This is a genomic window from Bacillus sp. AFS053548, assembly GCF_002575105.1.
Taxonomy (GTDB): Bacteria; Bacillota; Bacilli; order Bacillales; family Bacillaceae_G; genus Gottfriedia.
This window is the reverse complement of record NZ_NUHI01000084.1, coordinates 1-57671: the sequence shown is the minus strand read 5'-3', so window position 1 is coordinate 57671 and position 57671 is coordinate 1. Positions and strand designations below refer to the sequence as shown.

Annotated in this window: 54 protein-coding genes, 10 tRNA genes and 1 riboswitch (1 of these 65 running past the window's edge); of the genes, 54 read left to right on the top strand and 10 right to left on the bottom strand. The window is 33.5% G+C overall.

Translation table 11 applies throughout. The features are described 5' to 3' along the window. From rocF to CN946_RS23625, 14 genes are all read left to right on the top strand, one after another. Positions 1-542: the 3' portion of an arginase gene (rocF, locus tag CN946_RS21700; protein ID WP_088014518.1), read on the top strand. It extends 358 nt beyond the left edge of the window; 542 of the gene's 900 nt are visible here — the last part of the coding sequence; its start codon lies off the left edge, out of view; the stop codon is at positions 540-542. A 272-nt stretch (positions 543-814) separates the two neighbouring features. Then, positions 815-1633 (top strand): diadenylate cyclase CdaA, encoded by an 819-nt coding sequence (gene cdaA / locus CN946_RS21695; protein ID WP_025671686.1) that lies wholly within the window; start codon positions 815-817, stop codon positions 1631-1633. Then, on the top strand, positions 1626-2921 hold the full coding sequence (locus tag CN946_RS21690) for a CdaR family protein (protein ID WP_098862951.1): 1296 nt from the start codon (positions 1626-1628) through the stop codon (positions 2919-2921). The genes cdaA and CN946_RS21690 overlap by 8 nt, the downstream gene beginning before the upstream one ends. Positions 2922-2934: 13 nt before the next feature. Then, a complete protein-coding gene (gene glmM, locus CN946_RS21685) occupies positions 2935-4278 on the top strand; it encodes a phosphoglucosamine mutase (protein ID WP_098862950.1) in 1344 nt (447 codons plus the stop codon). A 534-nt stretch (positions 4279-4812) separates the two neighbouring features. After that, positions 4813-6615 (top strand): glutamine--fructose-6-phosphate transaminase (isomerizing), encoded by a 1803-nt coding sequence (gene glmS / locus CN946_RS21680; protein WP_098862949.1) that lies wholly within the window; start codon positions 4813-4815, stop codon positions 6613-6615. Between the two features lie 706 nt (positions 6616-7321). Beyond that, entirely contained in the window at positions 7322-8611 is a 1290-nt protein-coding gene (locus CN946_RS21675) for a spore germination protein (protein ID WP_176547410.1), read from the top strand. Positions 8612-8628: 17 nt separating this feature from the next. Next, positions 8629-9714: a GerAB/ArcD/ProY family transporter gene (locus tag CN946_RS21670; protein WP_176547409.1), complete on the top strand. Its 1086-nt coding sequence runs from the start codon at positions 8629-8631 to the stop codon at positions 9712-9714. Positions 9715-9728: 14 nt separating this feature from the next. Further along, entirely contained in the window at positions 9729-10799 is a 1071-nt protein-coding gene (locus CN946_RS21665; RefSeq protein WP_176547408.1) for a Ger(x)C family spore germination protein, read from the top strand. A 170-nt stretch (positions 10800-10969) separates the two neighbouring features. Next, on the top strand, positions 10970-11380 hold the full coding sequence (locus tag CN946_RS21660) for a hypothetical protein (protein ID WP_098862945.1): 411 nt from the start codon (positions 10970-10972) through the stop codon (positions 11378-11380). A 1-nt stretch (position 11381) separates the two neighbouring features. Next, a complete protein-coding gene (locus tag CN946_RS21655) occupies positions 11382-12050 on the top strand; it encodes a PspA/IM30 family protein (protein ID WP_098862944.1) in 669 nt (222 codons plus the stop codon). Positions 12051-12199: 149 nt separating this feature from the next. After that, positions 12200-12874 carry a response regulator transcription factor gene (locus tag CN946_RS21650; protein ID WP_098862955.1) on the top strand — a complete coding sequence of 225 codons (675 nt, stop codon included), beginning with the start codon at positions 12200-12202 and terminating at the stop codon, positions 12872-12874. After that, positions 12864-14309 carry a sensor histidine kinase gene (locus CN946_RS21645; RefSeq protein ID WP_286134021.1) on the top strand — a complete coding sequence of 482 codons (1446 nt, stop codon included), beginning with the start codon at positions 12864-12866 and terminating at the stop codon, positions 14307-14309. The genes CN946_RS21650 and CN946_RS21645 overlap by 11 nt, the downstream gene beginning before the upstream one ends. Positions 14310-14429: 120 nt before the next feature. Next, the gene (gene mgsA, locus CN946_RS21640; protein ID WP_097978524.1) at positions 14430-14846 is read left to right on the top strand and encodes a methylglyoxal synthase; all 417 of its coding nucleotides are present in this window, start codon (positions 14430-14432) and stop codon (positions 14844-14846) included. A gap of 89 nt (positions 14847-14935) precedes the next feature. Continuing rightward, a complete protein-coding gene (locus CN946_RS23625) occupies positions 14936-15100 on the top strand; it encodes a hypothetical protein (RefSeq protein WP_176547407.1) in 165 nt (54 codons plus the stop codon). A 41-nt stretch (positions 15101-15141) separates the two neighbouring features. On the opposite strand, the gene CN946_RS21635 is transcribed toward CN946_RS23625, so the two are convergent. Then, a complete protein-coding gene (locus tag CN946_RS21635; protein ID WP_098862943.1) occupies positions 15142-16224 on the bottom strand; it encodes a copper resistance D family protein in 1083 nt (360 codons plus the stop codon). Next, positions 16221-16763, bottom strand: a complete 543-nt coding sequence (locus tag CN946_RS21630; protein ID WP_098862942.1) for a copper resistance CopC family protein — start codon at positions 16761-16763, stop codon at positions 16221-16223. Before CN946_RS21630 ends, CN946_RS21635 begins: the two co-directional genes overlap by 4 nt. 334 nt (positions 16764-17097) lie before the next feature. Between CN946_RS21630 and CN946_RS21625 the strand changes: the two genes are divergently transcribed. Both CN946_RS21625 and CN946_RS21620 read left to right on the top strand, forming a co-directional pair. Beyond that, entirely contained in the window at positions 17098-18462 is a 1365-nt protein-coding gene (locus CN946_RS21625) for an alkaline phosphatase (protein ID WP_098862941.1), read from the top strand. 63 nt (positions 18463-18525) lie between these two features. Further along, positions 18526-19197, top strand: coding sequence for a DUF4352 domain-containing protein (locus CN946_RS21620; RefSeq protein WP_098862940.1), 672 nt, complete (start codon positions 18526-18528; stop codon positions 19195-19197). 486 nt (positions 19198-19683) lie between these two features. Here CN946_RS21620 and CN946_RS21615 read toward each other — a convergent pair whose 3' ends face one another. Next, complete coding sequence (locus CN946_RS21615; protein WP_098862939.1) at positions 19684-20049, bottom strand: winged helix-turn-helix transcriptional regulator; 366 nt, start codon at positions 20047-20049, stop codon at positions 19684-19686. A gap of 400 nt (positions 20050-20449) precedes the next feature. Between CN946_RS21615 and CN946_RS21610 the strand changes: the two genes are divergently transcribed. The 3 genes from CN946_RS21610 to CN946_RS21600 all read left to right on the top strand — a co-directional run bounded on the left by CN946_RS21610 (position 20450) and on the right by CN946_RS21600 (position 23717). Further along, the gene (locus tag CN946_RS21610) at positions 20450-21652 is read left to right on the top strand and encodes an MFS transporter (protein WP_098862938.1); all 1203 of its coding nucleotides are present in this window, start codon (positions 20450-20452) and stop codon (positions 21650-21652) included. A 38-nt stretch (positions 21653-21690) separates the two neighbouring features. Continuing rightward, complete coding sequence (locus CN946_RS21605; RefSeq protein WP_098862937.1) at positions 21691-22521, top strand: aldo/keto reductase; 831 nt, start codon at positions 21691-21693, stop codon at positions 22519-22521. A gap of 311 nt (positions 22522-22832) precedes the next feature. After that, positions 22833-23717, top strand: a complete 885-nt coding sequence (locus tag CN946_RS21600; protein WP_286134020.1) for a TVP38/TMEM64 family protein — start codon at positions 22833-22835, stop codon at positions 23715-23717. A gap of 109 nt (positions 23718-23826) precedes the next feature. Here CN946_RS21600 and CN946_RS21595 read toward each other — a convergent pair whose 3' ends face one another. Both CN946_RS21595 and CN946_RS21590 read right to left on the bottom strand, forming a co-directional pair. Then, on the bottom strand, positions 23827-24135 hold the full coding sequence (locus CN946_RS21595) for a magnetosome magnetite crystal formation protein family (RefSeq protein ID WP_098862936.1): 309 nt from the start codon (positions 24133-24135) through the stop codon (positions 23827-23829). Positions 24136-24247: 112 nt separating this feature from the next. Beyond that, positions 24248-24892 (bottom strand): TVP38/TMEM64 family protein, encoded by a 645-nt coding sequence (locus tag CN946_RS21590; protein WP_098862935.1) that lies wholly within the window; start codon positions 24890-24892, stop codon positions 24248-24250. A gap of 174 nt (positions 24893-25066) precedes the next feature. On the opposite strand from CN946_RS21590, the gene CN946_RS21585 reads away from it, so the two are divergent. From CN946_RS21585 to CN946_RS21575, 3 genes are all read left to right on the top strand, one after another. Then, positions 25067-25453 (top strand): DoxX family protein, encoded by a 387-nt coding sequence (locus CN946_RS21585; protein WP_098429672.1) that lies wholly within the window; start codon positions 25067-25069, stop codon positions 25451-25453. A 173-nt stretch (positions 25454-25626) separates the two neighbouring features. Next, positions 25627-26094 (top strand): DinB family protein, encoded by a 468-nt coding sequence (locus tag CN946_RS21580; RefSeq protein ID WP_098862934.1) that lies wholly within the window; start codon positions 25627-25629, stop codon positions 26092-26094. A gap of 228 nt (positions 26095-26322) precedes the next feature. Beyond that, entirely contained in the window at positions 26323-26979 is a 657-nt protein-coding gene (locus CN946_RS21575; RefSeq protein WP_098429674.1) for a VC0807 family protein, read from the top strand. A 71-nt stretch (positions 26980-27050) separates the two neighbouring features. On the opposite strand, the gene CN946_RS21570 is transcribed toward CN946_RS21575, so the two are convergent. Next, positions 27051-27989, bottom strand: coding sequence for a cation diffusion facilitator family transporter (locus CN946_RS21570; RefSeq protein WP_098862933.1), 939 nt, complete (start codon positions 27987-27989; stop codon positions 27051-27053). A 306-nt stretch (positions 27990-28295) separates the two neighbouring features. Further along, positions 28296-28469, top strand: a riboswitch (Lysine riboswitch). Positions 28470-28603: 134 nt separating this feature from the next. Here CN946_RS21570 and lysA point away from each other — a divergent pair. Together lysA and CN946_RS21560 are read left to right on the top strand one after the other, a co-directional pair. Continuing rightward, positions 28604-29923: a diaminopimelate decarboxylase gene (lysA, locus tag CN946_RS21565; RefSeq protein WP_098862932.1), complete on the top strand. Its 1320-nt coding sequence runs from the start codon at positions 28604-28606 to the stop codon at positions 29921-29923. A gap of 209 nt (positions 29924-30132) precedes the next feature. Next, entirely contained in the window at positions 30133-31332 is a 1200-nt protein-coding gene (locus CN946_RS21560) for a C40 family peptidase (RefSeq protein ID WP_098862931.1), read from the top strand. 82 nt (positions 31333-31414) lie between these two features. Here the strand turns inward: CN946_RS21560 and mscL are convergent, their stop codons facing one another. Beyond that, positions 31415-31804, bottom strand: a complete 390-nt coding sequence (mscL, locus tag CN946_RS21555; protein WP_098862930.1) for a large-conductance mechanosensitive channel protein MscL — start codon at positions 31802-31804, stop codon at positions 31415-31417. A gap of 151 nt (positions 31805-31955) precedes the next feature. Between mscL and msrA the strand changes: the two genes are divergently transcribed. The 13 genes from msrA (at position 31956) to CN946_RS21490 (ending at position 46921) form a co-directional block, all read left to right on the top strand. Beyond that, positions 31956-32903 carry a peptide-methionine (S)-S-oxide reductase MsrA gene (gene msrA / locus CN946_RS21550; protein WP_286134019.1) on the top strand — a complete coding sequence of 316 codons (948 nt, stop codon included), beginning with the start codon at positions 31956-31958 and terminating at the stop codon, positions 32901-32903. A 279-nt stretch (positions 32904-33182) separates the two neighbouring features. After that, positions 33183-33410, top strand: coding sequence for a hypothetical protein (locus tag CN946_RS21545; RefSeq protein WP_098862928.1), 228 nt, complete (start codon positions 33183-33185; stop codon positions 33408-33410). Positions 33411-33578: 168 nt separating this feature from the next. Then, the gene (locus CN946_RS21540; protein ID WP_098862927.1) at positions 33579-34850 is read left to right on the top strand and encodes an MDR family MFS transporter; all 1272 of its coding nucleotides are present in this window, start codon (positions 33579-33581) and stop codon (positions 34848-34850) included. Positions 34851-35135: 285 nt separating this feature from the next. Next, the gene (locus CN946_RS21535) at positions 35136-36236 is read left to right on the top strand and encodes a D-alanine--D-alanine ligase (protein ID WP_141546962.1); all 1101 of its coding nucleotides are present in this window, start codon (positions 35136-35138) and stop codon (positions 36234-36236) included. An 80-nt stretch (positions 36237-36316) separates the two neighbouring features. Further along, positions 36317-37699 carry a UDP-N-acetylmuramoyl-tripeptide--D-alanyl-D-alanine ligase gene (locus CN946_RS21530; protein ID WP_098862925.1) on the top strand — a complete coding sequence of 461 codons (1383 nt, stop codon included), beginning with the start codon at positions 36317-36319 and terminating at the stop codon, positions 37697-37699. A gap of 406 nt (positions 37700-38105) precedes the next feature. Next, positions 38106-39653: a degradosome RNA helicase CshA gene (cshA, locus tag CN946_RS21525; RefSeq protein ID WP_098862924.1), complete on the top strand. Its 1548-nt coding sequence runs from the start codon at positions 38106-38108 to the stop codon at positions 39651-39653. 126 nt (positions 39654-39779) lie between these two features. Continuing rightward, on the top strand, positions 39780-40745 hold the full coding sequence (gene uvsE, locus CN946_RS21520; RefSeq protein ID WP_098862923.1) for a UV DNA damage repair endonuclease UvsE: 966 nt from the start codon (positions 39780-39782) through the stop codon (positions 40743-40745). A 25-nt stretch (positions 40746-40770) separates the two neighbouring features. Beyond that, positions 40771-41124 (top strand): holo-ACP synthase, encoded by a 354-nt coding sequence (gene acpS / locus CN946_RS21515; protein WP_098862922.1) that lies wholly within the window; start codon positions 40771-40773, stop codon positions 41122-41124. A 343-nt stretch (positions 41125-41467) separates the two neighbouring features. Beyond that, positions 41468-42487 carry a LolA family protein gene (locus tag CN946_RS21510; RefSeq protein WP_098862921.1) on the top strand — a complete coding sequence of 340 codons (1020 nt, stop codon included), beginning with the start codon at positions 41468-41470 and terminating at the stop codon, positions 42485-42487. 169 nt (positions 42488-42656) lie between these two features. Beyond that, on the top strand, positions 42657-43823 hold the full coding sequence (alr, locus tag CN946_RS21505) for an alanine racemase (protein ID WP_098862920.1): 1167 nt from the start codon (positions 42657-42659) through the stop codon (positions 43821-43823). 144 nt (positions 43824-43967) lie between these two features. Continuing rightward, a complete protein-coding gene (locus CN946_RS21500; RefSeq protein WP_069033898.1) occupies positions 43968-44249 on the top strand; it encodes a CopG family ribbon-helix-helix protein in 282 nt (93 codons plus the stop codon). Between the two features lie 4 nt (positions 44250-44253). After that, a complete protein-coding gene (gene ndoA / locus CN946_RS21495) occupies positions 44254-44604 on the top strand; it encodes a type II toxin-antitoxin system endoribonuclease NdoA (protein WP_056476047.1) in 351 nt (116 codons plus the stop codon). Between the two features lie 118 nt (positions 44605-44722). Then, positions 44723-46921 (top strand): Tex family protein, encoded by a 2199-nt coding sequence (locus CN946_RS21490; protein ID WP_483295414.1) that lies wholly within the window; start codon positions 44723-44725, stop codon positions 46919-46921. Here CN946_RS21490 and cmpA read toward each other — a convergent pair. Beyond that, positions 46911-47021 (bottom strand): cortex morphogenetic protein CmpA, encoded by a 111-nt coding sequence (gene cmpA, locus CN946_RS21485; protein WP_088014579.1) that lies wholly within the window; start codon positions 47019-47021, stop codon positions 46911-46913. The two genes, CN946_RS21490 and cmpA, sit on opposite strands and share 11 nt — an antisense overlap. Positions 47022-47324: 303 nt before the next feature. Between cmpA and CN946_RS21480 the strand changes: the two genes are divergently transcribed. The 16 genes from CN946_RS21480 (at position 47325) to CN946_RS21410 (ending at position 54569) form a co-directional block, all read left to right on the top strand. Further along, entirely contained in the window at positions 47325-47777 is a 453-nt protein-coding gene (locus tag CN946_RS21480; protein ID WP_098862918.1) for a SprT family protein, read from the top strand. 83 nt (positions 47778-47860) lie between these two features. Next, positions 47861-47935: transfer RNA gene (locus CN946_RS21475), tRNA-Asn, on the top strand. A 7-nt stretch (positions 47936-47942) separates the two neighbouring features. Further along, a tRNA-Ser gene (locus CN946_RS21470) sits at positions 47943-48033 on the top strand. A 7-nt stretch (positions 48034-48040) separates the two neighbouring features. Further along, positions 48041-48115, top strand: a tRNA-Glu gene (locus tag CN946_RS21465). A 9-nt stretch (positions 48116-48124) separates the two neighbouring features. Beyond that, a tRNA-Val gene (locus CN946_RS21460) sits at positions 48125-48200 on the top strand. Positions 48201-48212: 12 nt separating this feature from the next. Then, a tRNA-Asp gene (locus CN946_RS21455) sits at positions 48213-48288 on the top strand. A gap of 338 nt (positions 48289-48626) precedes the next feature. After that, positions 48627-48701, top strand: a tRNA-Gln gene (locus tag CN946_RS21450). Between the two features lie 165 nt (positions 48702-48866). After that, positions 48867-48941 (top strand) — tRNA-Gln (locus tag CN946_RS21445). 270 nt (positions 48942-49211) lie between these two features. After that, positions 49212-49284: transfer RNA gene (locus CN946_RS21440), tRNA-Lys, on the top strand. 13 nt (positions 49285-49297) lie between these two features. Further along, positions 49298-49380 (top strand) — tRNA-Leu (locus CN946_RS21435). Positions 49381-49601: 221 nt separating this feature from the next. Then, positions 49602-50129, top strand: coding sequence for a TIM barrel protein (locus tag CN946_RS23935; RefSeq protein ID WP_286134018.1), 528 nt, complete (start codon positions 49602-49604; stop codon positions 50127-50129). A gap of 8 nt (positions 50130-50137) precedes the next feature. Continuing rightward, positions 50138-50422 carry a TIM barrel protein gene (locus CN946_RS23930; RefSeq protein ID WP_286134017.1) on the top strand — a complete coding sequence of 95 codons (285 nt, stop codon included), beginning with the start codon at positions 50138-50140 and terminating at the stop codon, positions 50420-50422. 24 nt (positions 50423-50446) lie between these two features. Continuing rightward, a complete protein-coding gene (locus CN946_RS21425; RefSeq protein WP_098862917.1) occupies positions 50447-51817 on the top strand; it encodes an amino acid permease in 1371 nt (456 codons plus the stop codon). 103 nt (positions 51818-51920) lie between these two features. Then, positions 51921-52934 carry an SIS domain-containing protein gene (locus CN946_RS21420; protein WP_098862916.1) on the top strand — a complete coding sequence of 338 codons (1014 nt, stop codon included), beginning with the start codon at positions 51921-51923 and terminating at the stop codon, positions 52932-52934. A gap of 63 nt (positions 52935-52997) precedes the next feature. After that, complete coding sequence (gene frlD, locus CN946_RS21415) at positions 52998-53780, top strand: fructoselysine 6-kinase (RefSeq protein ID WP_098862915.1); 783 nt, start codon at positions 52998-53000, stop codon at positions 53778-53780. Positions 53781-53840: 60 nt separating this feature from the next. Then, entirely contained in the window at positions 53841-54569 is a 729-nt protein-coding gene (locus CN946_RS21410) for a GntR family transcriptional regulator (RefSeq protein WP_098862914.1), read from the top strand. A 73-nt stretch (positions 54570-54642) separates the two neighbouring features. Here the strand turns inward: CN946_RS21410 and CN946_RS21405 are convergent, their stop codons facing one another. Together CN946_RS21405 and cls are read right to left on the bottom strand one after the other, a co-directional pair. Next, positions 54643-55461, bottom strand: a complete 819-nt coding sequence (locus tag CN946_RS21405; protein ID WP_098862913.1) for a M15 family metallopeptidase — start codon at positions 55459-55461, stop codon at positions 54643-54645. A gap of 132 nt (positions 55462-55593) precedes the next feature. Beyond that, complete coding sequence (cls, locus tag CN946_RS21400) at positions 55594-57039, bottom strand: cardiolipin synthase (RefSeq protein WP_098862912.1); 1446 nt, start codon at positions 57037-57039, stop codon at positions 55594-55596. Between the two features lie 550 nt (positions 57040-57589). Here cls and CN946_RS21395 point away from each other — a divergent pair. Then, a tRNA-Arg gene (locus tag CN946_RS21395) sits at positions 57590-57666 on the top strand. The last annotated feature ends 5 nt before the right edge of the window (positions 57667-57671 follow it).

The window sequence follows — 57671 nt, the reverse complement described above, 5'->3', positions numbered from 1 at the left end:
TTTGGTTTGATGCACATGGAGATTTAAATACTGCTGAAACATCTCCTTCTGGTAATATTCATGGTATGTCATTAGCTGTTTCTTTAGGACATGGCCACGATTTATTAACGAAAATAGGTGGATACTTCCCTAAAGTAAAGCCAGAGAACGTGATCATTATTGGCGCACGTGATCTTGATGAAGGGGAAAGAGCAATTATTAAAGAATTAGGAATTAAAGTTTATACAATGCATGAAATTGATAAATTAGGAATGACAAAAGTAATGGAAGAAAGCATTGACCACTTAAAAGGGTGTGACGGTGTACACTTATCATTAGATCTTGATGGTCTAGATCCAATTCACGTTCCTGGAGTTGGTACACCAGTTCCTGGAGGTATCACTTATAGAGAAGGGCACTTAGCAATGGAAATGTTATCTGATGCTGATATTATTACTTCAATTGAATTCGTAGAAGTTAATCCAATTTTAGACGAAAGAAATAGAACGGCAATCGTAGCAGTTGCATTAATAGGTTCATTATTAGGTGAGAAGTTACTATAATTATTTCAAAAACAAAAAGCTAGCATTCGCTAGCTTTTTTGTTTTTATCAAAAAACGTTGGGGAACTGTCCTTCAAAAAGAATGATTTGTTGGTTATTCTTCTACGAATTTAGAGAACCAATATATATAACTCTGTAACTTTGTTTAATATAACTAAAATAGTCGTTAAAGTATTGTTAATATAATTAATAACTCACAAATTTTGTGTATTGCAAAAATATGGTATAATACTCAAGATACAGTTTTATTCTATAGAATTTGGAGGGTAAAAGATGCCTTCTTTACATATAAATTTTTTACAGTATTTACAGAATGGATTAGATATCCTAATCGTTTGGTTTGTTATATATAGATTGATTATCATTATTCAAGGGACAAAAGCTGTCCAACTCTTAAAGGGTGTTACAATCATTATTGTCGTAAAAGTATTAAGCAGCCTATTTGGCCTGCATACTTTACAATTTTTAATGGATCAAGCATTAACATGGGGTTTCTTGGCGGTTATTATCATCTTTCAACCAGAATTAAGGAGAGCACTAGAGCAGCTTGGACGTGGCCGTTTCTTCTCTAGAACGACAGGTAATGGGATTAATGACCGAAATGATATTGTTGAGAACATTGCAAAAGCCACTGAATATATGGCTAAACGAAGAATAGGTGCACTTATTTCATTTGAGAGACAAACAGGTATGGGTGACTATATAGAGTCCGGTATTCGAATGAATGCTAATTTATCATCAGAATTATTGATTAATATCTTTATACCAAATACACCACTACATGACGGAGCGGTAATTATACAAGGTGAAAAGATAACAGCAGCAGCCTGTTATTTACCTTTGTCTGAGAGTGCATTTATTTCAAAGGAATTAGGAACGAGACATCGAGCTGCAGTCGGTATCAGTGAAGTTACTGACAGTATTACGATTGTAGTGTCCGAGGAAACAGGTGCAGTTTCAGTAGCAAGGAATGGTAATCTATACAGAGAATTATCAAAAGACGAGCTTATAAATTTATTAAATACCGAACTAAAATCACCAGAAGAGTCCACTACATCTAAATGGAATTGGAAGGTGAAACGTAATGGATAATTTTATGGATAACCGTTGGATATTAAGAGGAATCGCTTTATTAGTAACATTATTACTTTTTATGTCTGTCAATCTAGTTCCACAATCGAGTACATCGGGATTAGGAGACATACCGTTTGTTAATAATAAAGAATTAGTGCGAGATGCACCAGTAACACCCATTTACGATCAGCGCAATCTAATTGTAACTGGAATTCCAAAGAATGTTTCAGTGCAATTGGATGGACCTAATAGTATTGTAAAAACTGCTGAAATGAAGAAGGATTTTGAAGTATATTTGGATCTAACCTCTTATGCTTTAGGTACATATGAAGTTCCTTTAAAAATTAGAAATATTTCAGATAAAATAAAGGCAACTATTAAACCAAGAACAGTTAGAGTAACAATTAATGAAAAAATAGAAAAAGCAGTTTCAGTTAAAGTTGTTTATCTAAATGAAAAAAGAATTAAACATGGATATAAGGCAGAAAATGCAATTGTTAAACCTGGTTTAGTTACAATAGTAGGATCAAGAGATGAAGTCTCACAAGTGGCATATGCAAGTGTTGGTGTGGATGTTACTGATGCGAATCAGACATTTAGTCAGGTGTTACCTGTTAGATTATACAATAAAAAAGGTGTTCAACTTCCGTTCACTACAAGTCCAAGAAAAGTTGAAGTAACTGTTCCTATTGTTTCTGAAAGTGCTAGCTTCCCGATTAAGTTAGTGCAAACAGGAACACTTAAGGAAGGTTTAAAACTAAGTAGTCTTGCTAGTAAAGTTGGTGCAGTAAGAATTTATGCGTCTAAAGATTGGTTGGACAAGTTTAACGGACCTATAGAAGTGCCAGTTGACATATCTTCATTTGTTCAAAGTGGTTCATATGAAGTTAATGTACCTACTCCAAATGGAGCATTTAGAGTTGACTCAAGCACGATTAATGTAGACGTTAATTTTGATGAAGAAACGGAAAAGAAATTTAGTAATATCCCTATTAATTTAGTGGGTGAAAATAATCAATTTGAATATAAGTTTACTAAGCCTCCTTTAGGAAAAGTGGTAGTTACTGCCAAGGGATTTAAGGAAGACTTGGATGCGATTAATCCAAGCGATTTAAATATTACAGCAAAAGTAAATGGACTAGATCCAGGAACTAGAGATGTAGCGCTTACTATTACCGGTCCAAAAGGAGTTATATATAGTTTAGAGTTTGATACAATAACGATTGAAATTACTGATAAAAAATCTGCTCAAACTGATGAAAATGAGAATGAGAATTCAGGCGATGTAGGACAGTCATCGAATTAGAAGGAGAGTTAAAATGGGTAAATATTTTGGTACTGATGGTGTACGAGGAGTTGCAAATAAAGAGTTAACTCCTGAATTAGCATATAAAATTGGACGCTGTGGCGGTTATGTATTAACTAAAAACAATGTCAAACCTAAAATTATTGTTGGGCGTGACACACGTGTATCAGGACATATGCTTGAAGGAGCACTAGTTGCAGGTTTATTATCAATTGGTGCTGAAGTTATGAGATTAGGTGTTATTTCTACTCCAGGTGTTGCCTATTTAACAAAAGCACTTGGAGCACAAGCGGGTGTTATGATTTCAGCTTCGCATAATCCTGTTGCAGATAATGGAATTAAGTTTTTTGGTCCAGACGGTTTTAAATTATTGGATGAGCAAGAGGATGAAATTGAAGAACTAATGGATGCAGAAGTTGATCGTCTACCAAGACCAACTGGAAATGATTTATGCCAAGTTAGTGATTATTTTGAAGGTGGTCAAAAATACCTACAATTCCTTAAAAACACAATTGATGAAGATTTCTCAGGCCTATTAGTTGCTCTAGATTGTGCACACGGTGCCACTTCTTCATTAGCGCCATATTTATTCGCAGATTTAGAAGCAGATATTGTTACAATGGGAACGAATCCTAATGGATTTAATATAAACGATGGTGTAGGTTCTACACACCCTGAAGCTTTAGCAGCTCTTGTAAAGGAAAAAGGTGCTGACATCGGTTTATCATTCGATGGAGATGGAGATCGTCTAATTGCAATCGATGAAAATGGTGAAATCGTTGATGGTGACCAAATAATGTATATTTGTGCAAAATATTTAAATGAAAAAGGTCGTCTAAAACAAAACACAATCGTATCAACTATTATGAGTAACTTAGGATTCTACAAAGCAGTAGAAACGAATGGGATGAAAAGTGCAGTTACAGGTGTTGGAGACCGTTATGTAATGGAAGAAATGAGAAAGAATGGTTTCAATCTTGGCGGTGAGCAATCTGGACACATCATCTTTTTAGATCATATTACGACTGGTGATGGTATGTTAAGTGCGATTCAGCTCGTAAGTATTGTGAAAGAAACAGGTAAAACTTTATCACAATTAGCTGGAGAAATGAAAAAGTATCCACAATTATTAATTAATGTGCGTGTTACAGATAAAAATGAAGCACTTAATAACGAACGTATTAAAGCAATCATTTCAGAGGTAGAAGAAGAAATGAACGGCAATGGTCGTATTTTAGTTCGTCCTTCTGGTACTGAGCCACTTATTCGTGTTATGGCTGAGGCTCCTTCTGAGGCAGAATGTAAACAATATGTAGAACGTATTGTTGCTGTTGTAAAAGAAGAAGTTGGAGAATAATATAAATTAAAAAAATATGCATTTGATGAGCACTTTTGTGTAAGTCTATGCATATTTTTGTTATATACAGCTATTCTATAACTTTTTTCAACATATTTTTGTTGACCATTTTAAATACAGTATAGTATAGTTGTTTTATTGTTTTCCTAACAGGGAAGGAGTATAGAAATAATAAAGTATTAAAAAAGCGCCAGAACTACACTAGACGTGAATGTGTAGTTGACGAGGTGGAGTTTTATCGAAGTTTCGGCGGATGACTCCCGGTTGCTGTATCACAACCGAAATTATTTATGTAAAACATATGGGTGACTGTATGCACAAACGTAAATAATCTGATACACCGTTTAAAACAAAAAAATGAACTCGCTAATGAGCGGAATATGAAAGGTAGGTGGATATTGCTTGTAAGTCCTCTACCATTATTAAACATGACGAGGGAATAGAAAATTAAATAGTTAAACGGTTAGGAAAACAGCGTTCCATTCCTATACATTTTGTATGTCTTGTTTTAGGACTTACTAAGCAATAGTAACTATGTGTGGAATCGTTGGATATATTGGAAATGATAATGCGAAAGAAATTTTATTAAAAGGTTTAGAGAAATTAGAGTATCGTGGTTACGATTCTGCTGGGATTTCTCTTTTAACTGACAATGGTGTAGAAGTTTATAAAGAAAAAGGTAGAATTGCAGTATTACGTAAATCAATCCCTACAAAGACAGACGGAAGCGTTGGAATTGGTCATACAAGATGGGCAACACATGGTGCTCCAAGTAAACGTAATGCGCATCCTCACCAAAGCTCTACTGAACGTTTTACACTTGTTCATAATGGCGTTATCGAGAACGATGTACAATTAAAAAACGATTATTTAAATGATATTGAATTTACAAGTGATACAGATACTGAAGTAATTGTTCAGTTAGTTGAACTGCATATTAAAAAAGGTTTATCTGTGCTTGATGCTTTTAGAGAAACACTTAAGCTTCTTAAAGGTTCATATGCAATTGCATTATTAGATAAACAAAACGATGATGTAATTTATGTAGCAAAAAACAAAAGCCCATTACTAGTTGGTGTTGGTGAAGAGTTTAATGTTATTGCATCTGATGCGATGGCAATGCTACAAATTACTGATCAATTTATTGAATTAATGGATAAAGAGGTTATTTTAGTTACTAAAGATCGTGTTCAATTAATGGATCTTAACGGAAATGTTAAAGAACGTTCTCCATATACTGCAGAAATTGATGCTAGCGATATCGAAAAAGGAACTTATCCTCATTTCATGTTAAAAGAAACAGATGAGCAACCTTTAGTAATCCGTAATATTATCCAAAAGTACCAAGATAAAAATGGCGAGCTTGTAATCGACTCAGAAATTAAAGCGGCTTTAGCAGAAGCTGACAGATTATATATTGTTGCTTGTGGAACTAGTTATCATGCTGGTCTTGTTGGAAAACAATTTATTGAAAAAATGGCGGGAGTACCTGTAGAAGTACATGTTGCAAGTGAATTCTCTTACAATATGCCACTGCTTTCAGAAAAACCATTATTCATTTATATTTCACAAAGCGGTGAAACTGCTGATAGCAGAGCATGTCTAGTACAAACAAATAAATTAGGTCATAAAGCAATTACACTTACAAACGTTCCAGGATCAACATTATCACGTGAGGCTGATTTTACTCTTCCTTTACATGCAGGTCCTGAAATCGCTGTTGCATCAACGAAAGCTTACACTGCACAATTAGCAGTACTTGCAATTGTTGCAAATGCTCTTGCAAAAGAAAAAGGAAAAACAGTTAACTTTAACCTAGTTAAAGAACTTGGAATTGTAGCAAATGCAATGGAATCAATTACAAACCAAAAAGAAGAGTTTGAAAAAATTGCTACAGAATATTTAGCTACAACTCGTAATGCATTCTTCATCGGTCGTAACGTAGATTACTTCGTTTGCTTAGAAGGCGCATTAAAACTAAAAGAAATTTCTTACATCCAAGCAGAAGGATTTGCTGGTGGAGAGTTAAAACACGGTACAATTGCTTTAATCGAAGAAGGGACTCCAATCTTCGCATTAGCAACACAAGAATCAGTAAACTTAAACATTCGTGGAAATGTAAAAGAGGTTGTTGCTCGTGGTGCTAACCCTTGTATCATTTCTATGGAAGGATTAAATATGGAAGGCGATCGCTTCATTTTACCAAAAGTACAAGAAGAATTATCTCCAATCCTTTCAGTTGTACCATTACAATTAATTTCTTACTATGCTGCTTTACATCGTGGTTGTGATGTTGATAAACCACGTAATCTTGCAAAATCAGTTACTGTTGAATAATCAAATTAGTAATCTTAAAGTTTATTAAAAAACAGATTTGAAAATAAAAACTGAGCAGGGAGTGTAAAATGATGACCAAATTTAACGATGAAAATATCATCCCTACAAAAGACGATTTTCACGTTAGTGAAGTTGATGAGCGTGTTGTAATAAGAAAACCAATTAAATAACTTTAAATTTAAAATACAGGGGACTAGTGGTTATGACCATTAGTCCTTTTTTTATTTTGAACATGATAACACATATAAGCTAAACTTCTGAAGTTTTATAAAAGCAAAAATTTAACAAAACTAAGAATAAACTTAGATCAATCAATCCATCTTAAGAATATGGGATAATTCGAATTTAATACTAGCAGGAGTGAAAAATGTTGATAAAATTTACGATGAAAACTTCATTCCAACAAAAGATGACTTTCATGTTAGTGAAGTTGATGAGCGTGTTGTAATAAGGAAACCAAATCAGGTTGAACTTTAATAAAAGAGAGGCTAAGTTGAAATCTAAATTTTCAGCAGCCTCTTTTTTGTTGCTTCCGAAATCGCACCATCTCTCAGCTAAAACCTAACTTTTAGATGAAAATCATAATTCCATTATCGGACCTAGTGATGATAATTATTAATTTAATTTCCATACATAGTTTTACTTATTACCAATATTTACGAATATCCACATGATATTCGTACAAATTAGTAAAGAGGTGATGTATATGAAGTTTAAATCAATTCAAAATAATATTGATTTTCAAAAACGTAGCCTAAAAAAATATAATAAAACGATCACTCTTTTCTATTTAAATTCAGTATGTGATGGGAATAAAATTACTGAACTACTTATTACACCTTTTTATGAATATGAATCATTTGTTATATATAAAAACTACCTTAAAACATTAGATGATTGGGAGATTGTTTCAGAAGAATCAGTCATGGTTGAAAAGATTCTAAACGGAAATATTATTATAAATTTAGATGAAATAAACTATTCAATTACGCTTAGCGAATTTAGTGCAAGTTCTGTCGGAGTGTCGACCGAAGAAAATGTGTTACAAGGACCAAAGGACGGATTAAATGAAAAAATTGTTGTATCTTTAAACTTAATTCGTAATCGATATAGAAAGAGTACTTTAAAGGTTGAAAACTACATTGTAGGAAATCTATCAAAAACAAAAGTGCTTGTGTTATATGATGAGAACTTAATAGATAGTAGTGTATACAAACATCTCATAGAAAAAGTTAAAGGGATAAATATTGATGTATTGCAATCCTGTGGTCAACTTCAAAAATTATTAATGAATAATAAGTGGAGTTTATTTCCCCTTTTTCTAACTACAGAGCGGCCAGATCGAGTCGTATTTAATCTATCGACTGGTAAAATAATTTTACTTGTTGAGGGAACGCCATGGGCGCTAATTGGACCTGCGACTTTCTCGGACTTCTTTAAATCGATGGATGATACAGTGGAACTAACGGTAGTATCGAAGTTTTTTATTTCAATCCGTTATATAGCTTTAATGATTACTGTGTTTTTACCGGCTATTTATGTCGCAGTTATTTCCTATTCTCCAGAAGTTTTACAAGTCCAATTTGCCTTACTCGTTGCTGGAAGTAGAATGTCAGTTCCGTTTCCTTCTTATATTGAAATTCTTTTTCTCATGTTAATGGCAGAATTTTTAATAGAAGCAAGTTTGAGACTACCTAAATCAATTAGTTCTACAGCTACTACTGTAGGGGGATTAATTTTAGGGCAAACTGCATCACAGGCAGGTCTAGTAGCAGACATCATGATTATCGTTGTCTCATTAGTTGCCATCTCTTTATTTAGTATTCCAATTAATGCGATGCATCAAGCAATTAGAATTGTTCGATATCCGATTATACTATTTGCCTCATTGTTTGGGATGATCGGAGTTATAGTAGGTACACTAGCTATTCTTTGTCATTTATGTAATTTAAGAAGCTTAGGAAAACCTTATTTAACACTTTTTAATAAAAATTAAATAATGGGGTGTATTTTTTGCTAGGGAAAAGATATATTACATACCTATTTTATTTAAATACGGTTATTAGCATAACTGCATTTGGGCCACAAATATTGTATAGGAATAGTTTAGACGGAAGTATTACAAGTATTGGTTTGGCCATTATAGTAGGTGGCTTTTTTATTTATATTTTACAAAAGTTATTTAGTAAATTTCCTGAACAAAATATTAATCAAATCATAAAGAATGTAGTTCCTGACTGGTGTCGAAAATGCTACATAATTTATTACTTAATTTTTTGGTACTTGACGGGTGCTTTATTTATTATTGCGTTAATTCACGTTGTAAATATTTTTATCAATCCAAATACCCCAATCTTAATAACTTATATTGTGTTTCTCTTAGTAATAATCTTTGCGATTTTACTAAAAACTGAATCATTATTATACGTTACAGAAATACTCGTAATACTTCACATTCCAATTGTTCTATTTGTACTAATAAGATTTTTGACCGATCGTTTTGTTGTAGTCGATTCCCTTTACCAATCCGTTAACTATTTTAAACATCTACCAAAAATCAGTGCGTTCACTGCTGCCCTATTTGTCTTTACGGGCTTCTCTAATTTAATTATTTTTAATGAAAAAATAAATTTAAATTTTATAACCAAAAGATTTCTTCTCTGGATCTTTCTATCTGGGATGTTTATAATCTTCAGTAATTATTTAATACCAATTGGATACTTAGGTTTAAAGGGTGTTAGAAAAGAAGTGTTTGTTTGGTTAACGACGGTTGATAGTATGCATTTCGACTATTTGATTGTAGAGAGAGTTATTTACATTCTACTGTTTGGCCAAATCGTTATTTCATTAATATATATTATACTTAGCTGGCATACCTCATTAGAGCTTTTTAAAACACTCAATTTAAGCTATGGAGGATCTTATAAATGGATATTAATTTCCTTCTTTATCTGTTTAACTACAGTTATTCAACTTCTTATAAGAGAAACAGACTTAGTAAAATATTTTACTATGTTTTTCAATTTAAATGCTATCTCAAACTTCTTATTAATCATTTCGTTATTGTATGCGTCAATAAAAAAAAGGCACGTTACTTAAGTCTTAGTTTTTTTATGATTGGTGCAACTCTCCTATTATCTGGATGCACTTTTAAAGATATTGATAAGAGAGCATTCGTAACATCTATTGGGATTGATCAATCTGAGAATCCTGGAAAAAAATATAAAGTAATGATTAAAGTAGCAATTCCTAATGGAGACCCGAAAAGACCGAAATCAGAGTTTCTTATTCTCACAGCAAATACTGACTCGATTTCAGAAGGTCTTAACTTAATGAAGTCACAGATTGATAAAGAATTGGTTTATGGACATAGTAGTACAATTGTGATTGGAGAAAAATTAGCCAAAAGTAATATACAGCCGTTATTAGAGTTTTTTGTAAGAAGACCAGATATTCAAATGACGTCTTATTTAAGTGTTGGTAAACCGAATGCATATGAAGTGCTTAATTTTAAACCGATACAAGAACAAGTTTCAGGCGGTGTTTTAAAATCATATTTTGATTTTAGTAGAACTGAATCGCCGTACATAGATCAAGTTTGTCTTTTCGACGCATATAGGAGAGAAACAGAAGACGGTATAGATATTGTCATGCCTATAATTGAATCAAATAAAAAAGATTTATTAGTAGATCGGATAGCATTATTTGATAAGAGTAAAATGATTATGGAGCTCAGTCCAAGTGAATCAGAAACCTATCGACTTATAACGACTGGAATCTACGATGAAAGCTTAAAGGTCAAAAACAAGAAAGTTATGTATGTAATGAATTTAGAAAAAGGTAAGGCAAATTACAAATTAAAACATCAAAATAAAAATATAGTCGCCAATTATACGATTAAGGTGAGAGCGGTTATAGAAGAAAAGATTGATGGCTTGGATCCTATCAAAGAAAGTGACATATCAGAACTAAATAAGCAATTGGAAGATAAAATTAATGCAGAGACTAAAGCTTTACTTAGTAAAATAAAAGAAAAAGACATTGATCCAATCGGTTTTGGTTTAAGATACTTATCTAGGAATAGCGAAAATAGAAATTTATCATTATGGAACAAAAAGTACACTAACCTAGCCTTTAAAATTAAGTCTGAAGTGAAAATTAAAGGGACCGGATTAGTTAATTGAAGCCTTTTATAAGATTTACGAAAAAAGAAAAAAGAAAAAGAGATAGGTAATCTGATGGAAATCTGTTACCTACCTTTTTTTATGAACAAAACTAATTTTTCGTTTTCACCATAATTTCACTATACTCTATTAGAATTCAATTTATTAAGAAATGAGAGGAGGGAAATAACATGAATAAAAGAGTAAGGAGAATATTTACATGGGTCTCTATAACAGCAGTTTTTGTTTTAGGGGTACATTTTTTTCTTAGATTACTAGGTGGTTTTCATGAAAGACGTTTTGCTGATCAACATTCAATGTTCATGGATAGAGGCGGTCGAAACGAATTTAGATCACATCAGATGATGCATGGTCCACACCATTTTCATGATTTTTCTTGGATTGGTTTAGTATTATTCCTTTTAATCGTATTTGCGGTTGTGACTTTCATCTTTAAAAAGTTAGTTAAAAAAGGACAAGCTAGCCAAGTTAATCAAATTTCATTAAATACAACTAGTTTTAGCACACCTATAAACAGAACAAACGCAGATTTATTGGATAAATGGGAAAAAAATATCTTATCAAAAAAGGAGAATAAATAAAATGGGCATTTTTAAAAGAATGAAATCAATATCATTGGCTAAAGTGAATGGGGCATTGGATGGTTTAGAAGATCCAATCTCAATGTTGAATCAATATATAAGAGAAATGGAAGAAGATCTTTTGAAAGGTCAGGAAGCACTCTCTCGTCAAATCTATCTAGAGAATAAGCAAAAAGCATTGATTTTGGAGACAGAAGGGCTGGTAAACAAAAGAAGCGGACAAGCTAAGCTCGCAGTTGAAAATGGAGAAGATGCCATTGCAAAACTGGCAATACAGGAAAAACTTGTTCATGAAAAACAGCTAAGCCTATATACAGAGCAGCTAAATACAATTCAAAATCAAACTCAGTCACTTTATGAAAAATTAGATGAACTGAAAGGTAAATATGATGAATATCTGCATAAGAGACTGTTACTAGTTTCTAGAGCAAATATTGCAAAATCAATTAAACAAATTCAACAAACATCTGTTTCATTTAATTCAGAAACAATCGCAAATGGAATTTCGCGTGCAGAAGATCGAATACTTATGATGGAGGCAGAAGTAGAAGCTCAGAATAAATTTGCATATCATAATAACCTATCTAATGGATATAAAGATAACGTAATGAGTGAAGAAATAGAAGAAGAGCTACAAAAGCTAAAACAGCATGCTGTGGAAACTGCGTAAGGACATGATCTAAAAGAAATATCGGGGAGCACCGTATTAATTAACGGGTGCTTCCTTTTATTTTATAATTGAATTGAAAATGGAAAAGATGAAGAAGACAACCGAAAAATATAGAGATACTTATATAGAACGAGGGAGTATTTTTAATGATGAATATACTAATAGCTGAAGATGATTTGAAACTTGGTGAGCTAATCAGTTATATGTTAAAGAAAAAAGCAGGTTATAAAGTGGAATGGGTTACAGAGGGAGAAGAAGCTTACTATTACGCTACTAACACCCATTATGATGTAATAATATTAGATTGGATGATGCCAGGTGGAACAGGAATAGAAGTGTGTCGTAGGTTACGCAAAGAAGGATATTCAGGAGCGATTCTAATCCTTACAGCTAAAGACGCCCTAGAGGACCGCATTGTAGGACTGGACTCAGGAGCTGATGATTATTTAGTTAAACCTTTTGAAATTGATGAGCTACTAGCTCGATTAAGAGCACTTTCTAGACGCAATTATGCACCTATATTAGAGGAAGAAATTCTTATTAGTGATATGATTCTAAATTGTACAAGCCAATCAATTAGAGGTGGAGACACTGAAATACAATTAAGCCCTCGCGAATTTCAATTAGTTGATTTTTTAATACAAAATAAAGGGCAAGTATTACCTCGTGAAATTATTTTGGAGCGGGTATGGGGTTTTGATTCAGATGTTGCAATGAAAACGATTGATGCCACTGTTAAACTTCTTCGAAAGAAACTAGATTTGCTTGGTAAACAAGATTTGCTACAAAGCATTAGAGGGGTAGGATATAAATTTGATAACTAATCTTATTTCTTCTCTACGTGATTTTCGAAATCGTGGAGGAAGAGATGTTTTTAAGCGAACGCAAAATCGCCTAACAGTATTATATAGCGGGCTTGTTATGCTTTTTCTAATTATATTCATCATCATAGTCTTTGCAGTGTTATATGTAGTCATAATGAATGATCAAAGACGTACAGTGGAATCATTGGCAAGTCAAGAAGCAAAGATTATGGAAAACTATATGATTCAAAATCAACAAGGAAACCTCCAGGACGATAACCAAGAAGTAGTTTTAGCAGGTGTCGATCAATTTTTTTATTATGTAGTTAATCCAAATGGCGAATTAATAATGGGACAGGAGGATATCCCACAAATAAGGTCAAGGCTATTTGGGCAAATAAAAGGTTGGATGCCTAAAGAAAATGAAACCCGTAAGGTAAAAATTAAAATAGAACATGAAGAGTTTGAAAAGGACATGAGAAAATTCCATGATCATGAAATACACGTTCCTTCAAATCGTAATGAGATTAGTTTGATGGTATCAGGTAAACCACTTTTTTATAAAGGAAATTTCATCGGTACAATCTATGTTGGAAAAGATATTTCGGATGTTTACCATTTATTTAAATTTGTTGTCATCATATTGGTTGGCTTAACAATTGTATTTTCTGGAGTTGCACTATATATCAGTTTTTTTATGTCAAAAAAAGCGATGATCCCTATCTTTAAATCATTTAACCGACAGCGCGAATTTGTTGCAGATGCTTCTCATGAATTAAGAACACCATTAAGCGTTTTGTTATCATCGATTGATGCAATGGAAATGACGATCGATACAGAGAAAGATGGTTTTTCTCGAAAGCTTTTATTTAATATGAAAGACGAAGTAAAAAGGATGACAAATTTAGTCAGCGGATTATTAACTTTAGCTCGTTCAGACTCGGATCAAGTTGAAATTAAATTAGAGAAGTTTGAATTTCGCTCCATTGCAGAAAAGGCGATTTTATCACTACAACCGTTAGCAGCATCAAAACAAATCAATTTAAACCTAACTGCTCCAGAGAATGTAACCGCCCTAGGGGACCCTGAAAAGTTATCACAGCTCTTATATATATTAATAGATAATGGAATTAAGTATACACCTGTTGGAGGAGAGGTTCAGTTAGTGCTTTCGGATAAAGAAAATGAACTAAGTATCCAAGTAACAGATACTGGTATTGGCATTAAACCGGAAGACCATGCCCGAATATTTGACCGTTTTTACCGATCTGATAAATCAAGATCTAGACAAATTGGAAGCCATGGTTTAGGCTTGGCGATTGCAAAATGGATCGTGGAAATTCATAATGGAACTATTCAAGTAAATAGTGAAGTTGGAAAAGGAAGTACGTTTACTATTCGGATTCCAACTTCTAATATGAATAGTAAAAAGGCATATGCACAAAGAGTAGAATAACTGATACAAAGAAGTAAAAAATATAAAAGGTTAAATTTGAATGGAGTCGTTTCCTATTGTTTTTACGAACAATTGCTGAAATTGGAAATCCATTTTTCCTAAAAGAGAGGATTGTTGACGTTGAAAATTGCTTTCATTGCACACGATCAAAAGAAAAAAGAATTAGTAAATTTTGCGATGGCATATGAATCTATTTTATCTAAACATGAATTATATTCAACAGGAACAACTGGAACAAAAATAATGGAAAATACAAATTTAAAAATACATCGATTTAATTCTGGACCGCTTGGGGGAGACCAGGAAATCGGTGCCTTAATAGCTAAGAATTTGATGGATATTGTTATCTTCTTTCGCGATCCACTTACAGCACAACCGCATGAACCAGATATTTTGGCTTTAATTCGTTTATGTGATGTTTACTCAATTCCTTTAGCAACGAACATGGGTACAGCAGAAATTTTAATTCATGGTCTAGAGCGAGGGGACTTAAAGTGGAGAAACATCGTACATGATAAACAAATTCGAGAAAGATAAAGCAAAAATCAAAAAAAGATAAAGGAATCGAATAATTAACTTGGTTGAAGGAAATAGTAATGCTAGTTCAGGTGAAAAGGAGGTTTACGATGGATAATCAAGGAATTGGACATACACATGATACAGGTGAAACAGTAAAGATTTCAGGTTATTATACTGATAAAGACGGGGAGCATATTGAATTACAAGCAGGACAAAAGTTCCCTAATTGCCCTTCATCAGGAAAGCCAACTAAATGGAGACATGGACGTTAAGAATATGAGACAAAAAAAGATTGTACATAGTACAATCTTTTTTAGTGAACTGATACGTTATACATAAGACCAAGATACATCGTAATGACAAAGCAAAGACTAAATGCAATTGGTAGTATTATTTTTGTTTTTTTCATAAAGCTGATGACTAATAATACTAGGAAGATGATCGACATACTCATTAACATCGTACCTTCTACCGTAAAAGTAAAAGCTATTCTAATAGGCAAGGTAATATCAATCCCCATAATCCATTCAATCCATTTAGACGGATCCTCATTTTGCAAAGTTAAATTAATATTATGCGGAGGAGATTTAGTACCCATTATAGCTGTAAAAAAGAACACGATTATGATGGTAATATACTCTGCTTTTAACCAACTACGAATAGTACTCGAAGGGCCTTCAGCGGCTTTTCTCATTAGTACACTATTGAAAAAAGCAAAAAACAATACTGGAATGATGCTAATGTGCTTCAAGACTAACATCTGTCCATAAGGTAGTAACCAAGCATTCGTATAGTCTTTTAGTTTAACGACTTCTAGCATCAAGACTACACCACTAATAAAAATAATAAAAACACATATGATGGCTAAAGGTGTAAACCATTTCAAGAATTTACCATAGTTTTCAATGTCCTTAGCTAGCCAAGTGACATTAAATAGAATTCCACTCCAAATAGAAACCATTAGGAAATGACTACTTTGAAAGATAAAACCCGTCCAAAAGTTCATAGAGGTTATATGACCAGCATAACCGATACTTAAAATCATCATGAATAACCAAAAGAAATTAAAAAATTTTTTACCATCGCTATAAATATTAATGACAAGCATAATGGCAAACATACTCGAGTAAATCCATGCATTACCTACAGCTGTTTTTATGAAAACCGAATAAATGGCTGTTTTAAGATGTACATCATCTAGGAAAAAAGTAATAATTCGTAGAGCAGGAAATAGTGAAAAGAATAAAATGCCGACAATAACCAAATAAACAGTACCTTTCGAAATGCTCATTGTTGGTTTTTTATCTGACGGTACAAAATCTAATAAAAACTTTCCTGCTAATATCGAATAAAGAATATATGTTATGAACTCCGTGGTTGGAACGATATAACTCATTTTCTATTCCAAAGAACAACTCCACCAACCATTAACGCGATTCCAAATAGCCCTATTGCAATTAATGGAATAAGATATTTAGATCTTTCTTTTTTAGGAGTAGCCTCTTTTTGTTTTTCTTTAGTTGGCGTTTGATCCTTAACTGCTTTGTCATTTGTTTTATTTTCAGTTGTCGTTTTAGTTTCAGCTTGCTTTATTTGTACTTTGAAAGGAATTTGACCTGTTACTGGATGACCATCTTCACTTACTACTTTCCACTCAATCTTATAATCACCATTTTCTAAACCATTCGGTAGATCAGCAATTAATTTATTACCTTTAACTTGCACATTTGTAACAGCTGTAGCAGTCCCAGCTTTATATAATTTGATCGTACCTAATTGCTCAAGGGCCTCTTCAAATTCAAGCGTAATTTGTTTCATTGGTTCAGTGATGATTTGCCCATATGATGGATTAGAAGAAACCAGCTTTGTATGCGCACTCGCCATAGTTGGGAATAAAAATAACAGTAAAATAATGATTGATAAACCTTTTTTCATATAAATCTCCTTCTTATGTAAAAATTTGTGCTTAATTTAATATAATGTAAAAACTTGTAATTATGAAATATTATTATTTTATTTAAATTAACCACTCTATTCAATTAGACATTTTAGTTCAAAAATGTGATGTATTTGTGAAGAAGATGTAACTAGTCAGTTTATATTTTTAATCTTAAGAAAAGTAGTGTTTGGTTTTAATTTAAGAAAATTAATATATTAAAAACAATTCTTAATACTCTATTTACAGAACCTCCAAAGTAAATTAATAAAATTTCATTAAAATTAAGAGGTGAAATATAATGAAATTTTAATTTTTTAGGGGGTTTTTTTTATGTTCAGAAACAAACTTAAGAAAAAGTTAATTCCAGTGGCAGTGCTTTCAACAATGGCATTTGGTTCGTTTATTGGCTCTTTTGCTAATCAAACCGTACAAGCTAAGGAAACAAACAAGAATGAAATCAGAAATGTAATCTTTTTAATTGGAGATGGAATGGGTGTATCATACACGACTGCCTATCGTTATTTAAAAGATAATCCAAAAACAAATGTAGTAGAACAAACAGAATTTGATCATTACTTAGTAGGTCAACAAATGACATATCCTGAGGATCCAATGCAAAATATTACTGACTCTGCTGCAGCGGCAACAGCTATGTCAGCGGGGGTTAAAACTTATAATGCAGCAATTGGTGTAGATAATGATGGGTCAAGAGTAAAAACAGTACTAGAGGCAGCTAAGGAAAAAGGAAAAGCAACAGGGCTTGTAGCTACTTCAGAAATTACACATGCTACACCAGCGTCTTATGGAGCTCATGATGTAAGTCGTAAAAATATGAATGCAATTGCCGATGATTATTATGATGAACTAATTAAAGGTGGACATAAAATAGATGTCATGCTTGGTGGCGGATTAAGTAATTTTGTACGAGAAGATCGTGATTTAACAAAGCAATTTAAAAAAGATGGATACTCTTATGTAACGAATAAAAATCAAATGTTAAATGATAAAAACAATAAAGTATTAGGTTTATTTGTTCCTGGTGGAATGCCAAAGATGATCGATCGTGATGATTCAATGCCATCATTAAGCGATATGACAAATACAGCTATTGATAAATTAAGTAGAGATAAAGATGGTTTCTTTTTAATGGTAGAAGGTAGTCAAATTGATTGGGCCGGACATGATAACGATATCGTTGCAGCAATGAGTGAAATGGATGATTTTGAAAAAGCGTTTAAAGCTGCAATTGCATTTGCTAAAAAGGACAAGCATACATTAGTTGTTGCAACAGCAGACCACTCAACAGGTGGCTATTCTATTGGGGCAAAAGGTGATTACAATTGGTACGGCGCACCGATTGCTGCAGCTAAACGTACTCCTGATTTCATGGCTGAACAAATTAGTAAAGGCGCAGATGTAGAAAAAACATTAAAATCGAATATTAACTTAGAATTGAAGCCTGAAGAACTTCAATCTGTTAAAAAAGCAGCGGAGTCAAAAAATATGTTAGAGATTGATAATGCAATCGAAGCAATTTTTGATAACCGTTCAGTAACTGGTTGGACTACTGGTGGTCACACAGGTGAAGACGTAAATGTTTATGCGTATGGCCCTGGCAGCCAATTATTTTCAGGGAAAATTGATAATACTGACCAAGCAAAAAACATCTTTAGAATTTTAAAGAATGGTAAATAAGTAAAAAAAAGATCCCGTTAAATGACCTTATTTAACGGGATTTAAGGATGAAAGGGGATTTATATGAAAAAATTGATTCCATTTATTTTACTTTCTTTAATGCTTTCAGGATGTAGCTTAGTTCAGAAGGAGAAAACAACTGCTTCAGCAGAGAATATAAAAAATGTCTCTACAATCTCTAAAAGCAGGGCTAAGTCTTTAGGCGATGTCTATGTGACAAATCCACAGGTTGCAGATGATACGAGTTTACTTCTTAAAGGTCAAACACTGAAAGATGAGAAAGGTGAAGTTACTTTAGAGGACATAGCTACATTAAATAAGACTTACTCAATTGGGCCGATCGAAATGAAAATTAAACAGATTAAACTGATCAATAACTTACCGACCTACTCTTTAATGGATTATTTTCATTATTATACAGAAAGCTATGAAAGCTTTCGATTCGTTAAGGTTGAGGTAGAAATCATTAATCACTCGAATAAACAATTACACTTTGGTCCAGTTGCCCATTTGATGACAAGTAATAATGAAGTAAAGGAATTTAAAGATGACTTCTATATTGAATATTTAGGTGGGGAAATGAATCCTAATAGTTCAAAACAAGGCGCAATGGGATTTATAGTCGAACATACTGTTCCTAGCTTGAAATGGATCGAGCTAACAACAAGTGATGTATTAGATGATCAACATAAAGTAATTGCGAAAGCACAAAAAATAAAAGTAGATTTAAAATAGATTGCTTAAAAACAATCTTCTCAATTAATTATCAAATTTTCGTAAAAGGAGTAGAGTGATGTTGATTTCCATTACAGGATGCTCGCTTTCCATGGNNTCCCATAGGAGTCGAACATCCCTCCATTCCAATCAACTAATTCATCAAAAAAAATTTACGATAAAAACTTAATTTAATATCCTTTACTTATTGTAATTTAACAGAATATTAATCAGTTTGTAAGTCAATTGAGATTGAATATCAACTTATAAACTAATCATTTAAAACTATATATCTAAAATTTGCACTAAATATTTTATATTTCCGAAAAAACAGTTAGTATAGTTTGTTGGTAAACTAAAAATGTTAAAACACTATAACATTTTAATAATTATAAAAAAATGAAATTTAACATCAATAATATTACAACTAAATTTTGTTTTCCCTATAGACCGCTCTGTATTTCAATACTCTGAAAAAACTCCTTTCTGAGAAAGGAGTTTTTTTATTTATAGAGTTACTTCATCCTCAACTGGTGGAAGAAGTACGTCATTTTTATCAGGATACATTGTTTCTATATGATTTTCTCCCCAAGAACATAGTAAGTCTAATACTTCTTTTAATGACCATCCGTAAGCCGTTAAGGAATATTCCACTTTTGGCGGAACTTGATTAAATACTTTTCGGTGAACGATATTGTCTTCCTGCAATTCCTTTAGCTGCTGAGTTAACATTTTTTGAGTAATGTTTGGCATTAATTTTTTTAATTGAGAAGTTCTTTTTGTGCCTTTTGTCAAATGACAAAGAATCACAACCTTCCATTTACCACCGATTACATCTAATGAAGCTTCAACTGGAATATTGTATTTTTTCATTTTCTCCTCTCCCTCATTCATTTTTATCAAAACCTACGAAACATATTTTTAATGATTCAAATATCATAACATTCTCTTCGCAAACTGTGTAGTTTCTAGTTCGGTAAAAACTTTTTTGTAAATTTTTCTCTGTTTTAAACCTTTATTCGCTTAAATGTTACTAAAAAGTAACTATATCACTTCAAAGTACATACTTCTTTTAATCAATCCTATCGCGCATAATGACAATAGTTAATTGATTAGCAAAGATTTATTAAATGTAAGTGTATAGATGAGGACGTTAATCTTTTACTATTTCATTTCATTTATGTTTTGAATGACGAAGAGACTTTATTCAGGCGCCATGTCTCTTTGTATTCAAACTAATAATAAAAATAACTATAACACAAGGAGGAGTTATATGAGTTCGACAGCTGCTTCGATTAAAATACAAGAGAAAAAAAGTGGCACTCCTGCGTTAATGGCTCTTGCTATTAGTGCATTTGGGATTGGAACAACCGAATTTGTTCCCGTTGGTTTATTATCAACTCTAGCTGGTGATTTGAAAATTTCAATTACATTAGCGGGATTATTAATTTCTGGATATGCGATGGGTGTTGCTTTTGGAGCACCGATTTTAACTGCATTAACAAATAAGATTGGTCGAAAATCGTTATTAATGTTTTTAATGATTATTTTTATAGTAGGTAATAGTGTTGCTGCCTTTTCGACAAGTTTTGGCCTATTGTTAGTTGCGCGAATTATTACTTCATTTTCTCATGGGGTGTTCTTTTCAATCGGTTCAACAATTGCTGCGGATGTAGTTCCTGAAAACAAACGTGCAAGTGCGATTGCATTTATGTTTACAGGCTTGACTGTTGCGACTGTAACAGGTGTTCCATTAGGCACATTTATTGGCCAGCATTTTGGATGGAGATCAACATTTGGAGCTGTAGCATTATTAGGTGTTATTGCAATCATTGCAATTGCAATATTAGTTCCGAAATCAATTAAACAACCGCCAGCTTCAAAATTAAGTGATAACCTGAAAGTTTTAAAAAATGGACCATTACTTTTGGCTTTTGCTATTACAGCATTAGGATATGGAGGTACGTTTGTAGCATTCACATACTTGTCAGCAATCCTTGAAAAAATTACCGGCTTTGCTCCAAACTCTGTAAGTATTATCTTACTTGTCTATGGAATTGCAGTAGCACTTGGTAATACGATTGGTGGAAAAGCGGCAAATAAAAATCCTTTAAAAGCACTAACGTGGATGTTTGCTGTTCAAGCAATTGTTCTCATCATTCTATCTTTTACAGCACCGTTTAAAATAGTAGGGATTGTAACAATTTTCTTCTTAGGCTTACTTGCTTTTATGAATGTACCTGGTCTACAAATTTATGTTGTGAAATTAGCTGAGAAGTATGTTCCATCTGCTGTAGATATTGCATCAGCGCTAAATATAGCAGCTTTTAACGTAGGCATTGCAATTGGAGCATTTATTGGCGGTTTAGTCGTAGATACAATCGGCTTAATCCATACACCGTGGATTGGTGGAATCATGGTATTAGGAGCAGTCCTGTTGAGCATCTGGAGTGCTTCTTTAGAAAAGAAAAAGTAAATTTTAAAATATAATATAAATTAAAGGAGAAATAAAAAATGAATAATTTAGTTAAATTAAATAATGGTTTAGAAATGCCAGTAATAGGGTTAGGAGTTTTCCAAGTAGAAGACGGACAAGTCGTAATTGATTCTGTAAAAGCTGCTATACGAAATGGATACCGTAGTATCGATACTGCAGCGATTTATCAAAACGAAGAAGGTGTAGGGCAAGGAATTAGAGAAGCTCTTGAAGAAAATGGTCTTAAACGTGAAGACTTATTTATTACATCAAAGGTATGGAATGCTGATTTAGGCTACCAATCAACTATCGATGCTTTCGAATTAAGTTTGAAGAAACTAGGTCTGGATTATTTAGATCTATACTTAATCCACTGGCCAGTAGAAGGTAAATATGTTGAATCATGGAAAGCACTTGAAACACTATACAAAACTGGTAAAGTAAAAGCAATTGGAATGAGTAACTTCCAAATTCATCACTTGAAAGAAGTAATGGCAAATGCTGAAATAATGCCTATGATCAATCAAGTTGAGTTACACCCTATGTTAAGTCAAGTTGAACTAAGAGAATTTTTAAAAGAAAATTCAATTCAAGTAGAAGCATGGGCACCATTAATGCAAGGACAGCTGTTTGAAAATGAAACATTATTACAAATAGCAAACAAACATAATAAATCAATTGCTCAAGTAGTTTTACGTTGGCATTTACAAAATGGTGTAGTGATCATACCAAAATCAATCAAAGAACACCGCATTCAAGAAAACGCAAATATTTTTGATTTTGAACTAACAGAAGAAGATATGAACCAAATCAACTCTCTAAACCAAAACCACCGCGTAGGTCCAGACCCTGACAATTTTGATTTTTAATTAAAAAATAAAAGTAAACGACTGTCAAATCTTTGACAGTCGTTTTTATTTCTAATCGAATGTGGAGCCTATGCCCATCAAATCTTTTAAAAAAATTAATAAACTCGATCTAAATCATAGAGGCATTTTGTATTAAAAGTCGAATATTCGAATATAACAATTTCATTTACAAAACTTCCTCACCGTAAGACTTAAGACTTAGTAAGTTTAATACTTAAGTTCGTTTCAAATTATAGATCGTTTCGTTACTATAAACATAGTAGCGATAAATATTGGAGAACGGTCAAGCTGTAGTAGAGGAGTTGATTACTTTGAAGAAAGAGAATAAACAGTTTAATACGATGAAAGAACTTACGTTACACATCGTATTAGCTACAATATCGATCTTAATATTAGTCACTAGTTTACCTACTGTCGTAACGATTTATAAAATATCATTTATTTTTGCAATCATGGGAATACTGCTACTAGATTTCTATCTAGTTGTATCGAATCATAAAAAGTTTTTAAAGTTTACAAAAATAGCGTTAATTAGTTTACTACTTTGTATATCAGTAGTTGGAATTCTATTTTATGCTAGTCAATTTCTAGTATTCGTAGATAAGTACGGAGTTGAGCGAATATTAACCAATCATATTTCAACTGCAAAATTATTATTTTTCTTAATCTGTTTATTTCAACCGATTTTTTTACCTTTACCAGAAGCACTTACTATACCTGCGGGTAGTGCTGTAATTGGATCGTTTTCAGGAGCGTTAATTGGATTTTTAGGTTCAACTTTAGGTATTGTCATAATGTATTTTGTAGCAAGAATAGGCGGACTTAAATTAGTTTCAAAGTTTGTTAAAGAAAGACAGTTAAAAAAATATCAGGAATATGTCAAAAAAAATGAAACAATTATTTTAACTTTAATGTTTATCATTCCGATTCTACCAGATGAAATTATTTGTGTCGGGGCAGGAATTAGTAAAGTATCTTTCAAAAAGTTTCTATTAATTGCTTCGATTTCAAAATTAATTACATCATCTCTACTATCATACTCTGTCTATTTGGCTAAATTTTTCTCTTTAACAACATCGCAAATAGCTTTAACTAGCTCCATTTTAATTGCCTGCATCTTATCTTTATCAATTATGATTAAGAAATCAATTAAACGAACTAATTCAAAAGAAGCTTATGCAACACAAAGTGAATAATAAAAAAAGGCAATGTAATGCTTTAACATTACATTGCCTTTTTACTTATTAAGAAAGTTTAAACTTTCGTTTGTCGAAATTGAAAATTTCCTGAGAAATAATGACGAATTTACATCAATACTTTAATACCTTGAACAATATTCCATATAAAGACAATTAAATTAACAATGAATGCTAATACAAATCCACCTATAAGAGCAAAACCTGCACCGTCACCAAAAGTATTAAAAGTGAAAAGGGAAATAATCGCTAAAATAATAATTGTTAGAAATGGGAGTATATGTGAAAAAAATGCTCGTTTAGAATGCGATTTTAGTTGTTGATCCTTTGCTACGAAATAAACAATTATAGGGAATAAAAAAGGTGCGAAGAATACGCTAAAATAACATAATGAGGACAAAATCTTATTTGTTTCCATCTTTTTACCTCGGTTTCTTAAAAAGTTTTAATTAATCTTAGTATAGTTTAATTTATATATAAAAACCGATTTATTTATTAACAATTTTTTAAAATACATAATTTAAAAAAGTTTAGGCTGAGAAATGCGTATCCTTTTTTTGTCTCTTTTTTAAAGAAATGTAAATGAAAAATCCGACTAAGATTGTAGCAGTAATACAGATTGTAATCCATGGCGAGCCAAGCAAGAAGTTTCCGTATAAGGTATAAAGAACTGCAATCGGAATATTACCAGCAAACACAATTGCGATATAGGACAAGTATTTCATATTGGTGGAGGCAGCTATAAAGCATGCACCATCTGTTGGAGCTAGTGGAGTTGCAACTGTTAAGAATAAGTATCTCTTTCGGTTCGAAATAATCTCTTCAAATAGGGAGGGATATTTATTCTCCATGAATTGCTGAATCGAATCACTTAAAATACTTCTACTTAATAAGTAAATAATTGTTTCTGTGATAGCCATTCCGATTAATGATAAGAGAATGGTTTCAAACGGGTGAAAAAACAAGCTACCTACTACAATTAATACAGAGCTAGGAATGAATAGAAAGATTCTTGCACAGAAAATAGCGACAAATAATAGCATCGGATTGATGGAAGAATTAGCAATAAAATGTTTTATATCTTGCAATGATAAATGAAATAAATGATATCGAATAGCGAGTAGTAGCATTAAAATCCAAAAGCCGATTACGGTTAGTGGAACGACTTTTTTCATGATTTATGCTCTCCTTTAAGTTAGAAAATCTTCTGTTATAGTATTCTATTCCTCAAATACAAGAAAACTGATTCATTTTTAAAAATTAATAATAAAGGTCATAAACATGTCAAAAAATGAATAAAAATAATTATGCACTAAATATCTCAAATTGAAGAGAATTGAGGTGGAGATATGCTTGATGAAGGCCTATTAGTCATTAGACTTGTTTTAGGTATTATTTTATTAGGTCATGGGGTGCAGAAAGTATTTGGTTGGTTTGGTGGTTACGGTATTAAGGGAACTGGACAATGGTTAGAGTCGATTGGAATCAAACCTGGTGCATTTTTTGCTTTTATAACAGGAGCGGCAGAAATCGTAGGTGGATTCTTTGTAGCGGCTGGTGTATATACAGAAATAGGCGCATGGTTGATAATAGTAGTGATGGCAGTAGCAGTAATAAAGGTTCATATAAAGAACGGATTCTGGAATAGTTCGAACGGATTTGAGTTTAATCTATTAATTATTGCAGCTGCAGTAGGATTATTGCTCACTGGTCCAGGATCGATGGTTTTATTTTAAAGAATTGATAGGATTAAGGTTGGAGGGAGGCTCATGGTTTGAGGCTCCTTTTTTGTTTCTGAAATTTCGTTTAAACGTTTATCTACGTCTAACGATATGACATCTTTTTTAGAAAAATATCCTTCATTCGTGATACGATAATATTCGTAATAACATTATATGGAGGGATTAAGATGGCAGATGCTATTTTTGAACAACTTAGGTTTACAAGGGTTTATACATTGAAAGTTCTTGGTTCTGTTTCAAAAGAAGCTGTAGATGTAATACCGGCAGGATTCAATAATAATATTCTTTGGAATGCAGGTCATGTGCTAGGGGCATATGAGCAATTACTTTATGCTAACACTGGTGATGCTGGGAAACTTTCAAAGGAATTCATTGATTTTTTCAAGGGTGGGACTAAACCAGGTGACTGGCAAGCGGAGCCACCATCATATGAGGAAATTGTTACTTTATTAGAACAGCAAGTTGAACAAGTAATTTCTACATATGAAGGTCGTTTAGATGAAATCATTTCAAAAGAGATGAAACTAGGTAGTTTTGAAATAAAGACAATTCGAGACATGATTAGCTTTAACATTTTCCATGAAGGGCTTCATGCCGGATTAATAAACGGATTAAAAAGATCACTTAGCCAGTAGAGTTATTTTTCGACTTTTGTCCACACATTAAATCTAGGAGTTTATGCTCTTAGATTTTTTTGTTATAATCATGTTTAACAATTTGTCATTTTGATAGTTTGAAAATTGTGGTAATTTAAAATAAAATATGGTTCTTTCTAATTGATATTTGTTTTTTAGTAACATTAATAATAATATTAAATAGCAAAGATTATGAAGAAAATGGCCTAAAAAAACGAGGTTATATAAATGAAGAAAGAAAGTAATTTAATTATTTACGATCTAATTTTGTATTTAGTATTTCCGCTTGTTTTATATAAAGTTTTACAACACTATTTTAGTGACTATTGGGCGATGCTCTTACCGACGGTTCCAGGGATCTTATATACCTTATTTCGTTTTTGGTATACGAAACAGTTTAATGTTACTGGTATTTTTATTATCTCAACATTAACTGTTAGTACTGCCGTTGATTTAATGGCATTAGGTTCTGCGAAAAACTTAATTTTGTACAATGTGTATTATCATTTTGGGGTTGTAGTAGTATTTTTAATTTTAATGGCTTTGAAAAAGCCATTACCATATTATTTTATGATTGATATTGCTGCAATACAGGGGCAAGATCGTGAAGAAAGTAAAAAATTATATAAACATCCATCACTATTTAAAGTGTTTCAGTACTTGTTTGTCGCATGGATTATTAAAGATATCGTATTTGCTGTTGCACAATGGTGGATGGTTGATACTTATGGATTAAAAGCATATTACTCACGTACAATTATCTTTACAGTTGGTGGGTATGTTTTTGGCATAATTATGGCGATCGGCTATGCAATGGTTACGATGAGAGCTCAAAAATTAAAAGGGGACGACCCAGAGCAACCTTCCGATGAAATCATTATTTAGTAAAAGTCCTTTAAATAGAATGAACCCCACAAGTTATAAAATTCTTGTGGGGTTTTTTTACTGATTTCCATTTATCCCTTAAATGAATTTCCGACTCCTTGCAATTCCTGATCTTCTCTTGGTCTTGCATTTAAAATATTAAGTTTTTGTATTCTTTCATTTTCTGGTTCGACATGAATTAATATTTTAGGATCTACTAAAACCTTTTTTATTTCGTTTTCTATTTTATCACATAGTAAATGGGCTTCTTCAATGCTCATGTGAGATGGTAATACTAAATGGAAATCTATATGCTCCTCAGCACCCGAACGTCTCGTGCGTAAGTCATGGTATTCGATAAATTGGGATTTAAAAGAATATAATACATTTTCGATTTGTTTTAATTCATCTGTAGAAAGCCCAGTATCAAGTAGGGGGGTAAACGACTTATACCCGAGTTCGATTGATTCTTTCATGATATAAATTGCGATTCCAATTCCGATCAATGCATCGAGAAATCCCCAACCAGTGAGGCTTACTAAAATTAAACTTACTGCAACTCCGAGTGATGAATAAACGTCTGTTAATAAGTGCAAAGCATTTGATTGCATTGCAACAGAATGAGTATCATTTCCTACTTTTTGAACGATTTTTCCTACTCTCCAATTGATTAAAGCTCCAATTAACATGACGACTACACCGATAATTGGCATTTTAATTGGGGTAGGATGAAGTAGCTTTTCAACAGATTCAATAATGATCCAGATACCAGCTACAAATATTAAGATTGTTTCGACCGTACCTGAAATATTTTCAAACTTACCATGACCATAAGGATGTTCCTTATCGGGCGGTCTGTTTGAAATCCTTACAGAGAAAAATGCAATGACCGAAGCAACTAAATCCAATAAAGAATGAATTGCTTCAGAGATAATTGCTACGGAACCAGTAAATATCCCGACAATTAATTTTAATAAAACGATGAATGTGTTACTACATATTGAAAGTACTGCTATTTTGCTTGAATGCAATCTATTCACCCCTGTCCAATTTTTTCTACTTAAGTTAAGAGTTTTGTAATAAGGCAACAAAAAAGAAAAACCACTAACAATTTGTTAGTGGTTTGTTTTTTTTAGATTTAATTTATATTTATTGAAATGTTTTTTCATTTTTGAATCACCTTTTCTCTCGCATAAAACATATTCTATATTATAAATACTATTTTTGGGAAGCAAAAGCTGTGTGTGCCAGTGAATATAAATCGACAAATAATTTAAAAATGGTTTGACATCTATTTTTAGACTGTGTTATACATAGACTAATATAAAAAATAACAGTCTATTCGTAGAGGTTGCATTGTATATGAGTATCATTTTAGAGAACTGTGGGTTTTATGACAAAATGAGAAAGGATCCTATGCCGAAGAAATAAATTGCCACACATTTTATTTCTGGGACTACATTTAATAAATGTAGTACTGTCACATGTGTTTGTGAAGAGCTATTGAAGAGATGTGATTGGCTAAGTCCTTTTTAAAAAGCGATAGGCACATGAACATATCCTTCATGTGTCTTTTTTAATACACTAATACATTGAAGGAAGCTTCTTAGAATGATCTTACATTTGATTTGAAGGGAGAATACGAATGTATTTACATGGTAATAGTCGAATTAATAATGATGGACATTTAGAAATCGGAGGTTGTGATACTGTAGATTTAGTAAAAAAATACGGTACCCCTCTATACATTTATGACGAAGCATTAATTGAATCAAAATGTAGGGAATTCCATGAAGCTTTAAGAGAAACCGGAATGAAATATCAGGTTGCTTACGCGAGTAAAGCGTTTCTATGTGTTGAACAAGCCCGCTTAATAGAAAGAGAAGGTCTATGTCTAGATGTTGTTTCTGGTGGAGAGTTATATACAGCTTTGCAAGCAGGTTATCCAGCTGAGAAAATTCACTTTCACGGAAACAACAAAACAATTGAAGAAATTGAAGAAGCTTTAAATGCAAAAATCGGTTGTTTTGTAGTCGATAATTTCTTTGAGCTAGAAGTATTACAGGCCTTAGCTGAGCAACGTAATGAAGAAGTATTAATCTTATTACGTGTTACGCCAGGTGTTGAAGCACATACACATGAATATGTAATGACGGGCCAAGAAGACTCTAAATTCGGATTCGATATTATGTCTGGTCAGGCTAATGAAGCAGTGGAAGTTTCTTTAAATTCAACTAACCTAAAGTTATTAGGAGTACATTCGCATATAGGATCTCAAATTTTCGAACCAGATGGATTTGTTCATGCAATCAATGTATTAATGAGCTTTTTAAATGGACTTAAAAACGATTTAGGTTTTACAGCTGAAATATTAAATGTAGGTGGAGGCTTTGGTATTCGCTATACTTCAGAAGATGAGCCTTTAGCTGTTGCTAAACATATAGAAAAAATTACTACTATTATTAAACAACAATGTGAAGAGCTAGACTACAAACTACCAGAATTATGGTTAGAGCCTGGACGCAGTATTGTTGGTGAAGCTGGAACAACACTTTATACGATTGGTTCAACAAAAACTCTTCCTTCAATTCGTAAATATGTATCTGTTGACGGGGGAATGACTGATAATATTCGTCCTGCACTATACGGATCAAAATATGAAGCGATGCTTGCAAATCGAGCAAATGATGAGAATAAAGAAGTTGTATCGATTGCTGGTAAATGCTGTGAAAGTGGCGATATGCTAATTTGGGATTGTAACTTACCTGTTGTACAAAACAATGATGTATTAGCTGTATCTTGCACTGGTGCATATGGCTATTCAATGGCTAATAATTATAACCGTATCCGTCGTCCAGCAGTAGTATTTGTTAAAGATGGTGTTTCAAGAGAAGTAGTTCGTCGAGAAACATATGAAGACTTAGTTCGAAATGACAGAATTTACATCGAAAACTCTAGTAGATAGATAACGTTTTTGTGTTATTTGTCTCAGTTACTGACACTTCTATCTAATATAGAAGTGTTTTATTTCGTTTTCTTTAATAAAAGATGATAATTTATCGACATATAAAGACATATTTATCATTTATATTACAATATTGTAACAATTGCGACTCTCTTCGGGAATCTATGGTATAAATATTTACGTAGATTAGCGAGAGGAGAAACGCTGAAATGTTAAGAAAAAAACTAGCAGTGCTGGCGATGGCAAGTACAATAGTATTATCATTAGCGCCAAATGCTTCAGTATTAGCTGATAGCAAAGTTGAGAAAAAGCAAGCTGAAGTAGATAAGTTCCAATCACAATTTAAAGAATTAAGCAACGAGATAGAGAAAATAGATCAACAAATTAAAACAACTAAGCAAAACATAGAAGCAAAAAAAGCAGAAATTTCTGAAACAGAAGAAATTATTAAAGATAAAAAAGCGAGAATTACATATTTACAAGACAGAATTCAAAAACGTAACGATTTATTAGAGGATCGTTTAGTTGCAATGCAAAAGCAACCAAAAGTTAATCTAGTAACAGACGTTTTATTTAATTCAGACTCAATCGTAGATTTCTTTAATCGTGTAAACTCAATTTCAACACTTTTTGATGCTGATGAAAATATTATTAAAGAACAAAAGTCTGAACAAGCAGAAGTATTAAAAGAAAAACAACTTGTTGATGAGAAAAAAGAATCTTTAGTAACAGCAAAAGAAGATCTAGTTGCTCAACAAAGTGAACTTTCAAAATCACAAGCTGATAAACAAAAATCATTAAATACTGCTGAAGCTAACTTAAAGTTAGCTGTTAAAGAACTAGAGAATGCAAAAGAAGATGAAAGAGTTCAACGTCTAGAGCAACAATCTCTTGAGCTAGCTGCTTTATCTAGCGATGATGATGAAGATGATAGCGTTAGCACTCCAACTACTAAATCTAGTTCAAATACTGATTCGAAGTCGAATTCAAATTCTAGTTCAAATTCAAATACAAAACCTGATTCAGGTTCAAATAATGATGGTCCAGCAGCAACTGGAAACTCACTTGTAGACTATGCTTTACAATTCCAAGGTGTACCTTATGTATTTGGTGGAACGTCTCCAAGCGGTTTTGATTGCAGTGGTTTCATCTGGTATGTATATTCACATAATGGATATGGCATCTCTCGTGGAAATGTAAAAACATATTGGAGTAATGCTACAAAAATCAGCTCTCCACAACCTGGTGACCTAGTATTCTTACAAAATACTTATATTAATGGTCCTTCACATATGGGTATTTATATTGGTGGAAATAAAATGGTTCATGCTGGAAGTAAAGGGATCAGCGTAATCAGCTTAAGTAATAGCTGGGTTCGTTCTCACTTCTTAGGCTATGGAAAATTCTAATAGTTTATTAACCTCGTATTATATTTAGTATAGTACGAGGTTTTTTATATTTTTTTACGGGAAAATCAAAAGGTATAAGCTTTTAGCTTATACCTTTTTGATTTGAAACCTGTTCTTTTAGTAAATCACGTATTTCAATAAGTAGAGCTTCTTCTTTAGTAGGAACAACAGGTTTTGTTTCTTCTGCTTCTTTCTTTCTAAATGAAAGTCTATTAATTAATCGAACAAAGAAAAATACTGAGATTGAGATGATTAGGAAGTCGACTACTGTTTGGATGAATGAGCCATATTTAATTTCATGATAATGCCAAGCAGTAAAGTTTCGTTTTCCTACGATAAGTGCAAAAATTGGCATCATTATATCTCCAACTAATGAAGATACGATCTTACCAAAAGCACCACCAATAATTACCCCGACTGCTAAATCAAGTACATTTCCTTTTAAAGCAAACTTCTTAAATTCTTCTAACATCTTATTTCCTCCTATGTAATTATCGTATAAGTTTACATACAAATCTTAATTCTTTCAAGTTAGCAATTAGGCTTTTTTAAGCAAAAATATTTATATCAGCTATTAGATATGGTAAATATAATTAATGACAATTTTTAGGAGGAGTATAGGTATGGGCACAGAATTGGCTACATTTGCTGGTGGATGTTTTTGGTGTATGGTAAAACCGTTTGATCAACAGGACGGAATTATTAAAGTTGTTTCAGGCTATACAGGTGGGGAAAAAGAAAACCCGACATATGAAGAAGTATGCACTCATTTAACAGGTCATTATGAAGCTGTTCAAATTACATTTGATCCGGAAGTCTATCCGTATGAGAAATTATTGGACTTATTTTGGCAACAAATTGACCCAACAGATGTAGGTGGGCAATTTAATGATCGAGGTAGTTCATATAAAACTGCAATTTTTTATCATAATGAAAATCAAAAAGAGCAAGCTTTAGCTTCGAAGGATAAACTAGAGAAAAGTGGCGTTTTCAAGAAACCAATTGTGACTGAAATTTTATCTGCAAAACCATTTTATGAAGCAGAAGAATATCATCAGCATTATTATAAAAAGCACCCGGTTCGTTACCAGCTTTACTTTAAAGGATCTGGTCGTCAAAAATTTTTAAAGGAACACTGGAAAACGGGCCAAGAGGAGCTTAAGCAAAGACTAACACCAATTCAGTATGCTGTTACTCAGGAAGATGCAACTGAACCAGCATTTAGAAATGAGTTCTGGAATCATAAAGAAAAAGGAATTTATGTTGATATCGTATCAGGATTTCCTTTATTTAGTTCATTAGATAAATTTGATTCAGGTTGTGGATGGCCAAGTTTTACAAAGCCGATACTAAAGGGTGAAATTGAAGAGAAGAAGGATTACAGCCATGGGATGTTGCGTATTGAAGTCAGAAGTTCTGAAGCTGATTCGCACCTAGGGCATGTATTTGATGATGGACCTGGACCTGAGGGCCTTCGCTATTGCATAAACTCTGCGGCATTAAGATTTGTTCCGTATGAAAAAATGGATGAAGAGGGCTATGGAAATTATAAGAGTATCTTTCTTAAATAGACTCTAAGGATATTTAACTAAGTACGTTCTAATTGAAATAATTAAAATTTGAACCGAGATGACTATTCGTCTCGGTTTATTTGTTTGTTTATTTAGAAGGAGGATGGGATTGATCTTACCTAATCATTAGTTTTTTATTTTGTCCTAAATATTTTCTAAAAAGTTTTCTGAAAATATTTACAATTGTGAAATAAGTGTGTTAATATAAAAGTGTCACAAAGTTGTCACAAATTAGGTATTGTAATTCACAAAAAAGATGAAAACAGGAGGTTAATCATTATGAAGCGAACTGATTATGAAATCGTTGAAACATATACTCAATATTCTGGTATTGCCTTTTTTATTGGTCTTATTCTTTTTTTACTATATTTCACTGGAAGCGGTTTCTTACATACGGGCGTAAGCCTAACGGTGAGCATAGTATTGATGGGCTCTTGTTCAACCTTATTTCTAATAGGTACTTTTTTGGGATTGATGTTCTCAATTTCTTCAAAAGAACAAGTTTAAAAGTTAAAAAAAGAGTGGGTGTTCAAATGGCGATAAGTCAATTTGAACGCCCTTTTGTTTTGTATAACATATTTTATCGGATATATGTATAAAGTAATTTGAAACTTAAAATTCTTCCGATACGATTAAAATAGGAAGTTATGATGCACTAGGAGGTGCCGCTAAAGGATGAATTTTTTTAAAAAGTTAAAAGGTATGGATCGTAATGTGTGGATTCGAGTGATTGGAGAAACGATTACGAGTAGTGCAATGATGATGCTTATGCCATTTTTTGCTCTATACCTAGAAGGAAAAGTTGATTCAATGCTAAAGGTAGGATTTATTATGTCAATTTCACCTATAGCATCATTATTTGGTTCGATGGCTGGTGGTAGACTCGCAGATTTATATGGTCGAAAACGTATGATGGTTTTTTCGACGCTTGGAACATCTCTTATTTTAGTATCCTTTGCTTTAGTAGAGGGCTATACAGCATTTTTAATTTTATCAATTTTACTAGGTATTAGTAACTCGTTCTTTAGTCCAGCAGCTTCTGCTATGGTAGCTGATGTTACTGAACCAGAGAAAAGAACTGAAGCGTATGGATTATTAAGGGTAGGAAGTAATGTAGGTACTGTAATCGGTCCGTTATTAGGAAGTTCAGTTGTTTACTTTTCGAAAGACAGTTTATTTTATATTGCAGCAATCACTTTAGGGCTTTATAGCATTGCACAATTAATTCTATTAAAAGAAACACTTCCTGCAGAAAAGAATGTTAATGAAAAGAATGAAGTAACGAAAATACCTTTTAAAAAGGTTATGAAAATCATTAGATCTGATAAATTATTAATTTTTTACGTAGCAACAGGTGTAATTATTTCAATGGGTTTCTCACAAATTGAGGGAATGCTACCACTTTATTTTAAACAAACCTTTCAATCTCAATATGGTATGTGGAATCCTTACCCATTCTTAATGTCACTTAATGGATTGTTAGTTGTTCTTTTGCAATTTCCGATTTCAAGTTATTTATCGAATCGTTCAATTGGAAAAACGATGTTTTATGGAACCATTTTATTTGGCTTAGGTATTTTATCAATCGGCTTTGCACCTCCATTATTACTTACAGTTGGATTAGGTAAGTGGATGATTCTATTTTTCTTGGCAATTATCTTCATATACTACACATTTGGGGAAATGGTCATGTCGCCAGTTCAAATGACATTTGTGGCGAATATTGCACCTGAAGATTTAAGAGCGACCTATATGGCGGTTGGTAGTATGAAATGGACGATTGGTGGATTTCTTGGACCTTTATTAGGTGGATTTTTATTTGATTTAAAACTTGGAATATGGCTTTTTATAATTCTTGGAACAGGAGTTGTACTATCAGGAATAATGTATCGCTCACTTGATGAAAAAGTAGCGATTAGAGATAATCAACAGGGTATAGCGCAATAGTTCTCAGGGCGCATGTTTCTTTGTTTCTTCGTCAATTAAGTAGTGCTTATTTCTCTTGTCAAACTGCCCGATAACGCATGCGACAATCTGAAATTCAAGTTTTTGTACCCTTGTCTACAAACTAAGTATAGCTTAAGTAGAGCTATGCTTTTTTTAGTTGTAAAGAAATCACAAAACAGATATCATTGCATATGTTGTAAAGAAAAATAGGTTTCTACCCATAAAAGCTTATACACATTTGTATAAAGTGGTACAATAGGGAGAGCAAAAAATAGTAGGGGGAACATCATGAAGATTAAGTTAGGATTATTATATGGCGGTAAATCTGCTGAACACAAAGTATCATTACAAACAGCTTTTGCCGTTATTTCTGCTTTAGATCACACAAAATTTGATGTGTATCCAATTTATATAACAGAACAAGGCGAATGGTTACAAGGGAAACAAATTGAGGGGAAAGTAGAAAGTGTCGCAGCTTTAAAATTCTCAAATGAGGATCAACATGTAAATGAAATCGCTCCTGTCGCGTTAACTTCATCAATTATTCCTGCAGCTTCAAATCAAGATTCAACTGGCCCAGTTGACGTTATTTTCCCATTATTACATGGACCAAATGGTGAAGATGGAACAGTTCAAGGTTTACTTGAGCTATTAAATATCCCTTATGTAGGAAATGGTGTATTAGCTTCAGCGGCTGGTATGGATAAAGTGTTTATGAAAAACTTATTTGCTCAGGCTGGAATTCCTCAAGCTAAATATGTACATTTCTTAAAAACAGAGTGGAAATCAAATGCAGTGTCTTGCTATGAAGTAGTTGAGAAAGAATTAGGCTATCCTGTATTTGTTAAACCTGCAAACTTAGGTTCAAGTGTTGGTATTACGAAAGCTAAAAATCGTGAAGCATTAATGGCTTCATTTGAAGAAGCATTCCAATTTGACCGTAAAATAATTATTGAAGAAAATATTATTGGACGTGAAATTGAAATTGCTGTATTAGGTAACGATCAAGTTGAATGTTCTGTTGTTGGCGAAATCAAACCATCAGTAGAATTTTATGATTATACTGCAAAATATGAGAGTGGCGATACTGGTCTAATTATCCCAGCTCCTGTAGAAACTGAAACATATGAAAAAATTAAGCATTATGCAGAAGTTGCGTTCAAAGCAATCGATGGATCAGGCTTAACTCGTGCTGATTTCTTTGTAACAGAAGATGGTGGCGTATTAATGAATGAAGTTAATACAATGCCTGGATTTACTCCGTTCAGTATGTATCCTCAATTATGGCAGGCTACTGGATTAACATATCCAAAATTAATTGAAAAATTAATAGACCTAGCAATTGAACGTTACGAACAAAAACAACAAATTAAATATAATATTTAACAATTGAAAACACTATTCATGGTTGAATAGTGTTTTCATGTGAATAGAAGAAAAATGCTATAGAAGAGGAGTCGGTGACAATGTCAATCGTACGTACTTTATCTCAAATCGTTAACATGATCCCTGGTAGCGAATTAAAGGGTGAAGATTTAACAATCAACGGAGTTTCAACAGACTCTCGTGTAGATTTAAATGGAAAATTATTTATACCTCTGATTGGTGAAAAATTCGATGCACATCAATTTTTACCTCAAGCAATTGAAAATGGTGCAAGTGCAGTGCTTTGTTCTAGAAAGTTTTCAAATGTACCAACAAACGCATCTGTCATCTTAGTTGATGATACATTAGAAGCTTTACAAAAACTGTCTAAGTCATATTTAAGTGAGTGGAATGGTAAAATAGTTGGTATTACAGGAAGTAATGGGAAAACATCAACAAAAGATATTTTAACTAGCATTCTTTCAGCAAAATATAAAGTACATAAAACACAAGGGAACTTTAATAATCATATCGGACTTCCGTTAACAGTTTTAGCGATGGCAGAAGATACAGAGGTTGCTGTCTTAGAAATGGGTATGAGCAATTTTGGAGAAATTGAATTTTTGTCTAATTTAGCTGAACCTGACGCGGCAATCATTACAAACATCGGTGAGTCTCATATGCAGGAACTAGGCTCAAGAGCTGGGATCGCAAAGGCGAAGCTTGAGATTGCTAGCGGATTATCAAAAAATGGATTACTGGTCATTAATGGCGATGAACCATTATTAATCGAAGGTACAAAAGATAAAAACTTAATCTATACAATCGAAACTTTTGGTTTAAGCGAAAGTAATGATGTATATCCAACATTTATTGAAATGAATGAATCTGGTAGTGAATTTGAAATAAATAAAGCTAAGAATGTCCGTTTCAAATTGGGCGTACTAGGCAAACATAATATTAGTAATACATTGGCAGCTATTGCAGTTGCGAGAAAGTTTTCATTAACATGGGATGAAATTAGTTCTGGAATGCAGAATTTAGAAATGACAAAAATGCGTATGGAACTATTAAAGAATGAAAATGGAATAACTGTTATTAATGATGCCTATAATGCAAGTGTTACATCTATGAAAGCGGCTCTTTTATTTGCTTCGGAACTAAAGGGTTATAATCGAAAATTTGTAGTATTTGGCGACATGTTAGAATTAGGTGATCAAGAAATTGCTTTTCATGAAGAAATTGGAGAAGAAGTTGTAAATCTTCATTTCGATTTTCTTTATACTTTTGGACCATTAAGTAAATTTGCAGCAACGTCAGCTTTTGAACAAATGGACTCTTCAAGAGTAAAAAGCTTCGAAGATAAAAATAATTTAATTGAAGATTTATTACAACAAGTTCAACCAAATGACTTAGTATTAGTTAAAGGTTCTAGGGGAATGAAGTTAGAAGAAGTTGTAAATGCGTTAGTAAATCAGGGGTAAGAATATAATCAAGAAGGGAAGTAGGGATTAAAAGTTTTCCTTATTTCATTCGTTCTGCTCTTCGCTTCTTGCATGTTAAAATATACGGAGTGAAAACTTTATACGCGTAATTTAACAAATGAAAACTGTTCGTAATATAAGGGATGAAGAAGGCTATAAACATGATTTTATGGCGAATTTAAATATGATATAAGGGTAAAATATGATTTGGAAATCAAATTGTTAGAATATAACTTCATTTGCTTTTTAGATAGAATGTCCGTATAATGGGTAGATATTGTTTCCTTTTCATGATACTTCGGACATTGTTTTCCACTAAAAACGAACCTTCCATATGAACAGTCACGAAACATATAATATTTTAAATTTTTATAGATCAATTGAGATACAAAGGAGATTAACCAAATTGACAACATTTCAAGAATTAGGATTAAGTAGTAAGATCCTGTTTGCGATTGAAAAATTAGGCTTCGAGGAAGCTACTCCAATTCAAGCGCAGACTATTCCATTAGCAAAACAAGGCCATGATGTAATTGGTCAAGCGCAAACTGGTACTGGTAAAACTGCCGCTTTTGGTATTCCATTACTAGAAAAAATTGATGTAGATAGTAACAATGTTCAAGGACTTGTTATCGCTCCTACACGTGAGTTAGCTATTCAAGTTGGCGAAGAGTTACACAAAATCGGTATGAATAAAGGTGTAAAAATCCTTCCGATATACGGTGGACAAGATATTAATCGTCAAATGCGTTCATTAAAAAAATTCCCACATATTATTGTAGGAACTCCTGGTCGTATTCAAGACCATATTAACCGTCGTACAATTCGCCTAAACAATGTAAATACAGTTGTATTAGATGAAGCGGATGAAATGTTAAACATGGGATTCATTGAAGATATTGAAGCGATCTTAAAAGAGGTTCCAGAAAATAAACAAACACTTCTTTTCTCTGCAACTATGCCTGATCCAATTCGTCGCATTGCAGAAACTTTCATGACAAATCCACAAATCGTTAAGGTACAAGCAAAAGAAGTTACAATGCCGAACATTGAACAACATTTTATTGAAGTTCAAGAAAAGAAAAAATTTGACGTTCTTACACGTTTATTAGATATTCAAACACCTGAATTAGCTATTATCTTTGGACGTACGAAACGTCGTGTTGATGAATTATCAGAAGCATTAAACTCACGTGGTTATGCTGCAGAAGGTATTCATGGTGATTTATCACAAGCGAAACGTGAGCAAGTACTTCGTAAATTTAAATCTGGTTCAATTGATGTTTTAGTTGCAACTGATGTAGCAGCTCGTGGATTAGATATTTCTGGCGTTACACATGTATACAACTTTGATATTCCACAAGATCCTGAAAGCTATGTTCACCGAATTGGACGTACAGGTCGTGCTGGAAAATCAGGTATAGCGATGTTATTTATTACTCCTCGTGAGTTTAATCAATTAAAAAATATCGAACGTACAACTAAACGTCGTATGGAACGTATGACTGCACCTACATTAGACGAAGCAATTGAAAGTCAACAACGTATCATTGCAGAAAAATTAACTTCGACTATGGAAAGTGATAATTTAACGTTCTACAAACGTATTGCAGAAGAATTACTTGAAGAGCATGATTCTGTAAGTGTTGTAGCTGCAGCTTTAAAAATGTTAACAAAAGAGCCAAATGAAACACCAATTCGTTTAACTGATGAGCCACCAATGGTCAAACGTGACCGTGGCGGACGCGGAGGAAACGGTGGCGGCGGCGGTGGATACCGTCGTGGTGAAAATAAACGTGGCGGTGGAGATGGACGTCGTAGCGATAATCGTCGTGGAGATGGACGTCGTGGAGACCGTGACAACCGTGGAGGAAACTTCCGTGGCAAACGTAACGAAGGAACTCGCGATAACAACCGTGGTGGACAACGTAAACCACAAGACAGCAGTAAATAAGATAATAGATAAGGTGCATGGATAATATTCCATGTACCTTTTTTATTGCCAATTAAATATAAAAAACTGTGTGAATTTGGACAGATTCCATACACTAACTAAAAACGTATGAGAGTTGGAATAAAAATGTTAGTAAGACTTGGATATGTCGCAATGAGTATGAATTTACAAAACGCCTCACCATCAAAGACAATGACGGTTGCTCAGTTTTTAAAACAAAAGGATAAAGATGCGGCGATTCGTAAGCTAGAACAAATTGCTAAAACTAATATTAATAACTGTCTAAGACTACTAAAGCACAACAAAGCACATGATATATCTTTTTTTCGCCTAAGCAGTAAATTAATCCCGTTAGCAAATCATGAAGAAGTTGCAGATTGGAATTACATAAAGCCATTAAAGGAAAGTTTACTTGAGTTAGGTAAATTTGCGATTACAAATGAAATTAGGATTGATTTTCATCCGGATCATTTCGTTATCTTGAACTCAACTGATGAAGAGTTATTAAAAACCTCAGTAAAAACCTTAAAAATGCATTATCAGCTTTTAAAAGCGATGAAGATTAATACAGAACAACGATGTGTACTCCATATTGGTGGAGGGTATGATGATAAGGAAAAATCACTGGAACAATTAATAGAGAATTTTAGTCTTGTTCCTGCGCAAATTCAAAAAATGCTAATGTTTGAAAATGATGATACTACCTTTACGTTTGATGAAACATTATTTGCCTGTGAAAAATTAGGAGTACCACTTGTATTTGACTATCATCATCATCTAGTTAATCATACAGATGAAGACTGGGTAAAAAATTGGGCCTATGCCGTCGATACATGGAAAGCCTCAAGCTTGCCTATGAAAATGCATATATCAAGTCCTAGAGATGAGAAGGACATACGTGCTCATGCTGATTTTGTTGATCCTAACATGTTTATTACATTTTTAAATGAAATTTATGGATCGGTTGGGCAAATTGATTGTATGATTGAAGCAAAACAAAAAGATAATGCACTATTTCAACTAATGGATGATATGAAAGCTCATCCGTCTATTGAAATAATTAATGATTCAAGCTTTTATTTTAAACCGTAGTTTTCGAAAGTTAGGGTGAGAAAATATGATCGTAGGTATTGGATTAGATTTAGTAGAAATTGAACGAATGAAAGAAATTATAAGCTCGCAGCCACGGTTTGCGAAAAGGATTTTAACTGAAGCAGAATATGAAATATACGAAAGCTTATCAGAACGAAGAAAACTTGAATTTTTATCAGGAAGATTCGCCGCAAAAGAAGCATGTTCAAAAGCTTTTGGTACAGGAATTGGGAAGGAATTAGGATTTCATGACATTGAAATCTTGAATGACGAAAAAGGTAAGCCTGTCTTAACCGTTGATTTGCCGTTTATACCGTTTTTATCAATTACGCATACTGAACATTATGCTGCTGCTCAAGTGGTCTTACAGCAAATATAATACCCTTTTAAACAGTCACTCTTTTGAGTGGCTTTTCTTTTTTGTACTCGACGTAGTAGTTAAACTTTAAGGATTAATTAAAAAGTGTAACTACACCATTGTCATCACCAACAGGCTCGCTAATCAGGGAGTTTTCTTTATATTTTTTAAATTAGCTTGTCATGCTAGTCTGCATATTTTAGAGCTTGACCTCATATAGTTTCATGAGGATATAAGAAGCAAGGTTGCAACGTGCATGAATAAATCTAGATTTTACTTCTAAGCTACTCGCGCACATTTATTCATAAGCCTTTGCATAAAATTCTCTTTTTTACAATTTAAGAGGAATAAAGGAGCTGGGGAGATGAAGAAAAAGCTTGTAGCGATGCTTTTGACAATCATGTTAGTACTATCATTGGCTGCATGTGGCAAGAAATCGAAAGATGATGTTGTAGGTTCACTTAGCAATCAGATGGAAAAAATGAATGGCTATAAGGCTGATGCAACATTAACGATTAATAATGGTAATGATCCTCAAAAGTATGAAGTAGTCATTTGGCATAAAAAGCCTTCTTACTACCGCGTACAATTAAAAAATGCTAAGAGTGATCAAAACCAAATTATTTTAAGAAACAAAGAGGGTGTGTTTGTTTTAACGCCAGCATTAAATAAAAGCTATCGCTTCCAAAGTGATTGGCCGTCAAACAGCAGTCAGCCATATTTACCGGAATCATTAGTTAATGACTTAGTACAAGATAAGAATGCAACGTTTAAAACAACTAAGCAAGGATATGTGTTTGAAACAAAAACAAATTACACAAATAGACAATTGCTCCCAACACAAGAAATTACTTTTAATAAAAAAGGTCTGACACCTGATTCAGTAAAACTATTAGATACAGATAAAAATGTTGTGTTGGATGTTAAATTCGATAAAGTACAATACAATCCGAAGTTTGATAATGATGCTTTTGATGTGAAGAAAAATATGACAAGCGCTCGTTTAAGTGTACCTACATCTACAAATCCAACTAATGATCCTAATTTATTAGTTACACTTTACCCTAATTATTTAATGAAGGGTGTTGTGTTAGATGATCAACAAGAAGTAAAAACAGACAATGGTGTTCAGGTTATACTTTCATATAAAGGTGATAAAAAATCGTTTACTTTAATAGAGGAAAAAGCACGAATTTCAGAGTCTGGAACAACGATGGAAATCACTGGTGAACCAGTAGATTTAGGTAAAACGGTAGGAGCTTTATCAGATAAGATGATCACATGGTCATACGGTGGAACAGATTTTACAATTGTTTCTAAAAACTTAACTCAAGGTGAGTTAATTCAAGTTGCCCAATCAGTCGGAGATACAGGCACAAAATAATATTTTTTTTCAAACTTAAAAGGGCGTGATGATGCTTTATCACGCCTTTTTAAATTTTAAATAAACTATAAATGAGTAGTATATTGGTTGACATTTATAGTAAAATAAGCAAATAATTTTACACATATAAAAAAAGAGTAATGGGTAAATCGATAAGGAAGTGTAGATCATGACAGAAACATCATTTTATCGCGACACTTGGGTAGAAGTAGATTTAGATGCAATTGAGGAAAATATCAAAAATATTGCATCGCTTTACCCTAATCATCAAGAAATATATGTAGCTTTAAAAGCGAATGCATATGGACATGGTTACGTTGAAGTAGCGAAACAAGCATTGAAGTCTGGAGCAACAAGATTATTAGTTGCTTTTATTGATGAAGGGATTTTTCTGCGCAACGCGGGTATAGAGGCACCGATATTAGTGTTAGGAGCAACTAGACCAGAGGATATTAACGTTGCAATCAAGAATAAATTAACTTTAACGGCATATAATGTTGATTGGTTAGAAGGTATTTCTAAAAATCTAAAAAGCACAGATCGTACAATGATTCATATTAAATTTGATACAGGGATGGGTAGATTAGGCCTAAAAACAAAAGCTGAATGGGAGCAAGCTGCATCGATCTTACGAAAAAATCCATCAATTATACTAGAAGGTTTGTTTACACACTTCGCTACTGCTGATGAGCTAAATAGATCCTATTTTAATGAGCAAGTAGACAAATTTTATGAATGTATAGAATGGGTTAAGAGCAGTGGATTCTCTCCGGAGATAATTCATTGTGCAAATAGTGCAGCGGCTGCATTAGAAACAAACTTATTTAATACTGTGCGTGTGGGTATTATCATGTATGGTTTAACTCCATCTTTAGAAATAAAACCAATGTTACCATTCACATTAAAGCCAGCACTATCGCTTTATACGAAAATCTCTCATATTAAGAAATTACCAGCTAATAGTGGTGTAAGTTATGGTGCAACGTATTTTACTTCTGATTCTGAGTGGATTGCGACGTTACCAGTCGGGTATGCAGATGGCTGGCTTAGAGATATGCAAGGATTTTCTGTGTTGGTTGAAGGTGAAAAGGCGGAAATCGTTGGTAGAGTTTGTATGGATCAGTGTATGATCAAGCTTTCTAAACATTATCCTGTTGGTACAAAAGTAACTTTAATAGGAGAAAGTAAGGATGGAGCAGTAACGGCTGAGGAAGTCGCTACACATATGAATACAATCAATTATGAAGTAACTTGCCTTTTAAATCATAGAGTACCAAGGGTATATAAAAAGAATGGAAATATTAAGTCCATAAGTAATTATCTAGTATCAGATTAATTGTAATTTGATGTATCAAAGTATGAAACACTGTTATTTGGTTAAGATAAACGAAGATATGTGTCTTTCCAATCACTGAAAATAATGGTATGATGTAGTATAGGGAGATATATGGGTAATAGTTGATTCTGGAGGTGCTGAAACTTGTCCGAACTAAATGCGACAACTGAAATAACAGTACGTTTACCAAAACATGTAGTAAGCGAACTAGATGGATTAGTAAAGCAAGAAAACGGTAATCGAAATGAGTATATTTATCAAGCGACTAAGATGTTTTTAAAGGATCGTAAAAGACGCCAAAGTCGCGAACAAATGCGACGTGGATACATGGAAATGGCTAAAATCAACTTATTAATATCTTCTGAGTCATTCTATGCTGAGTCTGAAGCGGATTCTAAAGTGGAGCGCTTAGTTAGCGGGGGGTAATCACTTGATAGTAAAACGTGGCGACGTATATTTTGCAGACCTTTCCCCTGTAGTTGGCTCAGAACAAGGTGGAGTTCGTCCGGTTCTCATAATACAAAATGATATCGGTAATCGTTTTAGTCCTACCGTTATAGTCGCTGCGATTACAGCACAAATCCAAAAAGCAAAGCTTCCAACACATGTTGAAATCGATGCTAAAAAATATGGATTTGAACGTGATTCGGTTATACTACTAGAACAAATTCGAACGATTGACAAACAACGATTAACCGATAAGATAACCCATCTTGATGATGAGATGATGGATCAGGTTGACGAAGCGTTGCAAATCAGTTTAGGACTTGTTGATTTTTAAAGTTGCTTTTATAGCAGCTTTACCTACATAGATTATAATAAATTGTTTTGTAACCCTTTCGTCTTGAAAGGGTTATTTTAGGTCCTTTAAAAATTCCCAAAAATTGGAGGCGTTATCTTTGTCACAACAATTGATTAATAAAATTGCATCTGATTTATCGATTACTATAAAACAAGTAGCTACCGTAATTGAATTAAAGGAAGAAGGAAATACGATTCCCTTTATTGCCAGGTATCGAAAAGAAAAGACGGGTTCTCTTGATGAGGTGCAAATTCATTCCATTTTAGAAAAATATGAGTATGCTGTAAATCTTCAAACGAGAAAAGATGAAGTAACCCGTTTAATTGAGGAAAAAGGGAAACTGACTGAAGACTTACGTAAAAGTATTACATTAGCTACAAAGCTACAAGAAGTTGAAGATTTATACCGACCATATAAAGAAAAAAGAAGAACTCGTGCTACAGTAGCAAAAGATAAAGGGTTAGAACCTTTTGCAGAATGGTTATTTTCAATGCCAAATGAAGGTTCACTTGCGGATGAAGCGTTAAAATACATAAATGTTGAACTAGAAGTTAATACAGTTGATGAAATTATTCAAGGTGGAAAAGATATTATTGCGGAATGGATTGCAGATGATGCTACTTATCGCAAGTGGATTCGTGAACTTACCTTCAAAAAGGGAACGATTGATAGTTCGGTAAAAGACTCCGAAAAAGACGAGAAAAAAGTATACGAAATGTATTACGAGTACTCTGAACCAATTTCGAAAATTGTTCCACATAGAATACTAGCAATGAATCGTGCTGAAAAAGAAGATATTTTAAAGGTTGCAATTCAATCTCCTTTTGATGAAATTATTTTATATCTAGAAAAAAGGGTCATTACAAAGGACACTTTTGTACGAGCAATCTTAATGGAAGTCGTTGAAGATGCATATAAAAGATTAATTCAGCCTTCAATCGAAAGAGAGATTCGTAAAGAATTATCCGAAAAAGCTGATTCACACGCAATTAATATTTTCTCAGAAAACTTACGTTCATTATTACTGCAACCACCATTAAAAGGGAAAATCGTGCTAGGAGTAGACCCTGCATTCCGTACAGGTTGTAAGTTGGCAGTAGTAGACGAGACAGGTAAAGTACTTAAAATAGATGTGATTTATCCTCATCCTTTCAGAGGTGAAAGAGAAGAGGTTCAAAGAAATAAAAGAGAACAAGCAGTTGCAAAAATTAAAGATATTCTAATCAAATATAAAATAGAAATGATCGCAATTGGAAATGGTACAGCTTCGAGAGAAACAGAGCTGTTTATATCTGAAATTTTAAAAGAAATGAAAAATAATACTTACTATGTAATCGTAAATGAAGCTGGTGCAAGTGTTTATTCAGCATCTGAGTTAGCAAGAGAAGAGTTCCCAGAATTCCAAGTAGAGGAACGAAGCGCAGTATCAATTGCAAGGCGACTACAAGATCCGTTAGCAGAACTAGTAAAAATTGATCCTAAATCTGTTGGGGTAGGATTATATCAACACGATGTATCTCAAAAGAGCTTAAATGAATCATTATCATTTGTTGTTGAAACTTCTGTTAACCAAGTTGGTGTAAATGTAAATACAGCATCAGTTTCACTACTTCAATATGTATCGGGATTGTCCAAAACAGTAGCGAAAAATATTGTTAATTACCGTGACGAAAAAGGGAAAATTACAAACCGAAAAGAGCTTAAAACAATACCGAGATTAGGCGCTAAAACATATGAGCAATGTATAGGATTTTTACGTGTTCTTGAAGGAGATGAGCCTTTAGACCGTACAGGTATTCACCCTGAGAGTTACGTACAAGTAAAAAAATTATTAAAACAATTAAATTTCTCAACGAGTCAAATTGGTTCAAATGAATTGAAAGAACAGTTAAAAACGATTAATTTAAAAGAAGTATCAGAACAACTAGATATTGGTGAAATTACGCTAAAAGATATTTTAGCATCATTAATGCAACCTGAAAGAGATTTACGAGATGAATTAGCAGCGCCAATCCTTCGCCAAGATGTTCTTCAAATTGAAGATCTAAAAATAGGGATGGAACTTGAAGGGACAGTAAGAAATGTTGTCGATTTTGGTGCATTTGTTGATATTGGACTAAAGAACGATGGCCTTGTTCATATTTCTAGAATGAGTAGCAAATTTATTAAGCATCCGCTTGATGTTGTATCAGTTGGTCAAGTAGTAAAAGTATGGATTGCTGAAGTAGACCAAAAGAAACAAAGAGTAGGATTATCTATGCTACCAATTGAATCGAAAGAAATCGTCAAAGCTTAATTTTTTGATAATAAAACCAACATTGATTCAATAGTTTAATTTGATAACGGTTTTTTTCATAAAATGCTTTTTGAATTTGAGATTTAAGCCAACTAGGCATTGCCATGATGAAAACCTCCAACTTAAAAATCTTCGCCCATCTTTTTTTGAGGATGGGCGATGAAATAAATGAGTGAGGGGTAACCTTCCGATACATTGTATAAAAAGGATAACTGTATTGTTCATTTTGATAGTAAAAATTACGCCGTTGTAGAGAGATTTACTAAGAGCAGCCCATTTAGCATAAATCGTACTAATAAGATCTTTTGAAATTCTCATTTGTAAGTTTAATGTATGCGCATACCCAAGAATTTGTGAGTTGTTCAGTTATATTAAAGAAGAAAAAAAGGATGGCGATTCATAAATGGATAATGAGGAGATACAAAAACTGGTTAAAGAACTATCAATCACTTATTTCGATCGACCATTTCTCCACCAAGCTTCTTTCAATACTAGATTGAGGACAACTGGTGGTAGGTATTTATTAAAAACAAGTAATATCGAATTAAATAAGTTTTATTATGAAGAACACGGAATTGAAGAGTTAAAGGGGATCATATTACACGAGCTATGTCATTATCATCTTCATATTATGAAGAAAGGATATAAGCACGAAGATAGAGATTTTAAAGAGCTATTAAAAAAGGTAGGTGCTCCTAGGTATTGTAAACCACTAAATTCAATAAAAAAAAGAACGCATTCTTATAAGTATAAATATAGATGTTCAGGGTGTGGGGAAGCTTTCTTAAGAAAAAGAAAAGTGGACATAAGCCGCTATGTATGTGGATTATGCAAAAGTCCATTAAAACTATTATAAATAATGTTGACATCTAATATGCATTTAGTTTATATTAATACTTGTCATCACATTTTAGCACTTGATGAAAAGATTAGTATTTTTCCGCAGTAGCTCAGTGGTAGAGCACTCGGCTGTTAACCGAGTGGTCGTAGGTTCGAATCCTACCTGCGGAGCCATTATTATAGAGAAGTACCCAAGTGGCTCAAGGGGCGCCCCTGCTAAGGGTGTAGATCGTTTACGCGGTGCGAGGGTTCGAATCCCTTCTTCTCTGCCATATTTAAGGCCCGTTGGTCAAGCGGTTAAGACACCGCCCTTTCACGGCGGTAACACGGGTTCGAGTCCCGTACGGGTCACCATTTTATCCTGGAGGATTAGCTCAGCTGGGAGAGCACCTGCCTTACAAGCAGGGGGTCGGCGGTTCGAGCCCGTCATCCTCCACCATTAACTTCATATGGTCCCGTGGTGTAGCGGTTAACATGCCTGCCTGTCACGCAGGAGATCGCCGGTTCGATCCCGGTCGGGACCGCCATTATTTACTACAAATTGTAGTATTTTTTTCTTTATTTGGAGAAAAATAGTTATGGTCGGTTTTTGGAGTTAGATCTTAAATATTTTAATTTCGGATTGTTTTTTATCTTGAGGAGTTAGTTCGAGAGGTAAGGGCAAGACAACATAAAAGAATCCTGCCTTGTAGGTTCATGTAGGTTACTCTTTTTCTACACTACAAAAAGAAGTATATTGAAATGTCGGATTGTTTTTTATCTTGAGGGGTTAATTCGAGAGGTAGAGGCGATACAACATAAAAAAAATCCTGCGGTGGAACTTCATGTAGCAAATTCACAGAAGTAGAGCATGCAGCTTAATCATTGGGCTATAGCCAAGCGGTAAGGCAACGGATTTTGATTCCGTCATGCCCTGGTTCGAATCCAGGTAGCCCAGCCATTTGTTTTTTGTAAGGTACAGTATATTTGTATTTTTTTAGAATGTCGGATTGTTTTTTATCTTGTGGAGTTAATTCGAGAGGTAGAGGCAATACAACATAAAAAAAATCCTGCGGTGCAGGTTCATGTAGCATACTCGTGGAAGTAGAGCATGAAGTTAAATCAATGGGCTATAGCCAAGCGGTAAGGCAACGGATTTTGATTCCGTCATGCCCTGGTTCGAATCCAGGTAGCCCAGCCATTTTAGTTTTTTATTAATATGTTTAAGGTAAGGGGATTTGCTTTTATCTTAGACGCGATCGTGTAGACAGTAAGTTGGTTTAAAAATATTTGGTATTTAGTTATACTGGTAATATCTTTATATTATGAGCCATTAGCTCAGTAGGTAGAGCACGAACGAGTAAGCTACGAAGCGATTACTTCAGCGTACTTGTCGAACCGCTACTTGAATTTCTATCTGAGACAAGGACGTCTTATAGAGCAGGCAATATTTTATAAACTTTATTATTATGAGCCATTAGCTCAGTAGGTAGAGCATCTGACTTTTAATCAGAGGGTCGAAGGTTCGAATCCTTCATGGCTCACTTTTGTTTATTCGCGGTCGTGGCGGAATGGCAGACGCGCTAGGTTGAGGGCTTAGTGGAGGTTTCTCCGTGGAGGTTCAAGTCCTCTCGGCCGCATCAAATTATATATATAGTAATAAGGCTTCTACGTAGTGTAGAGGCCTTTTTTGTGTTTAAAAATTGTATGACTTTTATAGACTAGTTGGTCACGGTACTAGGCTTTGTAGGGTTTAAAAATGAATATTAAAAATTTTTAAAATTTATTGTATTTTATGTTATTCTTGATTATAATACAAAGCATAACAAATGAAATGACTTTAAGGGAAAGGAGGTAATCAATGAAAATAGCAGGGATGAATATCACATTCAAGCATTACCCTATCCAATATTTTTTGGATTGTATGGACCAACTAGGAATTAGTAGCATTGAATTATGGGCTGGTGAACCACACCTCTATGTTTATAGAAACTTGCTTTGCAATTTGAGAGAGATAAAGAAAGAAATTAAAGCTAGAAGTATGGAAATAGTCTGCTATACTCTAGAACAATGCATTTATCCTTACAATCTCGCTGCTTCAGATCCGAATTGGCGGAAAACGAGTATTGATTATTTTATTGAAAATATTCACTCTGCTGTGGAATTAGAGACGGATAAGATGTTAATTACTTCAGGGATAGGAGATTTCTCCCTAACAAAAGAGGAATCGTGGAAATATGCAATTGAATCAATTTATCAAATCACAAAAGTGGCGGAGCACGAGGGGATCACTCTTGCACTAGAACCATTAAGCAGATTCGAATCTAATTTAATTATTAATACTCGAGGATTAAAGAGAATGATTGAAGAGATAAAGTCCCCTTTTTAAAAGGGATGATGGATACCGTTGCAATGAACTTGGCCGGTGAAACACCGGATGATTATTTTTTATTGCTTCCTGAGTTATGTCATTTCCATTTAATAGATGGTGATAGCAAGACAGATTCTCATCTTGCTTTAGATGATGGTAATTTACAATGGAGAGAATATGCGAAAAGCGTGCAAAAGCACCAATATGATGGGGCATGCACTCTTGAAATTATGGGGTCAACTTACTATCAAAATCCACTAGATGCTGTAAAAAAATCCTTAGTGAAACTAAATGAATTAGGAATTGTATAATCTAAAAATTTGGAGGAGCCTTTTATGAGTAATACTACGCTTACACGAAAGCTCGGATTTTGGTCGGCATTAGCAATTGCTGTTGGTACGACCGTAGGATCAGGTATCTTTGTCTCGTCAGGTGATGTAGCAAAAGCAGCTGGAACCCCTTCTATTTCTATTTTAGCATGGATTATTGGCGGTATTATTGCTATTCCGCAAGTGATGGTTCTTGCTGAATTATCAACTGCTTATCCTGAAAATGGAAGCGGTTACGTCTATTTGAATAAAGCAGGCTGGAGACCTTTAGCCTTTTTATATGGATGGGCAACATTTTGGGCGCTTGATCCACCATCTATTTCTATTATGGCTCTAGCAGTAGTTTCATACTTGGCAAGCTTTTTCCCATTTTTCTCTGGAGTTGCTGGCAAGTTGTTAGGGGTTGCGATAATTTTAATCATAACTTCAATTCATTATCGAAGTGTAAAAGAGGGCGGGCTTTTTCAAGTGATTATTACCGCCGTGAAAATCATTCCGTTCATTATTGTTATTGTTCTAGGTTTAATGTATATGCACCCAGGGAACTTCTCCTATACGCCTCATGGAGAAGTGGTAAAAACAAGTCTAATCGGCGGTGTCTCTGCCACAACTTGGGCCTATACTGGTATGGCCGCCATTTGTTTTATGGCAGGTGAATTTAAAAATCCCGGAAAAACGCTACCTCGTGCACTGATTAGCTCTGTCTTTATTGTATTAATCTTATATACTTTGCTAGCAGTCTGCGTAATTGGATTAATGCCTTTTAGTAAATTGGTGGATTCTCGTGCAGCTGTTTCTGATGCGGTTAAGTATATACCGGGACTATCTCATATTGCTTCTTCGTTTGTTGCGATTACTGCAATTATAGTCATTTTAGGATCATTAAGTTCTTGTATCATGTTTCAGCCTAGGTTAGAATACGCGATGGCTAAGGACGGGCTGTTTTTCCAGCGTTTTGGTCGTGTCCATCCAAAGTATGAAACACCAAGTTTTTCAATTATTGTTCAAGTAACCTATGCATGTATTCTAGTTTTTGCAACTAATTTAACGACTTTACTAGGCTATTTTACATTAATTCAATTAGTGATTAATATTTTGGATTTTGTAGCGGTTTATAAATGCCGTAAGAGGGAGGACTATAACCCGATTTACAGGATGCCAATGTGGAGACTAACGACGATTTTAGCAATTATTGGAGCTTCTTGGCTTGCTTGGGGTACGTTTACTTGGGCTCCGTGGCAAGGGATGGTAGCTGCATTCATTGTGATCGCTACCGGACTACCTGTTTACTTTTACTGGGAAAAACGATACGGGCCGAATAAGAAAAATGACGGTAATCTAGTAACAAAGAAGAATTCAATTATTTCAGGAAGCTAGTGTACTTTACTAGCTTCTTAATTTTTTTAAAAAGCGATTGCGTTATTTGTTATATTTAATTATAATACAAAACATAACAAATATATTTTGGGGGGATCTAACCATGTTAAAATTTGATGAAGCGTTATTTTTAAAACTTGTAGAAAAAGAAGGACTTACGTTCAGAAGTAAAATTGAGGATATCGTCGATTCAATCTGTCAAAAAGGTTACAGCAATCTTTTCCTGATTGGTGCTGGAGGAACTATTGCAATGATGTATCCTTATAAATATATTTTAGAATCAAACTCAACGATCAATGTACATGCCGAAATCGCAGCCGAGTTTATGGTCATGAACAATAAGCACTTTTCAAAGGATTCCGTATGTATTTTCACCTCAGTTTCAGGGACAACACAAGAAACAGTTGCGGCTGCAGAGTTTTGTAAAGAAAGAGGGGCTACTACAATTGCTTTAGTAGCAGAGCCGAATACGCCATTAACGCAGGTAGTAGATTACTATATTACAACCGGCTCGGAAAAACATTCCTTTGATACGTTCTTTATGCTGTTGTACATGGTAGTATTTCGCTTCATGTATAATAACAATGAATTTCCGCAATATGAACAGTTCACAAAAGAAGTTTCCTTGTTGCCACAAGCTATTTTAGCTGCCATAAAAGACTTTGATAAAAAGGCTGAGGAATTTGCTATTAAACATAAGGATACAGATTATCATATGATGGTAGGCTCAGGTAACCTATGGGGTAACACTTATTCATACGCAATGTGTATTTTGGAGGAAATGCAATGGATTCATGCAAAATCCATCCATGCAGCGGAGTTTTTCCATGGTACGCTTGAGTTAGTAGTTGAAGATACTAGTGTTATTTTACTTAAAGGTGAAGATGAAACAAGACCATTGATGGATCGCGTTGAGAGGTTTGCTGAAAAAATTACAAATCAATTAACTGTTATTGATACTAAGGACTTTGAATTGCAAGGCATTAGTGAGGAATTTAGAAAACACTTTTCTGTCAGTATTAACTGGGCAGTTTTAAGTCGAATCAGTGTTTACCTTGAAAGGGAAAGAAACCACTCATTAGACCTAAGAAGATACTATCGCAAAGTAGAATATTAAAAGATTGAATGGGCACTACATAGTAGTGCTCGTTTCTTAGATTAAAAGAAGGTTGGCGATTAGATGAGAATTGTTACAGCAGGCGATAACTGTATGGATGTCTATCTTGCAAACGAGGAAGTGTTTCCCGGAGGAAATCCGGTAAATGTTGCTGTCTACTTAAAAGAGTTAGGGGCGGACTCTACGTATATCGGCTGGGTTGGAAGTGATTCCTTCGGTGATCAAATGATTAAGTCGATCCAAAGTAAGGGTGTTGATACATCGTTTATTTCTAAAAAGATAGGAAAAACTGCGGTTACCCATGTTGAATTGGTTAATAATGACCGCCATTTTGGAGATTACGATGAAGGGGTAATGGCTCAGTTCACATTAACTGATGAAGAACTGGACTTTATTCAAACCCAGCAACTTGTCCACGCTGGTATATGGGGACATGTTGATGAGTATTATCCACTTTTTAAACAAAATGGGTTGCTTACTGCATTTGATTTTTCAGACCAGTTAGAGCACGATTTAGTAAAGACACTACCTAGTTATGTGGACTATTCCTTTTTTTCTTATAAAAAGGATGATGAATTTATCAGAGGATTTTTAAAGGACGTAAAAACACAAGGTTCCAAGATTGCTGTTGCTACGCTTGGAGAAAATGGATCTTTAGCTTTCGACGGGAGACATTTTTATCATTTTGGAGTATTGGAAGATAATGTTGTAGATACGATGGGAGCAGGAGATTCTTTCATAGCTGGTTTTCTTTATGGTACTTTACAGGGCCTTTCGATCCAACAGTGTTTGGAATTGGGGACTAAAACGGCTGCAAAAACAATTGGCTATTTCGGTGCATGGTGACGTTAACTAGTCGGCAGTGTATAATAATGTTGAAAAACATTGACGGATAGGATGAAAATTATGAACCTAAATTCTTCAACCCCACAGCCTCTCTATATGCAGATTAGGCAAATGCTACAAAATGATATTCAACAAGGGAAATATAAACCAGATCAACAGATTCCCACAGAAGCTGAGCTTTGTGAAACGTATAATGTCAGTCGAATCACTATTCGAAAGGCCATCGAGGAATTAGTGAAGGATGGTACTTTAACACGCATACCACGCAGGGGGACGTTTGTAGCTTCGAATAAGTTTAATAATGAACTGTTATCGGTAAGCGGATTCTCGGAGTTTAGTCACCAACTAGGGATGATTCCAAATTCCCGAATCCTTAGAAGTGATGTCATCCCGGCATCAAAGGATGTTGCAGAACATCTTAAAGTTGAAGAAGGAAGTCGCGTCCTAGAGCTCGAGCGACTCATGTATGTGAACGACCGTCCACTTTTTTATGATATTGCACATTACTCACTAATTCGTTTTCCTGATTTGGAAAAGAAAATTGCAACAGACGAATCCACTTATAAAGTTCTCTCAAAAGACTATAATACAGAAATCCTAAGCAACGATAAAATCATCGACGTAATCGGTGCGACAAAAGTATATGCCAATTACCTTGAATGCGATATAGGAGCCAATCTTTTTAAAATCCTAAAAATCGCCTATGATTCAAATGAGGAACCAGTCCACCTTTCAACATTTATGTGTGAAACAAGTAAAGTAACCTTAACCGTTCATCGGACAAAATAGAGATATTTTAAATGGAATACATATTTTTATAAAAAAACTCACTTTTGATTCTATTCAAAAGTGAGTTTTAGCATTAATAATTTGCAGGATTTACCTGGATAGCTTTAAAGTTTTGATTATTATCTGAGTAATGCCACCATTCTTTAGAATAGCCTACAAAACCTACTTGTCTCATTGTCTTATCCATAATTTGATAACTCTTTTCCTGTACACTGTTTCGTTTATAGCTTCGAGATGCTCGTGGAGAAAAATCATCGAATTTAGATTGCATTTGTACTTCTTTGCCATCTAAAGTACATAGTGTAATATCCACCGTTGCGCCAAGTTGGTGTCCACGGATATTTTTAGGATCAGGTTTAGCTACATAATTCAAATTAGGATATGCGTTCCAAAGTGTTTGTTGTGCAGATAAAGGACGATAAGCATCCCATACTTTAATTGTATATCCCTGTTCTTTAAGTATTGCGTTTGCTTTTGCTAATTTTTTTGCTGTGCTTGTCCTAAGTATTGCTTGACTAAAATTATAAATACGTTTGCCAGTAAAATTATTGTTTGTGTTATATTTCAAGTCAACAATAATACTTTTATCTAATGATTTAACGTTATTGAACTCCGCCATCACATATTTTCCATTTATAAATCCTGTTGTTTTTTTAAACTTAATTTTATACCATCCATTGGAGTGTTTATTAATAACCGTTAAAAGTTGGCCTTTTTTAACTGAACCCATCGACTTATATGATGTACTAGGCCCACTACGGACATTTAATTTATTTGCAGTTACAGTATAAACTTTATTTGCTGCATAGGTAGAAGTTGGCTTTGTAAAGAAACTTATCGATAGAAATGAAAGAGTTAAAAAAACTACAAATATCTTCTTAATAATTCTCATATTTCACCTTCTTTGATATTTTAATAATCTGTTCCCTATAAGCATTTTATTCTACAGAAAAGCGCACATCACCTTTCATTTTGAAACTATAAAGATAAAATAAAAAACATTACCGTTAAGTAATGTTTTTATTTACAATATTGGAGATAAGAGGCGTGATATTGCTTCTTTTAACTTTATTATGACTGATCGCTCTTGATATTTTTCAATCGTAAGCTCACTACTATGATTACTATCAAGTAAAAAAAGATTTTGTAGCTCAGAAGCTTTTTCTTCTGAATAAGTAATCGCGTTTATTTCAAAATTTAATTTAAAACTTCGTGTATCAATATTCGTAGTTCCTACTGAAGCTACTTCATGATCAACAACGATTGTTTTAGCATGTAAAAAACCATTCTCGTAAAGTAATATTTTTGCGCCATACGACAAAAGTTCCCCAGCGTACGATAGAGATGCCCAATACACGAATGGGTGATCAGGTTTACTTGGGATCATTATTCTTACGTCGATACCGGATAAAATTGCGATTTTGCACGCATCCATAATGCTTGTATCTGGAATAAAATACGGTGTTTGAATATAAACACATTTTTTGGCAGACATAATTAACTTAACATACATGTTTTTTAAGTGTTCTGTTTCTGAATTTGGTCCACTTGCAACTATTTGGATAGGGGTGCTTCCGATATTTTTTTCATTATTAAATGAGAATTCTTCTATATTATGTATAGGCTGATTAGTAGCTTGTTGCCAATCTAAAATAAATCTACCTTGAATTTGGTTTACTGATTCTCCCTTTATACGAAAATGAGTGTCTCTCCAATATCCAAATTTCTGATCAATACCAAGATATTCATTTCCAATATTGAAACCTCCGATATAAGCAATTCGTCCATCAATAATACACAGTTTTCTGTGATTCCTATTATTTAATCGAAAATTAATGAGTCTTAAAAATGAAGGGAAGAAAGCTCTTACCTCACCACCATGTTTAACAAGTTCTTTGAAAAAAGAAGGGGTAATTCTTTTGGAACCAATGTCATCATACAGGACTCGTACTTTCACACCTTCTTCTGCTTTTTTTGAAAGCTCATCTCTAAGTTTTTTTCCTAACGAATCACGCTGGATGATATAGTACTGAATATTAATCTCTTTTTGGGCAAGTTGTATGTCTTTGAAAAGAGAATTAAATTTTTCGTGTCCATCTCGAAACGTTTGGACTTCATTATCTGTCGTTAATAAAGCGTTAGCCGACTTTAAATTCATCATAATTAAATGTGAATGCTTTGATAGTAGCTCATCTTGACGAAAACTTTGATCAGTTTGAATTTTATTAGCTTGGTCCGTAACTGCCAATTGAAGATAAGTTCTTTCTTTAGTCGATAGATGGTAGAAATTCTTTTGTTTTAGCTGCCTACCTAAAAATAGATATAGTAAAAATCCAACTATAGGTATAAAAAGTAAGATCATTAGCCACGCCCATGTGGCGACAACATCTCTTTTTTCAATAAATACTAGTACACCTGCTAGAAGTATATTGATGATAAGAAGGATTGTAAGAAAATTATTAATATCCATTTTTCGCACGTCCTATTAGTTAAATTATTTTATTTTAGTTTAATATCTTTTTTAATACTCATTAATAATATTTTTTCTTTATAAGAACAAAGTATTCGAGAACACTTCAGTGACTCTAAAAAAACAGATATATTATTTATACCAATTCTTTCTTGAAACATAGAACTTTTTTATGAGAAAAAGGAGTAGCTATACTTTTAACAGGGCCTGTCCTTAAATTGTACTATAGTAAGTCAGTTATTGTTACGTAGTACATTGTCAGAAACGTTAAATATGTACAAAGCTACATTAATAACTTAAAAAGGCTCTTAAGCCCAGTAAAATCCAATATGTAAATAAACTCGTGAATTTTTTGTTTGAAAAGTGTTGACATTAAATGTTCGATGCTTTAATATAGTTTAAGTCACGTCAGACAAGTTAACGAAGTCAACGAAAGCTTATCGTAGTAAGCTTTTAAAGTTTAAAAAAACTTTTAAAAAAGTGTTGACATAAACAGTTGGATGTTATAAACTGTAAAAGTCGCTAACGAAGACGACACAATTTACAATATGCGCCCGTAGCTCAATTGGATAGAGCGTTTGACTACGGATCAAAAGGTTATGGGTTCGAGTCCTTTCGGGCGCGCCATATTA

Bases quoted from the DNA above. Each gene is read 5' to 3' on its own strand.
- glmM (WP_098862950.1), top strand. From the start codon at position 2,935: ATGGGTAAATATTTTGGTACTGATGGTGTACGAGGAGTTGCAAATAAA.
- glmS (WP_098862949.1), top strand. From the start codon at position 4,813: ATGTGTGGAATCGTTGGATATATTGGAAATGATAATGCGAAAGAAATT.
- CN946_RS21530 (WP_098862925.1), top strand. From the start codon at position 36,317: ATGTCAATCGTACGTACTTTATCTCAAATCGTTAACATGATCCCTGGT.
- CN946_RS21420 (WP_098862916.1), top strand. From the start codon at position 51,921: ATGTTAAAATTTGATGAAGCGTTATTTTTAAAACTTGTAGAAAAAGAA.
- mscL (WP_098862930.1), bottom strand. From the start codon at position 31,804: ATGTTAGAAGAATTTAAGAAGTTTGCTTTAAAAGGAAATGTACTTGAT.
- CN946_RS21510 (WP_098862921.1), top strand. From the start codon at position 41,468: ATGAAGAAAAAGCTTGTAGCGATGCTTTTGACAATCATGTTAGTACTA.
- frlD (WP_098862915.1), top strand. From the start codon at position 52,998: ATGAGAATTGTTACAGCAGGCGATAACTGTATGGATGTCTATCTTGCA.
- CN946_RS21690 (WP_098862951.1), top strand. From the start codon at position 1,626: ATGGATAATTTTATGGATAACCGTTGGATATTAAGAGGAATCGCTTTA.
- lysA (WP_098862932.1), top strand. From the start codon at position 28,604: ATGTATTTACATGGTAATAGTCGAATTAATAATGATGGACATTTAGAA.
- cmpA (WP_088014579.1), bottom strand. From the start codon at position 47,021: ATGCCTAGTTGGCTTAAATCTCAAATTCAAAAAGCATTTTATGAAAAA.
- msrA (WP_286134019.1), top strand. From the start codon at position 31,956: ATGGGCACAGAATTGGCTACATTTGCTGGTGGATGTTTTTGGTGTATG.
- cdaA (WP_025671686.1), top strand. From the start codon at position 815: ATGCCTTCTTTACATATAAATTTTTTACAGTATTTACAGAATGGATTA.
- CN946_RS23935 (WP_286134018.1), top strand. From the start codon at position 49,602: ATGAAAATAGCAGGGATGAATATCACATTCAAGCATTACCCTATCCAA.
- CN946_RS21595 (WP_098862936.1), bottom strand. From the start codon at position 24,135: ATGGAAACAAATAAGATTTTGTCCTCATTATGTTATTTTAGCGTATTC.
- CN946_RS21655 (WP_098862944.1), top strand. From the start codon at position 11,382: ATGGGCATTTTTAAAAGAATGAAATCAATATCATTGGCTAAAGTGAAT.
- CN946_RS21675 (WP_176547410.1), top strand. From the start codon at position 7,322: ATGAAGTTTAAATCAATTCAAAATAATATTGATTTTCAAAAACGTAGC.
- acpS (WP_098862922.1), top strand. From the start codon at position 40,771: ATGATCGTAGGTATTGGATTAGATTTAGTAGAAATTGAACGAATGAAA.
- uvsE (WP_098862923.1), top strand. From the start codon at position 39,780: ATGTTAGTAAGACTTGGATATGTCGCAATGAGTATGAATTTACAAAAC.
- CN946_RS21620 (WP_098862940.1), top strand. From the start codon at position 18,526: ATGAAAAAATTGATTCCATTTATTTTACTTTCTTTAATGCTTTCAGGA.
- CN946_RS21650 (WP_098862955.1), top strand. From the start codon at position 12,200: ATGAATATACTAATAGCTGAAGATGATTTGAAACTTGGTGAGCTAATC.
- CN946_RS21605 (WP_098862937.1), top strand. From the start codon at position 21,691: ATGAATAATTTAGTTAAATTAAATAATGGTTTAGAAATGCCAGTAATA.
- cls (WP_098862912.1), bottom strand. From the start codon at position 57,039: ATGGATATTAATAATTTTCTTACAATCCTTCTTATCATCAATATACTT.
- CN946_RS21635 (WP_098862943.1), bottom strand. From the start codon at position 16,224: ATGAGTTATATCGTTCCAACCACGGAGTTCATAACATATATTCTTTAT.
- CN946_RS21585 (WP_098429672.1), top strand. From the start codon at position 25,067: ATGCTTGATGAAGGCCTATTAGTCATTAGACTTGTTTTAGGTATTATT.
- CN946_RS21615 (WP_098862939.1), bottom strand. From the start codon at position 20,049: ATGAAAAAATACAATATTCCAGTTGAAGCTTCATTAGATGTAATCGGT.
- CN946_RS23930 (WP_286134017.1), top strand. From the start codon at position 50,138: ATGGATACCGTTGCAATGAACTTGGCCGGTGAAACACCGGATGATTAT.
- CN946_RS21410 (WP_098862914.1), top strand. From the start codon at position 53,841: ATGAACCTAAATTCTTCAACCCCACAGCCTCTCTATATGCAGATTAGG.
- CN946_RS21560 (WP_098862931.1), top strand. From the start codon at position 30,133: ATGTTAAGAAAAAAACTAGCAGTGCTGGCGATGGCAAGTACAATAGTA.
- CN946_RS21480 (WP_098862918.1), top strand. From the start codon at position 47,325: ATGGATAATGAGGAGATACAAAAACTGGTTAAAGAACTATCAATCACT.
- CN946_RS23625 (WP_176547407.1), top strand. From the start codon at position 14,936: ATGGATAATCAAGGAATTGGACATACACATGATACAGGTGAAACAGTA.
- CN946_RS21580 (WP_098862934.1), top strand. From the start codon at position 25,627: ATGGCAGATGCTATTTTTGAACAACTTAGGTTTACAAGGGTTTATACA.
- CN946_RS21665 (WP_176547408.1), top strand. From the start codon at position 9,729: ATGATTGGTGCAACTCTCCTATTATCTGGATGCACTTTTAAAGATATT.
- CN946_RS21590 (WP_098862935.1), bottom strand. From the start codon at position 24,892: ATGAAAAAAGTCGTTCCACTAACCGTAATCGGCTTTTGGATTTTAATG.
- CN946_RS21545 (WP_098862928.1), top strand. From the start codon at position 33,183: ATGAAGCGAACTGATTATGAAATCGTTGAAACATATACTCAATATTCT.
- CN946_RS21405 (WP_098862913.1), bottom strand. From the start codon at position 55,461: ATGAGAATTATTAAGAAGATATTTGTAGTTTTTTTAACTCTTTCATTT.
- CN946_RS21610 (WP_098862938.1), top strand. From the start codon at position 20,450: ATGAGTTCGACAGCTGCTTCGATTAAAATACAAGAGAAAAAAAGTGGC.
- CN946_RS21625 (WP_098862941.1), top strand. From the start codon at position 17,098: ATGTTCAGAAACAAACTTAAGAAAAAGTTAATTCCAGTGGCAGTGCTT.
- CN946_RS21660 (WP_098862945.1), top strand. From the start codon at position 10,970: ATGAATAAAAGAGTAAGGAGAATATTTACATGGGTCTCTATAACAGCA.
- CN946_RS21540 (WP_098862927.1), top strand. From the start codon at position 33,579: ATGAATTTTTTTAAAAAGTTAAAAGGTATGGATCGTAATGTGTGGATT.
- alr (WP_098862920.1), top strand. From the start codon at position 42,657: ATGACAGAAACATCATTTTATCGCGACACTTGGGTAGAAGTAGATTTA.
- CN946_RS21630 (WP_098862942.1), bottom strand. From the start codon at position 16,763: ATGAAAAAAGGTTTATCAATCATTATTTTACTGTTATTTTTATTCCCA.
- CN946_RS21575 (WP_098429674.1), top strand. From the start codon at position 26,323: ATGAAGAAAGAAAGTAATTTAATTATTTACGATCTAATTTTGTATTTA.
- CN946_RS21425 (WP_098862917.1), top strand. From the start codon at position 50,447: ATGAGTAATACTACGCTTACACGAAAGCTCGGATTTTGGTCGGCATTA.